Origin of the sequence: Akkermansia sp. 54_46, from assembly GCF_001917295.1 — a bacterium.
GTDB classification, from domain to species: Bacteria; Verrucomicrobiota; Verrucomicrobiia; order Verrucomicrobiales; family Akkermansiaceae; genus Akkermansia; species Akkermansia muciniphila.
The window spans coordinates 230,686-288,356 of the sequence record NZ_MNUD01000033.1; the positions used below are offsets into that span (position 1 = coordinate 230,686).

Annotated in this window: 50 protein-coding genes and 2 tRNA genes (1 of these 52 running past the window's edge); 23 read left to right on the top strand and 29 right to left on the bottom strand. The window is 55.4% G+C overall.

Annotation, left to right across the window (positions count from 1 at the left end; genetic code table 11):
• The first annotated feature begins 22 nt into the window (after positions 1 to 22).
• Positions 23 to 874, top strand: coding sequence for a metallophosphoesterase (locus BHW66_RS08270; RefSeq protein WP_286688996.1), 852 nt, complete (start codon positions 23 to 25; stop codon positions 872 to 874).
• A 112-nt stretch (positions 875 to 986) separates the two neighbouring features.
• Here BHW66_RS08270 and BHW66_RS08275 read toward each other — a convergent pair whose 3' ends face one another.
• From BHW66_RS08275 to rfaD, 4 genes are read right to left on the bottom strand one after another with little or no spacing between them, the layout of a single operon-like run.
• On the bottom strand, positions 987 to 1,973 hold the full coding sequence (locus BHW66_RS08275) for a glycosyltransferase family 8 protein (RefSeq protein WP_286688997.1): 987 nt from the start codon (positions 1,971 to 1,973) through the stop codon (positions 987 to 989).
• 10 nt (positions 1,974 to 1,983) lie between these two features.
• Complete coding sequence (locus BHW66_RS08280; protein WP_286688998.1) at positions 1,984 to 3,009, bottom strand: glycosyltransferase family 2 protein; 1,026 nt, start codon at positions 3,007 to 3,009, stop codon at positions 1,984 to 1,986.
• On the bottom strand, positions 3,006 to 3,980 hold the full coding sequence (locus tag BHW66_RS08285; RefSeq protein WP_286688999.1) for a glycosyltransferase family 9 protein: 975 nt from the start codon (positions 3,978 to 3,980) through the stop codon (positions 3,006 to 3,008). Before BHW66_RS08285 ends, BHW66_RS08280 begins: the two co-directional genes overlap by 4 nt.
• Positions 3,981 to 4,001: 21 nt before the next feature.
• On the bottom strand, positions 4,002 to 4,988 hold the full coding sequence (rfaD, locus tag BHW66_RS08290; protein ID WP_237970263.1) for an ADP-glyceromanno-heptose 6-epimerase: 987 nt from the start codon (positions 4,986 to 4,988) through the stop codon (positions 4,002 to 4,004).
• 298 nt (positions 4,989 to 5,286) lie between these two features.
• Between rfaD and BHW66_RS08295 the strand changes: the two genes are divergently transcribed.
• The 6 genes from BHW66_RS08295 (at position 5,287) to BHW66_RS08320 (ending at position 13,465) form a co-directional block, all read left to right on the top strand.
• A complete protein-coding gene (locus tag BHW66_RS08295; RefSeq protein ID WP_286689000.1) occupies positions 5,287 to 6,441 on the top strand; it encodes a glycosyltransferase in 1,155 nt (384 codons plus the stop codon).
• Between the two features lie 60 nt (positions 6,442 to 6,501).
• Positions 6,502 to 7,263, top strand: a complete 762-nt coding sequence (locus tag BHW66_RS08300; protein WP_286689001.1) for a hypothetical protein — start codon at positions 6,502 to 6,504, stop codon at positions 7,261 to 7,263.
• A 535-nt stretch (positions 7,264 to 7,798) separates the two neighbouring features.
• Positions 7,799 to 9,001 carry a glycosyltransferase gene (locus tag BHW66_RS08305; RefSeq protein WP_180975838.1) on the top strand — a complete coding sequence of 401 codons (1,203 nt, stop codon included), beginning with the start codon at positions 7,799 to 7,801 and terminating at the stop codon, positions 8,999 to 9,001.
• Between the two features lie 120 nt (positions 9,002 to 9,121).
• Positions 9,122 to 10,120 (top strand): glycosyltransferase family 10, encoded by a 999-nt coding sequence (locus tag BHW66_RS08310; RefSeq protein WP_286689002.1) that lies wholly within the window; start codon positions 9,122 to 9,124, stop codon positions 10,118 to 10,120.
• An 81-nt stretch (positions 10,121 to 10,201) separates the two neighbouring features.
• Positions 10,202 to 12,274, top strand: coding sequence for an acyltransferase family protein (locus BHW66_RS08315; protein WP_286689003.1), 2,073 nt, complete (start codon positions 10,202 to 10,204; stop codon positions 12,272 to 12,274).
• Positions 12,275 to 12,433: 159 nt separating this feature from the next.
• On the top strand, positions 12,434 to 13,465 hold the full coding sequence (locus BHW66_RS08320) for a glycosyltransferase family 10 (protein WP_094140624.1): 1,032 nt from the start codon (positions 12,434 to 12,436) through the stop codon (positions 13,463 to 13,465).
• A gap of 166 nt (positions 13,466 to 13,631) precedes the next feature.
• Here BHW66_RS08320 and BHW66_RS08325 read toward each other — a convergent pair whose 3' ends face one another.
• The 6 genes from BHW66_RS08325 to BHW66_RS08350 form a co-directional block, all read right to left on the bottom strand.
• On the bottom strand, positions 13,632 to 13,865 hold the full coding sequence (locus BHW66_RS08325; RefSeq protein WP_102758707.1) for a hypothetical protein: 234 nt from the start codon (positions 13,863 to 13,865) through the stop codon (positions 13,632 to 13,634).
• A gap of 122 nt (positions 13,866 to 13,987) precedes the next feature.
• Complete coding sequence (locus BHW66_RS08330; RefSeq protein ID WP_102758763.1) at positions 13,988 to 15,853, bottom strand: SLC13 family permease; 1,866 nt, start codon at positions 15,851 to 15,853, stop codon at positions 13,988 to 13,990.
• A gap of 239 nt (positions 15,854 to 16,092) precedes the next feature.
• A tRNA-Tyr gene (locus BHW66_RS08335) sits at positions 16,093 to 16,178 on the bottom strand.
• A 158-nt stretch (positions 16,179 to 16,336) separates the two neighbouring features.
• On the bottom strand, positions 16,337 to 16,822 hold the full coding sequence (locus tag BHW66_RS08340; protein ID WP_046436458.1) for a bifunctional nuclease domain-containing protein: 486 nt from the start codon (positions 16,820 to 16,822) through the stop codon (positions 16,337 to 16,339).
• A gap of 19 nt (positions 16,823 to 16,841) precedes the next feature.
• Positions 16,842 to 17,369, bottom strand: coding sequence for a gamma carbonic anhydrase family protein (locus tag BHW66_RS08345; protein WP_232051467.1), 528 nt, complete (start codon positions 17,367 to 17,369; stop codon positions 16,842 to 16,844).
• 129 nt (positions 17,370 to 17,498) lie between these two features.
• Complete coding sequence (locus tag BHW66_RS08350; protein WP_253821719.1) at positions 17,499 to 19,658, bottom strand: hypothetical protein; 2,160 nt, start codon at positions 19,656 to 19,658, stop codon at positions 17,499 to 17,501.
• Between the two features lie 359 nt (positions 19,659 to 20,017).
• On the opposite strand from BHW66_RS08350, the gene BHW66_RS08355 reads away from it, so the two are divergent.
• Positions 20,018 to 20,671 carry a SagB/ThcOx family dehydrogenase gene (locus BHW66_RS08355; RefSeq protein WP_102737705.1) on the top strand — a complete coding sequence of 218 codons (654 nt, stop codon included), beginning with the start codon at positions 20,018 to 20,020 and terminating at the stop codon, positions 20,669 to 20,671.
• A gap of 371 nt (positions 20,672 to 21,042) precedes the next feature.
• Here the strand turns inward: BHW66_RS08355 and BHW66_RS08360 are convergent, their stop codons facing one another.
• Positions 21,043 to 22,974 carry a beta-galactosidase gene (locus BHW66_RS08360; protein WP_215833652.1) on the bottom strand — a complete coding sequence of 644 codons (1,932 nt, stop codon included), beginning with the start codon at positions 22,972 to 22,974 and terminating at the stop codon, positions 21,043 to 21,045.
• A 204-nt stretch (positions 22,975 to 23,178) separates the two neighbouring features.
• Here BHW66_RS08360 and gpmA point away from each other — a divergent pair, with 204 nt between their 5' ends.
• The 4 genes from gpmA to BHW66_RS08380 all read left to right on the top strand — a co-directional run bounded on the left by gpmA (position 23,179) and on the right by BHW66_RS08380 (position 27,735).
• Entirely contained in the window at positions 23,179 to 23,943 is a 765-nt protein-coding gene (gene gpmA / locus BHW66_RS08365; protein ID WP_046436647.1) for a 2,3-diphosphoglycerate-dependent phosphoglycerate mutase, read from the top strand.
• 17 nt (positions 23,944 to 23,960) lie between these two features.
• Positions 23,961 to 24,983: a 2-hydroxyacid dehydrogenase gene (locus BHW66_RS08370; RefSeq protein WP_046436454.1), complete on the top strand. Its 1,023-nt coding sequence runs from the start codon at positions 23,961 to 23,963 to the stop codon at positions 24,981 to 24,983.
• A gap of 131 nt (positions 24,984 to 25,114) precedes the next feature.
• Positions 25,115 to 26,263: an acyltransferase gene (locus tag BHW66_RS08375; protein WP_046436645.1), complete on the top strand. Its 1,149-nt coding sequence runs from the start codon at positions 25,115 to 25,117 to the stop codon at positions 26,261 to 26,263.
• A gap of 62 nt (positions 26,264 to 26,325) precedes the next feature.
• Entirely contained in the window at positions 26,326 to 27,735 is a 1,410-nt protein-coding gene (locus BHW66_RS08380; protein WP_046436644.1) for a DHA2 family efflux MFS transporter permease subunit, read from the top strand.
• A gap of 22 nt (positions 27,736 to 27,757) precedes the next feature.
• On the opposite strand, the gene BHW66_RS08385 is transcribed toward BHW66_RS08380, so the two are convergent.
• Entirely contained in the window at positions 27,758 to 28,225 is a 468-nt protein-coding gene (locus tag BHW66_RS08385; protein ID WP_012419825.1) for an acyl-CoA thioesterase, read from the bottom strand.
• Positions 28,226 to 28,453: 228 nt separating this feature from the next.
• On the opposite strand from BHW66_RS08385, the gene BHW66_RS08390 reads away from it, so the two are divergent.
• The 3 genes from BHW66_RS08390 to BHW66_RS08400 all read left to right on the top strand — a co-directional run bounded on the left by BHW66_RS08390 (position 28,454) and on the right by BHW66_RS08400 (position 31,372).
• The gene (locus tag BHW66_RS08390; RefSeq protein WP_022198106.1) at positions 28,454 to 28,714 is read left to right on the top strand and encodes a hypothetical protein; all 261 of its coding nucleotides are present in this window, start codon (positions 28,454 to 28,456) and stop codon (positions 28,712 to 28,714) included.
• A 563-nt stretch (positions 28,715 to 29,277) separates the two neighbouring features.
• Positions 29,278 to 30,177 carry an SDR family oxidoreductase gene (locus BHW66_RS08395; RefSeq protein ID WP_102758762.1) on the top strand — a complete coding sequence of 300 codons (900 nt, stop codon included), beginning with the start codon at positions 29,278 to 29,280 and terminating at the stop codon, positions 30,175 to 30,177.
• A 229-nt stretch (positions 30,178 to 30,406) separates the two neighbouring features.
• A complete protein-coding gene (locus tag BHW66_RS08400; RefSeq protein ID WP_215833653.1) occupies positions 30,407 to 31,372 on the top strand; it encodes an alginate lyase family protein in 966 nt (321 codons plus the stop codon).
• A 94-nt stretch (positions 31,373 to 31,466) separates the two neighbouring features.
• Here the strand turns inward: BHW66_RS08400 and BHW66_RS08405 are convergent, their stop codons facing one another.
• Positions 31,467 to 31,940 carry a thermonuclease family protein gene (locus BHW66_RS08405; protein WP_180974330.1) on the bottom strand — a complete coding sequence of 158 codons (474 nt, stop codon included), beginning with the start codon at positions 31,938 to 31,940 and terminating at the stop codon, positions 31,467 to 31,469.
• On the opposite strand from BHW66_RS08405, the gene BHW66_RS08410 reads away from it, so the two are divergent.
• Positions 31,939 to 32,586, top strand: coding sequence for a hypothetical protein (locus tag BHW66_RS08410; RefSeq protein ID WP_164907837.1), 648 nt, complete (start codon positions 31,939 to 31,941; stop codon positions 32,584 to 32,586). The genes BHW66_RS08405 and BHW66_RS08410 overlap by 2 nt on opposite strands.
• Here BHW66_RS08410 and BHW66_RS08415 read toward each other — a convergent pair.
• Genes BHW66_RS08415 through BHW66_RS08425 form a run of 3 tightly spaced genes read right to left on the bottom strand, consistent with a single transcriptional unit; the run spans position 32,561 to position 34,496 of the window.
• Positions 32,561 to 33,076, bottom strand: a complete 516-nt coding sequence (locus tag BHW66_RS08415) for a ParB/RepB/Spo0J family partition protein (RefSeq protein WP_012419831.1) — start codon at positions 33,074 to 33,076, stop codon at positions 32,561 to 32,563. The genes BHW66_RS08410 and BHW66_RS08415 overlap by 26 nt on opposite strands.
• Positions 33,073 to 34,368, bottom strand: a complete 1,296-nt coding sequence (locus BHW66_RS08420; protein ID WP_022198110.1) for a DUF3440 domain-containing protein — start codon at positions 34,366 to 34,368, stop codon at positions 33,073 to 33,075. The genes BHW66_RS08415 and BHW66_RS08420 overlap by 4 nt, the downstream gene beginning before the upstream one ends.
• Positions 34,365 to 34,496 carry a hypothetical protein gene (locus BHW66_RS08425; RefSeq protein WP_257228184.1) on the bottom strand — a complete coding sequence of 44 codons (132 nt, stop codon included), beginning with the start codon at positions 34,494 to 34,496 and terminating at the stop codon, positions 34,365 to 34,367. Before BHW66_RS08425 ends, BHW66_RS08420 begins: the two co-directional genes overlap by 4 nt.
• Positions 34,497 to 34,582: 86 nt before the next feature.
• On the opposite strand from BHW66_RS08425, the gene BHW66_RS08430 reads away from it, so the two are divergent.
• Entirely contained in the window at positions 34,583 to 34,882 is a 300-nt protein-coding gene (locus BHW66_RS08430; protein ID WP_128153454.1) for a hypothetical protein, read from the top strand.
• Between the two features lie 381 nt (positions 34,883 to 35,263).
• Here the strand turns inward: BHW66_RS08430 and BHW66_RS08435 are convergent.
• Positions 35,264 to 35,338, bottom strand: a tRNA-Asn gene (locus BHW66_RS08435).
• 166 nt (positions 35,339 to 35,504) lie between these two features.
• Between BHW66_RS08435 and leuB the strand changes: the two genes are divergently transcribed.
• The 4 genes from leuB (at position 35,505) to BHW66_RS08455 (ending at position 40,357) form a co-directional block, all read left to right on the top strand.
• Entirely contained in the window at positions 35,505 to 36,614 is a 1,110-nt protein-coding gene (gene leuB / locus BHW66_RS08440) for a 3-isopropylmalate dehydrogenase (RefSeq protein ID WP_012419834.1), read from the top strand.
• 132 nt (positions 36,615 to 36,746) lie between these two features.
• Positions 36,747 to 37,787, top strand: a complete 1,041-nt coding sequence (locus tag BHW66_RS08445; protein WP_102733798.1) for an FAD-dependent oxidoreductase — start codon at positions 36,747 to 36,749, stop codon at positions 37,785 to 37,787.
• 84 nt (positions 37,788 to 37,871) lie between these two features.
• Entirely contained in the window at positions 37,872 to 38,747 is an 876-nt protein-coding gene (locus BHW66_RS08450; RefSeq protein WP_012419836.1) for a rhomboid family intramembrane serine protease, read from the top strand.
• 74 nt (positions 38,748 to 38,821) lie between these two features.
• Entirely contained in the window at positions 38,822 to 40,357 is a 1,536-nt protein-coding gene (locus tag BHW66_RS08455) for a YifB family Mg chelatase-like AAA ATPase (RefSeq protein WP_046436441.1), read from the top strand.
• Positions 40,358 to 40,468: 111 nt separating this feature from the next.
• Here the strand turns inward: BHW66_RS08455 and BHW66_RS08460 are convergent, their stop codons facing one another.
• The 10 genes from BHW66_RS08460 to lysS all read right to left on the bottom strand — a co-directional run bounded on the left by BHW66_RS08460 (position 40,469) and on the right by lysS (position 50,980).
• Positions 40,469 to 40,930, bottom strand: coding sequence for a PEP-CTERM sorting domain-containing protein (locus tag BHW66_RS08460; protein WP_237970439.1), 462 nt, complete (start codon positions 40,928 to 40,930; stop codon positions 40,469 to 40,471).
• A 479-nt stretch (positions 40,931 to 41,409) separates the two neighbouring features.
• Complete coding sequence (locus BHW66_RS08465; RefSeq protein WP_046436637.1) at positions 41,410 to 42,699, bottom strand: aminotransferase class I/II-fold pyridoxal phosphate-dependent enzyme; 1,290 nt, start codon at positions 42,697 to 42,699, stop codon at positions 41,410 to 41,412.
• A gap of 262 nt (positions 42,700 to 42,961) precedes the next feature.
• Positions 42,962 to 44,209, bottom strand: a complete 1,248-nt coding sequence (locus BHW66_RS08470; protein WP_046436438.1) for a radical SAM protein — start codon at positions 44,207 to 44,209, stop codon at positions 42,962 to 42,964.
• Entirely contained in the window at positions 44,202 to 45,263 is a 1,062-nt protein-coding gene (locus BHW66_RS08475) for a radical SAM protein (RefSeq protein ID WP_046436436.1), read from the bottom strand. The genes BHW66_RS08470 and BHW66_RS08475 overlap by 8 nt, the downstream gene beginning before the upstream one ends.
• Positions 45,264 to 45,334: 71 nt before the next feature.
• Complete coding sequence (locus tag BHW66_RS08480; protein ID WP_046436434.1) at positions 45,335 to 46,153, bottom strand: hypothetical protein; 819 nt, start codon at positions 46,151 to 46,153, stop codon at positions 45,335 to 45,337.
• Between the two features lie 141 nt (positions 46,154 to 46,294).
• Complete coding sequence (locus tag BHW66_RS08485; RefSeq protein WP_046436432.1) at positions 46,295 to 46,729, bottom strand: exosortase system-associated protein, TIGR04073 family; 435 nt, start codon at positions 46,727 to 46,729, stop codon at positions 46,295 to 46,297.
• Positions 46,730 to 46,786: 57 nt separating this feature from the next.
• Positions 46,787 to 47,797 carry an NAD(P)H-dependent glycerol-3-phosphate dehydrogenase gene (locus BHW66_RS08490; protein ID WP_046436431.1) on the bottom strand — a complete coding sequence of 337 codons (1,011 nt, stop codon included), beginning with the start codon at positions 47,795 to 47,797 and terminating at the stop codon, positions 46,787 to 46,789.
• Position 47,798: 1 nt separating this feature from the next.
• Positions 47,799 to 48,443: a glycerol-3-phosphate 1-O-acyltransferase PlsY gene (gene plsY, locus BHW66_RS08495; protein ID WP_012419845.1), complete on the bottom strand. Its 645-nt coding sequence runs from the start codon at positions 48,441 to 48,443 to the stop codon at positions 47,799 to 47,801.
• Between the two features lie 252 nt (positions 48,444 to 48,695).
• Positions 48,696 to 49,481 carry a protein phosphatase 2C domain-containing protein gene (locus BHW66_RS08500; RefSeq protein WP_022198151.1) on the bottom strand — a complete coding sequence of 262 codons (786 nt, stop codon included), beginning with the start codon at positions 49,479 to 49,481 and terminating at the stop codon, positions 48,696 to 48,698.
• A gap of 17 nt (positions 49,482 to 49,498) precedes the next feature.
• On the bottom strand, positions 49,499 to 50,980 hold the full coding sequence (lysS, locus tag BHW66_RS08505) for a lysine--tRNA ligase (RefSeq protein ID WP_022198152.1): 1,482 nt from the start codon (positions 50,978 to 50,980) through the stop codon (positions 49,499 to 49,501).
• Between the two features lie 345 nt (positions 50,981 to 51,325).
• Between lysS and nifJ the strand changes: the two genes are divergently transcribed.
• Positions 51,326 to 54,904, top strand: coding sequence for a pyruvate:ferredoxin (flavodoxin) oxidoreductase (gene nifJ / locus BHW66_RS08510; RefSeq protein ID WP_094140598.1), 3,579 nt, complete (start codon positions 51,326 to 51,328; stop codon positions 54,902 to 54,904).
• A gap of 465 nt (positions 54,905 to 55,369) precedes the next feature.
• Here nifJ and BHW66_RS08515 read toward each other — a convergent pair whose 3' ends face one another.
• Positions 55,370 to 55,807: a cupin domain-containing protein gene (locus tag BHW66_RS08515; RefSeq protein WP_046436420.1), complete on the bottom strand. Its 438-nt coding sequence runs from the start codon at positions 55,805 to 55,807 to the stop codon at positions 55,370 to 55,372.
• Positions 55,808 to 55,930: 123 nt separating this feature from the next.
• Between BHW66_RS08515 and BHW66_RS08520 the strand changes: the two genes are divergently transcribed.
• A complete protein-coding gene (locus tag BHW66_RS08520) occupies positions 55,931 to 56,251 on the top strand; it encodes a helix-turn-helix domain-containing protein (RefSeq protein ID WP_012419850.1) in 321 nt (106 codons plus the stop codon).
• Positions 56,252 to 56,332: 81 nt separating this feature from the next.
• Here BHW66_RS08520 and BHW66_RS08525 read toward each other — a convergent pair whose 3' ends face one another.
• A protein-coding gene (locus BHW66_RS08525; RefSeq protein WP_180974155.1) for a glycoside hydrolase domain-containing protein crosses the window boundary here: on the bottom strand, positions 56,333 to 57,671 show its 3' portion. 794 nt of this gene lie beyond the right edge of the window; 1,339 of the gene's 2,133 nt are visible here — the last part of the coding sequence; its start codon lies off the right edge, out of view — the gene reads right to left on this strand; the stop codon is at positions 56,333 to 56,335.

Consider the following 57,671-nt stretch of genomic DNA (forward strand, 5'->3'; position numbering starts at 1 on the left):
TCTGCCAAGCTGTATCCTTTTCATGCCCTTTTCCGTCAAAATACTCCGGTTTTTCGGCATTCTCCTGCTGAGCCTCTGCGCGCTCGGCGTGGCCGGCATGACCTGGGCGTACCTGATAGAACCCAATCTTCTGTTTGTCAGGAAAGTGGACTACCGTGTCCCCCAGTGGAAAGGGAAGGGAACACCCGTTAAAGTCGTTATTGCCGGCGATTTGCACCTGATGCCCACCGCGTTTGATGAAGTGAGGGCCCTTCGCTATGTTCAGAGGATCATGCGGCTCCGGCCGGACCTGATTCTGCTGGTTGGGGACTATGCCCGGGGAAGCAGCGAAAACGCCAGCATGGATCCCGCCACGGCCGCCCGGCTGCTGAAAGGCCTGACGGCTCCCTGCGAGGTCTTTGCTATTCAGGGAAATCATGATTTCACCTTCGGCTGGAACAACTGGAGCAGGGAACTGAAACAGGCGGGAATCACCGTGCTGGAAGACCAGAGCGCGCTTGTCACGTTCAAGGACGGAAGGCAGCTTCAGCTTTCCGGAATATTGGATACGACGCGCAATGTCAGAAAACGGCTGCCCAAACGCCAGTCGCCGGACATCCCTCATTTCCTGCTTTCCCACCGTCCGGAAACGGACCGCATACTTTCCCATGGAGACGTGGACATCGTCATCAGCGGGCACACCCACGGAGGCCAGGTTTGCCTTCCTTTCGGCCTCCTGCGGTTTGAAGCCAGCCCGGACCATGCCCTACCCTACACCTATCCCTGGCATATCTCCGGCGGCAATACCTACCTGATCACCAAGGGGCTGGGGACAAGCACACTCCCCCTCCGCTTCAACTGCCCGCCGGAAATCTATCTGCTGGAACTGCATTGACCCATTCCTCCCGTTAAAATACAGTCCCTTCCTTCCCGGTGCCCTCCCCCTCCGCTCCACGCTGGCGGCAATCCATAAGGAAAACGGAAAAGAACGGCCGGGTTCCATAGTTTCAAAGGAGCCGGTTATCAAACCCTTCCTTCAGCCTTAAAATCTTTCTGGCCGTCATCCGGTAAACAGGCCGGTAAAGGTGCTTTTTCAAGACGGCCGGGAGCGTTCTTCCGGGCAGCGGACCGCGCAGCAGCCCGGCTTCACGCATAACCCGTTCGTAACGTTCCCCTTCATAACGCCAATTATACCGCCAGGGCTTGTGCACCCCCTGGTAATGAAGAATGCCCGGTTCCAAAGCCGCTTCCACCGCCTGGCGCGGCGTAACGCCGCGCCAAAACTGTTCCCGGGGATCGTTTTTCAAAATGCGGCGCGTCAAGCCGTCATGCCAGTTCCAGCGCGGGTGCAGCGGCACGGTCAGCTCGCACAGGGCTCCGTTCAAGGCATCCTGGTCCGGACACGTCAGCCTGTCCCGGTGAGTGACGGCATAATCCAGCACAGCCCTGACCAGATTCCTCTCCCGGAAGACATCTACATTCATCAGCAGCACGCCGGAATTGAAATATCCCGTGCAGGTCAGCGGCATCTCAAGACGTTCGTTAAAATGGGAACCGGGTCTGGAAAAATTCTCAAACACCACCCCTACTGCTTTTCCGTCCATATTCGTCCGGAACAGCTCCGTCAAATCCCGGCAAACCAGAACGTCAATGTCCAGATACAGAATATTGCCCCGCTCTTCCTTCAATAATTCCGGGATGAACACGCGTCCCCAGGCTGGCACCGGCCATTGTTCCGTATGGGGAAAGTCGTGCTCTTCCAAAATGCCGGAAACGTCTATGAACTCCAGACGGCAATCGAACGGAGCGGCCAGACGCTCCACGCTTGCCCGGTTCTCTCCGTCAATACCGTCGGAAAGCACGTAAATTTTGTAAAAAGTCTCCGGACCGGCAGTATTCAGGAGAGAAAAAACAGTAACGCTCAAAGGCAGGATTCCCCGATTGTCACTGGCCAGGACGACGGCAAATTCATTCTTTTTCATCGGATCGTTCATTTGGGTGGTGTCAGCGGCGCAGCAACCGGGCTCCCGCCTTGCGTATTCTCTTCCAGTAATAGGAAAAGTCCAAGCCGGATTTTCCGCCCATCCAGGTTTTCAGCAACTTTCCTTCCCGGCGGGACAGACTGGAATCATCCTCTCCGGGACGGTACAGATTTTCCTGACAAAGCATATCGGCCACCTTCCGGGTAACCTCCTTTTGAACGGCATGAGGGGCGTATTTGCGGATGTTCCTCACGCCCATTACCAGCATTTTCAAAAATGCCGTCCTGTATTCCTCCAGAATTCCGGCTTCTTTCCATTCCTTCAGCACCAGCTCCGCCACCGTCAGGTAATCCAGCGACTGGAGGGAACTGCCGGACGCAAAATCACTGGTAATGGACCCGGCCCGCTTGCGGTAAACGTAAGCCGCCCTGCTGACGACGCAAACTCTCCTGCACCACGGAAAAACGGCGTAATGGAAATACAGGTCTTCACAGGCAACGCCCTCGGGGAACCGGATGCCATGCTTTTCCACAATGGAACGCCTGATCATCATACCTCCCGCTCCATGATGTATTTTCCCAATGGTCTCCGGAGTGCAGGGAAGCCACCCTTTTTCCGGAGGGGCCATGTCCTCCGGCATGAACCGGTCTTCCCGGCCGGGGTCGGCCTCGTAATAATACCGGAACCCGCATACCAGCTTGTCGGCATCCAGCGCCTTCGCACGGGAATACATCTCCTCCAGCAAATCCGTCTCCAGCCAATCGTCGGAATCCACCAAAAACAAATATTCTCCCACAGCATGGTTCATCGCCAGATTCCGGGAACGGGATAAACCGCCGTTTTCCGGGGCCTGCACCACTTTCACCCGCGGGTCCCGCTCCGCGAATTCCCGCAGAATGGACAGGGAGCCATCTGTGGAAGCGTCATCCACGCAAACTACTTCCAGTTCACGAAGCGTCTGAGAGCAAATGCTTTCCAGGCACTGAACCAGGTACGGCTCCACATTGTAAACCGGAACCAGCACGGAAATGTTCACGGGAACCGTCATGACGCCAACGGAGAGCCTGCCGCCCTTATTTGTTCAAGCCCCTCCTGCGGCGGCAGAAAGGGTTCCAGAGAGGACCATACCTGGTCTACTGTAATTTCCTCAATGGCGCCGGGGGAAATCAGGTTGGAAATGCACCGGGCCGTAATGGCGGAGTTGCGCGTCCGGTGACAGAAAATGGCGATCACGGGAACCCCGGCATAGGCGCACATGTGCGTAGGCCCCGTATCATTGCCCACACAAGCCAGGGAACGCAAAGCCATCTGGGGAATATCCATCAGGGAAGACTTGCCCAGAAAACTGACAGCCAGGGGAGAGCTGGCGGCAATGGCCTCCACTTCCGCAGCCTCCGCCCGGGTGCCGATCACGACGGAGAACACGCCCCGTGCCGCCAGGCGTTTCGCCAGGGCGCAGAAATTCTCTACAGGCCAGCGCTTGTAGGGATGGTTGGGAGAACAGCCCGGAATCATCATCACATAGCGTTCCGGAAGCTCGTCAAAGTGCAGCCCCTCCCCGTGCATGAAAGAAAGATCCGTCAGGACGCGTTCCAAACGGAACGGCGCCCGTTCCACCTTCCCCCACCGGAAGGATTTCTTCTTCAGCAATCTGCGCCGATCCCCGGAATTGCAGGCCACCCAGTCCATGTCATGGTCCAGCAGGAAGCGCACGGCGGGATAATAGCGTTTTCTTGTGCGGGAAGATTCCTGAAGATCGTACACCACGTCAAAATTCCCCTTCACTATGGAACGGACGGCCCTCCAGGTGGCGCCCAGCTTCCGGTAGGGCAGGCGGTTGTCCACGATAAAATCGTCAAACACCCCGAGCTGCTCCGCCATGGGAACAAACATTCCCATGGTCATCAAGGTGATATGCGCCTCCGGATGAAGTTCGCGGAGCCGCTTCATCGTCCCCATGGCGAGCACCACATCGCCGAGGGCGCCATGCTTGATAATCAGAATGCGCTGTGCGGGCATGGGAGAAAAAAGGAATGGGGGTTAAACGTAACTATCTTCCCTGTCCAGATACTCCTGCACGTACCGGCGCACGCCATCCTCCAGGGAAGTCATGGGCGCTGCATAGCCGGCAGCGCGCAGCCTGGAAAGATCCGCCTGCGTATAATACTGATATTTTCCTCTGAGCTCTTCAGGCATCTCCCGGTAGGCAATCTTTTCCTGGAGGCCCAGCGCATGGAATGCCGCCTTCGCCAGATCGTGGAAAGAGCGTGCCTTCCCGGAACCTACGTTGAACAGACCGCTCACCTCCGGATGCTCCAGCAGCCAAAGCACCACATCCACGCAGTCGCCCACCCACACGAAATCCCGGAGCTGCCATCCGTCACGGTAATCGGGATGATAAGACTTAAACAGCTTCACCGTCTCATTGGCCTTCACCTGGGGGAATATATGGGCCACCACGCTCTTCTGCCCGCCCTTATGGTATTCATTAGGGCCGTACACGTTGAAAAATTTAAGCCCGGCGTATTGGGGGGGGGCCAGACGCCCTTCTTTCACTTCCCGGGCCACTTTGCGGTCAAACAAAGCCTTGCTCCAGCCGTATGCGTTCAGGGGCCGCAGCGCGTTGACGTGCTCCAGGGAGGCGTCATCGTCAAACCCCATGGAACCGTCCCCGTACGTGGCTGCGGAGGAGGCGTAAATAAACCGTTTGCCGTACAGGGAACAAAACTCCCACAAATGCCAGCTCAGCGTGAAATTCGTCCGGATAATCAAATCGGCGTCCGTCTCCGTGGTGGCGGAAATGGCCCCCATGTGAATGACCGCCTCCACCTCATCCGCATGCGCCTTCATATAATCAAGCATGCCTTCCGGAGAAACCACGGCGCACAGCTCTCTCTTGGCAATGTTCCTCCACTTGTCGGAAGAGCCCAGCTCGTCCACCACCACAAGATCCTTTTTACCGGCTTTTTCCAGAGCGGCGACAATGTTTGAGCCGATAAACCCGGCCCCACCCGTGACAATAATCATAAGAGAAGAATCAATGAAAAAGTTGTACGGCCTTTTGTACCACATCCACCCGTCCCTAGGCAACTGCCATTTGAGGCGTTCCCCGGCTCCCAATTTTCAACGAATTTACAATCCGGACACTCCAAACCCTGACCGTTCCATGCGGAAAACCATTGGAACGCAATCCCCGCGCAGCCTGCGGAGGATGCGCCCCTCAAATCCTCTTTTCATACTGGCAACGTTAAAAACTTTCGGTAAGACCTGTCTTGCAAAAATTATCATTGACCACGGATTGTAAATCCGTTACACACAACCCCCTATGATCCCTGATGTTTCCATCATTGTTCCCTGCTACAATGTAGCCGCCTACGTGGACAGCTGCCTGGATAGCCTGGTACGCCAGACTCTCCGGAACATTGAAATTATCTGCATCAACGACGGCTCCACGGATGAGACCTGGATACATCTGCTGCGCTGGAAAGAAAAGGACAGCAGAATCATCCTTCTGAACCAGCGGAACGCGGGCGTCTCCGCAGCCAGGAATGCAGGGCTGGATGCCGCCTGCGGCCTTTATGTCGGCTTTGCGGATCCGGACGACTACATGGATCCGGAAATGTATTCCCGCCTTTTTTCGGCGGCTCTGGAATATGACGCAGACATTGTGGAATGCGGAAACCATGTTTTTGAAGACTCGTCAGACCGGCTTATCGAAGCCAAAAGAAGATCACCCTCCCGGCATTTTGAAGAGAACGCCTCTCCGGCCAGCTTCTTCCGGGATTCCATCTGGGGGAAAATGGATATCTGCGTGTGGAGCAAACTGTTCCGGAAAAGCATGCTGGACGCCCACCGCCTCCGCTTCAACGTACATCTGAAATCCGGTGCAGAGGATGAAACCTTCCGGCTGATGGCCGTTCCCCATGCCTCCCGTCTCCTGTTCATTCCCGACTGCCTGTATTACTACCGCCTTATGCGCAACGGCTCCCTCTCCCGCCGCTGCAACGTTCCCACCTACTCCAAATGCGTGCAGGAATTCCAGCGGCTGCTGTACATTGTGGACTACTGGCAGAAACAAGGATGGCAGAATGAAGGCCTGTTCGCTTACGGCGTTCGGAAAATCAGGCCTTTTTTTGTTTCCAAGCATCCCCTTTTCCATCAGATGACTGCTGTCCAGCAACGTTCCGCGCTGGACTGGTGGAGCCTGTTCTATCAGAAGGCGGAAGGAAAACGTTTCCTCTCCGCTCTATCGGGACGGGACAGGCAACTGGCGGACCTGTTGAACTCGGCGAAACCGGTCCCCAACGGCTGGGGGCGCATTCTGCTGGCAGCCTGCTCCCTGCTTCCCGGACAAAAAGGACGTTATTACTCCTGCAAAAAAATGCTTGCGGAACATTTTTCCCAAGTCTGCCCCAATGGGTTTCAAAAAGAAAACGCTTCTCTGGAAGAGCCGTTTGACACATCGCCGCCTTCCCTGTAAATTGCCTTATCCTCCCATTCCGGATCAATGAACCGTTTTCTCTCATTTGCAGACTCCCGCATGTCGGCCGCCCTGGAGCGGCTGGGCAGGCAGGCGGAAGCGCTGGATTTTTTTGATGAGATCACGCTCTTCACGGAACACGACCTTTCCGCAGAATTCACCAGCCGCATGGGCCGGTACCTGACGCCGTCCTGCCGGGGATTCGGATACTGGTCCTGGAAACCCTGGGTCATCCACCATGTCCTCCAAGAAATGGAGGAAGGCGACCGCCTCCTTTATCTGGATGCAGGCTGCCATATCAACGCCAACGGAACGGAGCGCTTCCGGGAATACGTAAACATGCTGGACCGCGACAGCCGCGGCATGCTGGTTTTCACCAACGGACAGCCGGAATACAAATGGACCAAAGGAGATATCTTCCGCCACTTCGGCGTTTCCCAAGAAGACGGGCATATCACGCATACCCAGCAAATTGCGGGCGGCCATGTTTTCCTGAAAAAGAACCCGCTCACGGAAAGCCTGATCCGGGATTGGCTCCATGTCTTTTACGACCATCTGCATCTTGCGGACAACACTCCTTCCGCCTCCCCCAACCTGCCGGGTTTTGTGGAAAACCGGTATGACCTGAGCATCTTCTCCATCCTATGCAAACTGAGGGGCATTACTACCCTCGATGGATCGGAAACCTATGCGGAAAACTGGGAACAGCTCTCCTTGTTTCCATTCCAGGACAGACGGGACATGGGAATCCCACGGGCCGGGAAAAAGGGATGGCTGGAAAAATGCAGGCAGCTCCTTCTTTCTTCCAAAGAAACGGATTAGGAATCCGGTAAAGCTTCCCCATTCGGAACAACCGGGCTGCACGACGTTTCCAAACGGGGCAATCTGACGCACCATGAACTGTTTTCCCGTCCTTTTCCACAGCTTCAGCCCGAAAATTCCTTTACCCTTCGGCTGCCGTTTCCGGAATGTAATGACGGTTATTTGGACAAGCTCTTTTCATTTGATCAGGAATGTTTTGCCTTCATGAAAGCAAACATCCCTCCATTCCAAAACTCCGCACCCGCACTATCCTCCGCCGACATTCTCCCACCTCTATTCACAGTTATGCTGTCACCGGAATCCGGCTTTCCCCCATTCATACCGGAATGAAAATAAAAAGGCCGTCATGCTGGGAACAGCCTGCCGCAGTTCATGGAATACTGGCAACCTGGATTTCCCCAAAACGTTTTTCTTTCAGATTTGTAGGCTTGACGGCGGATTCCTAATCCTCATACTTTCCTATGTGGCTTCTCCTCAATGCCGAACAATATTTCAAGTCTCCCATAGCGTCTCGGCCAGCTCCGCCCCTTACCGGTTGAGCGACGCTCTGAACCGGCATATTCCCGGCCTGAAATCCACCCTGCTGCTCCGGAGGCGCAAAGAAATTGACGGCCTGGAAATCCACAGGACACCCGCCAGAAGGGCTACGGACGCCTTGCGCCGCCATCTGGCCCATGGATTTGACATTCTGCTGCCGGAAAGAAGAAAAGACCTGCCTTTCTCCCTGAATGTGCTGGGCATGGGATTTGACACGGCCCAAATGGAAAAAGCCGATGTAGTGCATCTGCACTGGATAGGCGGCAGAACCGTGGATTTCTCGCAGCTGTGCCATATCCGCCGTCCATTGGTCTATACCCTGCACGACATGTTTGCCTGCACCGCGGGATGCCACTGCACCATGGACTGCGGCCTGTTCCAGGACGAATGCCGCGGTAACTGCCCCCAGCTTGGCGCTCCCCGCCTCTTCCGCAACATTCCAGCGTGGCTGTTTTCCCGCAAACGCCGCGCCTTCGGCCGCATCCCGTCCCTTACCCTCGTAACTCCCTCCCTCTGGTTAAAAAAGGAAGTGGAAAGAAGCTGCATGTTCCCTGGAAGAAAAATCGTACAGATTTACAATCCTGTGGACACGGACCTTTTCCGTCCGGCGGAAGACCGGAATGCCATCCGGGCCGGCCTGGGCATCCCGCCCGGAGCGTTCGTCATCGCCTGCGGCGCAACCGGCCTGTTCAATCCGGTCAAAGGCGGCCATTTCATCCCCCTGGTGCTGGAGGAACTATACCGGCGCGGGCACCGGAACCTTCATCTCCTGCTCTTCGGCAACCAGGAAAAAAGCGTGGACTACCCCTTCCCCAGCACAAACGCCGGATTCATTACGGACATGAACAAGCTGGCCGGGCTTTACAGCGCGGCAGACATTTTCCTGAACCCCACGCTTCAGGATGTCCTTTCCAACGTAGCGCTGGAATCCATGGCCTGCAAAACCCCTTCCGTTACCTTCCGGACGGGAGGAGTTCCGGAAGCGGTTCTGGACGGAAGGACGGGGCTGGTCGCTCAGCAGGGGGACCTGAACCAAATGGTCGCCCACTGCGAACGGCTCATCCAGGACGGAAAACTCCTGCAAACCCTGGCGGAGGAAGGCCGTCGGCACGCGGAACAAACATTCTCCTACCCCGTCATTGCCGCACGGCACGCCGCCCTGTATGAGGAAACGTTCCGGGAATACCGTTACGAAGAGTGAAAACGGCCGGCGTTCAACCGCCGGACTGCCTGTTCCAGCACATCCGGGCGCATCTTCCTTTGTCATTGACAAGAAAAAGACGCCTCATACACTCTGCACCGTTTCAACCCTTCTCTCCCCATGAAAACGCTTAAAATCTCCTTTTTACAGTCCACTCCGGATTTCGGCAGGGAAGGAATGCTTCAGCTTCTGAAAAGCCGGTATCATGTGGTGGAAGACGATTCCGATTTTGATTACCTGGTCGCCACCCCCTGGTTTTACGTCAACCGGGAGGCTTTTTACGATTTTCTGGAACGGGCCCCGGCCCATATCACCGTCATGTACGGCTGTCATGAAGCCATTGCACCGGATTTCATGCTGTTTGACTATTACATCGGGCTCGATACGGTGCCCGGAAGCGACCGTACTGTCAAACTTCCCTACCTTCGCCACCATTTGGAAGAAGTGCACGGCGGTAAGGAAGGCCTGGATGCCCATGCTCTCCTGGCCTCCAAAACGGGTTTCTGCAACTTTATTTACGCCAACCGCAAATCCCATCCCAACAGGGATTCCATGTTCCACAAACTCTCCGCTTTCCGGTTCGTCAATTCTCTGGGGCCCCATCTTAACAACACCCCGGGCGACGGCCATCGGGCGGAAGACTGGTACGCATCCTCCATCAGAATGAAAAAGCCGTATAAATTCTCCATTGCCTTTGAAAATGCATGGTACCCCGGCTACACCAGTGAAAAAATCGTCACCAGCATGCTTGCGGGCACCATTCCCATTTACTGGGGAAATCCGGACATCAGCCGGGAATTCAATTCCGCCTCATTCATCAACTGCCACGACTTCCCAACCCTGGACGACGCCGCGGCCTATGTGAAAAAAGTGGACGAAGACGACAACCTGTGGTGTGAAATCATGTCGCGCCCCTGGAAAACCCCGGAACAGGAAGCCCGCTTTCTGGAAGAGACGGAAAGGGAAACGGCCAAGCTTTACAAAATATTCGACCAATCTCCGGAAGAAGCGCGCCGCAAAGGTGACGGAACATGGGTATCCTACTACCATCGCTTTTTAAAACGCGGCCACAGGATGCAGCTGGCATGGCGGCGGCTGAAAAACCGTCTGCGCCGTTAACCAACGTTTCCGGGCAATTCAACCCCATGCCGGATTTCCTCTGTCCGCCTTCCCCCGTCCCCATCCACTTCCTTCCGCTTCATGAGCAAATGCTTTTCTGAAACCTTTTGTTCACCTTCTCCCCACCAAGCCGGAGGCGCCATCCACGGAACCTATTTCCCGCACATTGACGGCCTGCGTACTTTTGCCGTGCTGGCCGTCGTCCTGTACCATTTGCAGGAAGGGATCTGCCCTGGAGGCTATGCAGGCGTGGACATCTTCTTTGTCATCTCCGGATATCTGATTGGCGGAGGCCTCATCCGCAGCCTGAAGGAGGGAACGTTCTCCGTGACCTCCTTTTACCTCCGGAGAATCAGGCGCATCATGCCCGCCTACTTCTGCCTGATTGCGGCCGTGCTGGCTTTCGGCTGCGTCGTTCTGGACTGCGATGACCTGCGGACTCTGGGCCGGACGGTGAGATCCAGCGCCCTTTTCATCACCAACACTTACTTCAGCAGAACCACAGGGGATTACTTCAGCCCGGCGGCGGAAGAAAACCCTTTGCTGAACCTGTGGTCCCTGAGCGTGGAAGAACAATTTTACCTGATGATTCCGCTTACCCTGTGGCTGCTCTGGAAATTCAGGGAAAAAGCCGTCAAACCCGTTCTATGGGGGGCGCTGGGCCTCTCCTTCTTCGCCGCCGTCTGCCACATGGGGCATCTGGAACATAACAAGGCCTTCTACCTGCTTTACTGCCGCGCCTGGGAACTCCTGGCCGGCTGTCTTCTGGCCCTCGCCCCCGCCGCAGGACAAAACCGGGGCGCCGGATGGCTGCGGGCGGCGGGATGGGCCGGCATCCTGCTCCCATTTGCCTGCTATACGCCTTCCACTCCTTTTCCCGGATACACGGCCATCCCTTCCGTCGCGGGGGCGGCTTTGCTTATCCGTTACGGGAACCATGGCAGATCCGGGCGTATCCTCAGGCACCCGCTCAGCACAGGCATCGGCAAAATCTCCTACTCCCTGTACCTGTGGCATTGGCCGGTTATCATGTACTGGACGTACATCTGTTTCGACGAATGCGCTCCCTGGGATTATGCGGGAATGTTCCTTCTCTCCCTTCTTCTGGGTTTCCTCTCCTGGAAATTCGTGGAAACTCCCTTCAGGACGACCGTCTCATGGCAAAATCCCCAAAAAGCGTTTCTGGCCACGGCAGCAGGGTGCCTCATGCTGGGACTTGCCGGCGAATGGCTCAAATGGACGGACGGCGCGCGGGATTACTGGCATGTAGCGGCCAACAACATGGAATTCCCTGAATACTGGAAAGGGCCGGCCTTCCCTCCCTCCTTCGGCATCACGCCTCCCGGCCGGGCGGTGGTGGAAAAGGGCAACGCCATTCAGCACCATCATCCGGAGCTGGGGGATGTGACGGATTACCCTTTTGTCCTGCTGGGAAAAAACGGGCAGGCCCCTTCCTTCCTGCTTATGGGAGACAGCCATGCCATGGCCAGTTCCCCCGGATTTGACGAGGCCGCCCGGCTTCTTCAGCGTTCGGGCCTGTTCTACCGCGCGCGCCTGTGTCCGCTGAGCGGCATTTCCAGCTCCGGAGACTCCTCTTCCCTAACGCTCCTGCGCCTGATGTACCCCCATTGGGAACACAATATGGAACTAATCCTGGACTGGCTGGAAAATACCCCCCAAGTACAGACCGTATTCATCCACAACCGCTGGATTGAACTGGTCAACAACCACCGGGATACGCGCCTGAAACAACTGGTTGCAGACGGCCTGCGCCACACCTGCGCGCGCCTTCGGAAAGCCGGCAAGCAAATCGTGCTGCTGGGCCCCGTTCCCGAATGGACTTTCGGCCCGCGCAAGCTCATGCGCCGCAATGCCCTGCTGAACGCCAACCGGACAGACCGCCTACTGGGCGGAGATTTCAACACGCGGCAGCGTCCGGTATTCGCCCTGTTGGAGCACATGGAATCCACAGGCCTGTGCCGCTTCATTCCCCTCCACGGCACCTTCCATAAAAATGGGCGGTGGCAGGCGGAAGACGGCGGCCAATTAATGTACTGCGACGATAACCATCTTTCCCCCTATGGGGCAAAAAAAATGGTCGGCGGCATCATCGACCAGCTTTTCCCGGGAATGGAAAGAACAGCAGCCAACTGACGGAAGTACCGCACGGAAAAACATCCAATCCTTTGACATTGACAAGGCATGCAGGCCCCCTACACTGGCGCCAGGCAGCAAAGCCTTCGCGATGGTCCCGGATAAAAGCCCGGAATATGGAGGCCATACCGCGCCCCCCTCTTCAACGCCTGTACTCCCATGACGGATTCCCCCCGCCCCACACGCATCAAGGTCATCAGAAAATCCATGAAGGCCTCTCCGGATCAAACGGAATCCCTGTTGTGGGGCGACTGCCTGTTCTGCACGGACGCCGCCATGACGGATTACGACTGGGTTCTGGTATACGACGAATTTCCCAGAACTCCCGTGGGCACCATCAGGAATGAAACGGAACCCCTTCTCTGCCCTCCGGACCAGACTATCCTGATTACGGTGGAGCCCCCTTCCATCAAAATCTACAGCAGGGCATACACCAGCCAATTCGGCACCGTTCTCACCACCCACTCCGCCCGGGACCTTCCGCACCCCGGGCACACCCTGGGCCGCGGATGTCTTGAATGGCTGTACATCAAGCCCATGCAGGAAATTCTGGACCAGAAGGAATTCCCGAAGACAAAAATGCTCTCCACCATCTGCTCCGCCAAGCAGCATACGCATACCATGCATAAAAAGCGCTATGATCTTACGCGTTACCTGGCGGACCGTCTGCCGGAACTGGACTGGTTCGGACACGGCATCCGGGAAATAGAAAATAAAACCGTCGCCATGGATGACTACAAATATCATCTATGCGTGGAAAACCATCTGGAACCCCATCATTGGACGGAAAAACTGTCTGATGCCTTTGTCGCCATGACCCTTCCCTTTTACGCCGGGGATCCGTTGGCAACGGAATGCTTCCCGCAGGAAAGCTTCATCCCCATCCCGCTGGACAACCCGCAAAAAGCCCTTGAAATCATCCGCAAGGCCATGGAGGACGGAGAATATGAAAAACGGCTCCCCGCCATCCGTGAGGCAAGGCGCCTGGTGCTGGAAAAATACAACATGTTCGCTCAAACAGCGGCAGTCATTCACAACCACAGGGAAACGGGAACCATACGGCCCGGAGCCATGCTGAAAGGACGTCACGTCCTGCGGAAAAATCCGCTCAATGCCCTTCGGGAATTGGCAGACACCCTGGCCTATAAAATCAGATCGTTCGGCAGACGCGGAACCGGCCCCGGCGTGTAACCTGGATTCCGGGCGCGCGCCAACAGGAGGGAACAAATTCCCCCTGCCGGTAAAAAGAATGGGCGGCCAATATTCCGCCAACTGCCTTGCGGCAGACGGAACGGCCCAGCCCGGTCTGAAACCGATTCAAACCGGACGGGAAACAGGCCATTAAAACGGAAAAAACTTAATCCGCTTTGCGGGAAGCGTGCCTCTTGGCCCGTTCCTCCTCCCGCTGCTTCTTCAGGTCTTCCTTCATCTTGGCCTTCTCTTCGGAATCCAGCTTTCCATCCTTGTTAATATCATATTTTTCAAGGAGAGCGGCTTTCTTCTCCGCAGAAGTCATTCTCTTGGGAGCGTCTCCCTCCGCCATGGAAGGCATGGCGAACGCAACGGCCAGAACAATAAGCAAATACTTCATGATTAAATGGGGTTTTGAATAATCCTTTTCTACTCCCGCACGTGCCGGTTGTCTCTCTTTTTTTAGCAATACATGCAAATTACCCGGCCATGCCCCTTTTCCGCCGCATGAACTCCCACCGGTCAAGCCTTCCCGAACGGGAAAAACAGCGGAATCACCACGACCATGACCAGCCCCATAATCACCTGCAGGGGAACGCCCACTTTCACGTAATCCATGAACGTATATTTCCCCGCCGGCATGACCAGGGCATTGGGCGGCGTGGAAAAGGGAGAGGCAAAACACATGCTGGTGCCTACGGAAACCGCCAGCAGCAGCGGATAAGGGCTGATGCCCATACTCGCCGCGGATTGCAGGGCGATAGGCGCCAGAAGCACCGCCGTAGCCGTATTGCTGATAAACATGGTCAGCAGGGACGCCGTGAAATAGACGCCCGCCATCAGGGCAAACGGCCCGAATCCCCCCAGTCCGGCCACCAGCCCGTGGGAAATGGCCTCTGAGGCTCCCGTCTTCTCCAGCGCTACGGACATCGGCAGCATGGCGGCAATCAACACGATGCTCTCCCAGTTGATCGTCCGGTACGCCTCCTCCACATTGCGCAGACAGCCGCACAACACCATCAGGACGGCGGCAATCAATACCGCCGCCACAGCAGGCACCCAGTTGAACACCATGGCCGCAATCATCAGCAGCATAATGCCTGCGGCCAGGGGGGCCTTATGCGTCAGGGTCACCTTGGAGGCCTCCGCCAGAGGCTGGCCCACTACAACCCATTCAAAGGTTTTCTCACTCAGGCGCGCAATATCCGTCCAGGTTCCCTGAACCAGCAGCGTATCTCCGTACTGGAGCTTCACATCCTTCAAATTATGGAAAATGTAATGGTTGTCTCGCTGGATGGCCAGAATATTGACCCCGTACTTGGCGCGCAGCCCCGAAGATTTCACGGGCATGTTGATAAGGTCCGAGTTCCGCATGAGCAGCATTTCCGCAATGCCTATCTCGTCAAACTTCAATTTGCTTTTCAACAGGGAATCCGTATCTTCCGACGTCTTCCGGTTAATCATCTCCGCCCCATATTCCCGGGCAAAACGGGCCACGTCCTCAAACTCTCCCATTACATAAATGACGTCGCCCCGGGCCACCCTCGTATCTGAACCCGCCATAGTCTGGCTGACCGTCTGCAGGAAGGAATGCCGGCCGGAATGCCTGCGGCGCACCTCCACAATATTCACGCGGTAAAGGTCCGGTATCTGAAGATCATGCAGAGGATGTTCCGTCAGAGGGGAATCCTCCAACACCCGGAGGCGGTAAAGATTATTAATAATCTGGTACTCATCTATCAACTGGCTGAGGGATTTCCCCTTGGCCTCGTGTTCCGCCCTGTCGTCATGACGTCCCAGAAATTTCCTGCTGAGGGGGATCAGCACCAGGATGCCCGTCACGATGCAGACAAGGCCGATGGGGGTGAACGCAAAAAAGCCCAGCCCCTCCATTCCGGCCTCCTGAAGCTGGTTGTTGACGACAAGGTTGGGGGGCGTGCCGATCAGCGTCAGCATGCCGCCCATACTGCTGGCAAATGCCATGGGCATGAGCAGGCGGCTCGTCTGAATGCCTCCGTCCGCAGCCAGGCTCACCAGAATAGGCAGCATCAGCGCCACCGTCCCCGTATTGCTGACAAAGGCGCCTATGCCGGCTGTAACAAGCATGGTCAGAACCAGCAGGCGCAACTCGCTCCTGCCGGCCAGTTTCATGATTCTGCCGCCCATCATCTTGGCCAGGCCCGTCCGGAAAATGGCGCCTCCCACCACGAAAAGCCCCACCATCATCACCACAATGGAATTGGAAAAGCCGGAAAGCGCCTGTTCCGGGCTCAAAATCCCGAACATAATCAGGCAGAGCAGGGAACACAGCGCGACAAGATCAGAACGAATCCTCCCCTGGACAAATAAAACGGCGGATATTCCCAGAATGAGAAGCGTGGTCAACATAGCAAAAACGGCAGGAGTGGAAAAATGGCAAGGGAGGATATCTAACATGACCGGCATGTCTTGTCGATAGGCTGAACAAGTCATTCACAAAACCGTCTCTCCGCCGGCATCCGGCAGAAAAAAACACTTTGTGCATCCTGCTCGGAGAACCCCGCTTCCTCTTTCCTTTCCCGGTATCATGGGGATGATGAAACAATAAAAAACGCGCTCTCTGAAAGAACGCGCCATAAAATGAAAAGTGGTGGGTAGAGAAGGATTCGAACCTTCGAAAGCAAATGCTAACAGATTTACAGTCTGCCCCCTTTGACCGCTCGGGAATCTACCCACTTGAAGTGATGTGCGGCGAATGTATAAGGATTCCCGTGCCTTAGCAAGTTTTTTTTCTAAAAAGTAGGTCCTCCCAGAAGCAGAACCCCTATATGCAACAGCCATGCCGCCGGAAGGAAAGCGGATGCAGGAACAAAAAGTCGGAAAAGGCAATTTTTACGAATCTCCCACATATACCGGAGCGCGGCTGTCCGGGGAATCCGCATCCAGTTGCTCCAGTTGGGGCAGAATGTTCTCCATGCTCTCCCATACGGAGGGAACAACCTTGATTGCGGTTCCAAACCGGACTGCCATCATCAGGGCGTCTGAAGGGCGGGCGTCCAGCTCCACCAGCTTGTCCATCACCTCATTGGCAGCCTCTATGGTCACGCGGGCATAAAAGACTTCATCCTTGCGGCCGTTGATAAGCACCAGCCTCACCCGGCATTCCATGGCGGATAAAAAGTGAGCCAGCAGGGAAGACGTGTCCGGCCGTACCGGGCGTTCCCCGTTCAGGCAGCGTTCCAGGGCCATGCCGTCTGTCAGCTCCATGAAAATGACGCCCACCTTGCCGGTCAGCGGATCACGCAGGCACACACCCGCCCCGGCCCGGGTGTAAAGCAGGGCGTAAGGTTCCAGAGTAATCAAATGTTCATCCGGCATGGCGGGCGGAAATCACATGTTAAAAACCGGGATTAATAACCCGTTCCGTATAGCGGGCAGCCACCTTGACGTATTTTTCCGCCCATTTGTGGTTATTATCCGCGGATTCCGGCCCCAGGTCCTTCACCACCTTGGCAGGAGAACCCAGCACCAGGGAATTGGGAGGAATGACGGTACCTTTGGTAATGAGCGCGCCCGCTCCCACCACAGACCCCTGGCCGATGACCGCTCCATCCAGAATAATGGACCCCATTCCTATCAGGCAATTATCCTCCACCGTGCAGGCGTGCAGAATCACGCCGTGCCCCACGGTTACGTACTTGCCTACATAGCAGCCGAAATCGTCTGCCAGGTGGATGCAGCTGTTGTCCTGGATATTGGAGTAATCACCAATGACGATCTTATTGATATCTGCGCGCAGCGTGGTATGGTACCAGACGCTGGCATGTTCCCCAATGGTAACATCTCCAATCAGATCAGCGCTTTCCGCCACAAAAGCGGTATCCGCCACTTTGGGCCAGAAGTTCGCGTAAGGTTCTCTTGCCATATAAGTCATGTATTAATTGAAGATAAGACAGCATTCCAGTCTAAAAACGTTCATTCCGCGGGTATGCCGCAGCCGGAAACGAATACGGCCGAACCCACCCGAAAATGAAAGGCCGCAGGCACCTCCGCACTAATTTTCTTCCCGGATGCCCTTCTTGCTGTTCTTCTCCCGCTTCTCCGCATCCTTGCGCAGGGAGTCGGCTTTTTTCCCATTACCCCCCTTTTCATAATACCCGGCTATCCTCCGCTGGATGGCGGCTTCTTTTTTTACCTTGAAATAATCGCCCGATTTAGTCCGGATATACCGGTTGTAGGAAGACTCCGCCTCCTTGGCCAGCTGAAGCACGGCATCCTGATCCTGGGAAACGTACTCGTAATATTGCCCCATCAGCGCTTCAAATACTTCCGCGCGGCGAGCATAATCCTTCATGGACTTCCGGTACAGGGCAGCCACCCCGGCCTTGTCCCCGTTTTCCATCAGGAGATCCGCCTGCCGTTTGATGGCGGCGGAAGTCAGGTCGCTGCGCCCCTCGTCCGTCTCCTTTTCCAGCTTCTTCAAATCGCGGGCAACATGGCGCTTATTGGTGGAAGCGTCCCTCATGGGGAAAATATACTCATCTTCCACGCGGGCGGCCATGGCCAGGTAATCCGGACGGGAACGGAACTTGCGCTTGATCATGGTCACCAGCTCCTCCCATTCCTCCAGCTTCGTGCCGCTCTCCGGGCGGCTCATCAGGGCAATCAGGCGTTCCCAGCCCAGAGGGCTGCCGGGAGCGGCCTGCGTAGCGGCTTCTAGCATTACCCGGGCGCAATCCGGCTTCTGCATCTCCTCAAACAGGTCCGCCAGGGAAAGATAATCCAGGGAAGTATCCAGCCGGACGCCATTCACCTTCTTGTCCATACCCTGGAGAAGGGTGGATTCATGCTTTGACTTGCAGTTGTGCGGATGAGAAAAATGCCCCGTATTATATCCGTACCCGCCGTAGGACTGCCAGGTTTCATCCGTCGTCAGCAGATTGACCCAGGCATGCGGCCCGCGGTTGCCGTCCCCGGTAACATAGGCGGAGGGAATGCCGTTGCATTTGGCGGTATTCACCGCAAAATAGGCCTGGTCCATGCAAATGCCGCCTTCATCCAGAATCTCCTGGAAGGTATAATTAGTATAAGGGTCCTTGCCCAGTGCGGCGCGGTCCATCCGGTAACGGATCATGGAATAGGCTCCGCCCCATCCTTTCCGGGTAAGGCGTACCTTTTTGCGCGCCCAATCCATCTCCGACCTCGGCAGACGCACATCCACCACAAACAACAGCTCGGAAGGGCTTAATTTGGAAATGTCCGTGAGAAGCTCACGGGCTTCATCCATCTCCATGAAGTACTCGAATACCTGTTCCAGCGTCAAAGGCGTGGTGGAAATATTGGTGGAAGAAGACGCCCTCAGCTTGGACGGGCTGGAAGCGATGCGGGGATTCAGCATGGCGCAGGCCAGCGCCAGGGAGGAATACCTGCTCCGGGGCATGGCGGAGGTTTTCATCCAGAATCCCGCCCACTTCCTCAAAATCCCTCCCCACTCCTCCCCGGGTGTCTGCTCCCGCGCCATCGTGCGCAGGAAAAGTCTCAGGGGATCGGAAGGGTCTGAAAAAAGCCATGGATAGAAATACCTGGGGGAACTCTCCTTGATTTGTTCCTGGATGGTTTCCGCTCCCACTTTGCTGATGAGCTGGTACAGCTCATTGGCGCGCATGAGGTACGGGCTCTGATCGTACATGGACGCGTCAAATTTGCCGAATTTGATGACCTTCACGGCATCCCGTTCCAGATTGGAGCGCAGGAAATCGGCATACAAGTCATAGCGGCCCGTTTCCAGGGCCAGATTGAAAGCATCCGTAAACAACTTTCTGTTGGCGGCGTTATTGGCCTTCAGGCTGACCAGAAGAACAGGCTTCTTGAAAATCTCCAGCCGCGGATCTTCCTCCTGGACCACGGGTTCTTCCTTCGGTTCCTCAGGGGAAGGCTCCGCCACTTCCTGTTCCTTGTTCCGCCGTTTTCCGGCGGCTTCCTCAGCAGCCAGGCGTTCCGCCTCAAGACGGGCTTTTTCCTCCGCCTCCGCGCGCGCCCGTTCCTCCGCCTTCCTGCGCGCCGCTTCCAGTTCCGCGGCTTTCCGCACACGCGCCGCTTTCGCTTCCGCCTCCTTTCTGGCCGCCAGCTCAGCGGCAGCAGCCTTACGTTGAACGGAAACCCGGTGGTAAGCCACCCCTCCGGCGGCAAGAGCCAGCACCAGGACAATAGTCATAATAATTCCGCCGGAAGAGGATTTTTTATGCTTGGGAAAACCGGGACGCAGAGGATTGACAGGATTCATGGGGATGCAGCTTGAACGCGTTGAAGCAAATTGGGGTGGGGGATGAGACGGTTTTATCCCTGTTCCGTGTGACATAAAAGCGCAATACCTTTCCGAGGTCAACTTGAAACAATGGTCTTTTGCTGAAGGTTCGTTTTCCCGGAACCCGTTAAGAATCAAACCAGAGTATTTTTCCTTGTATTTTCATAGCCATTTTATAGTATCAGGCCTCTTCATGTTTCCAAAAACATGAGAAAAACACAAGTATCCTGCTGATTATTCCTGGCTGACATATGTTTTTCCCGTTGCCTATGAACACTTTCTCTCATCTCAGTCCGTTTCTGGCCGTCATTTCGGGAATCCTCTTCTCCGGAACGGCTCTCTGTAACGACATCGTGCTGCCTCCGCCAGATAAAAAGGGAGGAAAGCCCCTCATGCAGGTTCTTCATGAACGGCATTCCACCAGGTCCTTTGCAGACAAACCTATCCCGGTGGAAATCCTGTCCTCCCTGCTCTGGGCGGCGCAAGGCGTCAACCGGGACGATCCCGACTACCGCACGGCGCCGTCTTCCCGGAATTCCAATGAAATAGAAATCTATGTCGTTCTGCCGCAGGGCACCTATCTTTACAGGCCGGAAACCCACCGGCTGGAGAAAGTGGTTCAGGGCGACATGCGGGCCGCTACGGGAACACAGGAATTCGCGGCTACCGCGCCGTTAAACCTGGTCTATGTAGTAGACCAGTCCAAACAGCCGGGAGACTTTGATGCCAGGAGAAAGCTGGTCACGGCCTGCACGGATGCGGGGTTTATTGGAGAAAACGTTTACCTTTTCTGTGCTTCCGAAGGGCTCGGCACCGTGTTCCGCGCCATGATTAACGCCAATTATATCCAGCAGTGCCTGAAGCTCCCCGTCCTCAAAAAAGTCCTGTACGCCCAGAGTGTCGGCTATCCGTCAAAATCCTGAAAAAACCATAAGCCGGAACGCTGTGAGACTCGCCGTTCCATCGGCGGCTCTTCCTCATGCCCTGCGAAAAACCGTCATGGGAACCGCCGTTCCCATGGAAATAAAAACGCCAGGAACCATTGCCGGGCCAGTCAGGAGCGCACTCTTCCGGACAGCCCGGCAACAATAGAAAAAGCGTTTGGCGAACTGTTGGATGAACGTTTCGGGCAAGCCCGGTTCCGCCACTCCGCCCTGCGGCATTGGCTGGAGAAATGTTCAAACCGGAATTCCCGGGAAACTGCGGCGCCAGGAAATCTACTCCCCGCTTGCGGTCTTTCCCATAGTTCAAATTCATGGAAAATCCGGAACCGCAAGCGGAAAACGCACCAGCATTACCACTGGTTGTCCAGGTTTTTGGTATTTATCTTTCCGGGTTCCTTGTTGCGTTCCTTCATGCCGCGGACAGGCTTGGGCTCCTTTTCGTGCAGGTCCAGAATATCAATCACATTCTCCCCTTTTTTCAGGAATGGGGCCGGGACATACAGCCTTAACTGAGGTCCCACATTCCAATAGCGCCCCACGTTGATTCCGTTCACCCATACATACCCCTTGACATAGCGGGACATATCCAGAAACGTGTCCTGAGGCTCTTCAATATTTACAACGGCCCGGAAATGCGCCCCTTCCCGTTTCTGGGAAGGCCCCTTTCCTTTGGGAGCCCGCACAATGGAATCAGCTTTCAGGGGAAGCGCCCTCACCGTCCAGTTCTTTAACTCCCGCGTTCCCAGTTTCACAGGACCGTAAATCCCCTTGCGGTCACTCTCCATGCTGATATGAAAATTAATATGCCCCATGGCCTCTACCAGAACTTCCAGCGTCCCCGGCTTCCTGCGCTCCGGCAGTTTCACGCTCTTCTGCCCCAGCCGCCGATCCAGCGTGCCGACCAGCTCTCCATCCAGATACACCTGGGCATAGTCATTGACATTGGTAAATTCCAGCGTTTCAGGCGGTCCTGACGGAACGGCCGTGCTGTAAACGGCAATACCCTGGTTCTGGTTCCATTGTTCAAAATAGGGAGGCTGCGGGAACTTGGACCGGAAAGGCTTGGGCAGGTTCTCCCAAAGGCCGGCATGCACTGCGGGCGTAAACTCCGGAATTTCCATGGCCGGAATGTCCGCGGGAGGTTCCGGCACAGCGGCTTCGGGAGGCAACTTTTTCAAAATGATGTCCCTCATCTGGGCATAATATTCATTCATCCGCCCCTGCTCATCCACGGGAGAACCGTAATCATAACTCGTCAGGTCCGGCTGGTATTTTCCCGGCCCTCCGTTGTTGGCTCCGGCCGAGAATCCGAAATTGGTGCCTCCGTGGAAAACGAACAAGCTGAAGGAACGCCCCTTGTCCATAAACCAGCGGACGTGGTTGACCACTCCAGGGGTGGGAGCCCAATTCCCCTCCCCCCAGTGCCGCAGCCAGCCCGGATACGTTTCCGAGGAAAAAACGGGAACTCCCGGATTGCATTTATTAGCCACTGCCCAATGGCCGTCGTTCAGCCCCGGATCCAGCCCTACGGCCACGCCTGGAAGCACCACGCCTTTCAGAAAATGTTCTCCCGCGCCGTCGGAGGTGTAAAAGGGGCCAAAACCCTTCCTGCTCCAGAACGCCTTCAGCCATTCCATATACTTGCGGTCTTTACGCTGGTAGCTCCCGTATTCGTTTTCAAGCTGGGTCATCAGAATGGGGCCCCCGTTTTTGGCTAAAAAAGGCTCCGCCACACGAGCCACGGCCTCCAGATAACGCGTCTGCGCCTTCATGAATTTGGCGTCTTCCGTAGTTCTCAACTTGGCCTTGGGATCCTTCAGCAAATAATGAGGCAGCCCACCCAGATCCCATTCCCCGCATGCATAGGGGCCGGGGCGGAATAAAACCCACATGCCTTCCTCCTGGCATAACTTGAGGAACCCTTCCAGATCCCGATTGCCCGTCTTAAAGTCAAAGCTGCCGTCCGGCTGCTCATGGTCATTCCAGAACACGTAAAATGCAATAGTATTCAGCCCCATAGCCTTGGCGGTCCTGATGCGGTGCCTCCAGTATTCCCGGGGAATGCGCTGGGGATGCATCTCCGCGCCGCGGATCTGGAAGGGTTTCCCGTTCAGCATGAACTCCTGGTTCCCTTCCCCGCCGAACCCGAACACAACGGGGGGTCCTCCGGAAAGAGCGGGTTTCTGTACATTCTGGACAGCCTCAGGGCCAGCCCATGCCAATGCTCCCACTCCGACGGCCATCAGTGCGGCAGACCAACTGAAACTATATTGCTTCATCATGTTGAACAGTTAATTCATTTGAAGACGGTTGCCAATAACAATTTTTTTCTCTCTTCTCCGAATCTTCGGAATACCCTTCCCCTCCGCCAGAAATCTGACGGGGCCGGACGGAACGGAGGCCTTCCGTTCCGTGGAATGTGATCATGTCATATATCTTCATCCCTTTGTATGAAAACCGGAGGACGCCTGTCTAAATTGATCAATATGAAAACAATTGTTCTTCTTCGCCATGGAGAAAGCACGTGGAACCGTGAAAACAGATTCACCGGATGGACGGACGTGGATCTGACGGAATTGGGAATACAGGAAGCCAACCACGCGGGCGACCTTCTGAAAGACAGGGGAATGGCCTTTGACCATGCCTACACCTCTTATCTCAAGAGGGCCGTGAAAACGCTCAACTGCGTGCTGGACCGTTTGGACCAGGACTGGCTGCCCGTCTCCAAAAGCTGGAGGTTGAATGAAAAGCACTACGGCATGCTCCAGGGCCTGAATAAAAGTGAAACGGCTCAAAAATACGGAGACGAACAGGTACTGATCTGGAGGCGCAGTTATGACGTGGCGCCTCCTCCCCTGGCGGAGGACGATCCCGCCAACCCCAAATGGGATCCCCGCTACAAGGGAGTGCCGGACAGCGAACTTCCGCGAACGGAATCACTGAAAGAAACTATTGCCCGCATGATGCCCTACTGGGAAGGAACAGTTCTCCCTTCTCTACGGACGCTGGACAATATCCTGATCGTAGCCCACGGCAACACATTGCGGGGCATGATCAAGTATTTGAAAAACATTCCTGACGAACAGCTGCTTTCCCTTAATCTTCCTACCGCCACCCCCTATGTATTTGAATTTGACGACTCCCTGAACCTGGAAAAAGACTACTTTCTTGGGGATCCGGAAGAAATCCGCAAACGCATGGCGGCCGTCGCCGGCCAGGGAAGCGCAAAGAAAAAAACGCCTGCGGAATAACCTCACTATCCTTTCCTATGACCGCCCATTCCTGCCGCATTGCGTTCTTTGACGCCAAGCCCTACGACCGGGATTCCTTCAATTCTGTCAATGAACGCGAATTCCATTACGACATCCGTTACTTCAAAGGGCACCTCACTCCGGACAGCGTGCCCCTGACCCGCGGTACGGACGTAGCGTGCATTTTCGTCAATGACACGGCAAACCGGGAAGTAATACGGAACCTGAAGGAAAATGACGTCAAATTGCTGGCTCTGCGTTGCGCCGGATTCAATAATGTGGATCTGAAAGCTGCGGAAGAAGCGGAACTGCCCGTCGTGCGGGTGCCCCAATATTCTCCCTATGCGGTGGCGGAACATGCCGTAGCCCTGATGCTTTCCCTGAACCGCAAAATACACCGCGCCTACTGGCGCACCAGGGACGGCAATTTTTCTCTTCACGGCCTGATGGGCTTTGACATGAATGGAAAAACGGCCGGCATCATCGGAACGGGAAAAATCGCCAGAATCCTCATCCGCATTCTCAAAGGCTTCGGGATGAACATCCTGGCCTATGACCTGCACCCTGACCAGCGCTTTGCGGAAGAAGCTGGCATTACGTACACCACCCTGGACGATCTGTACGCCCGGTCCGATATCATCTCCCTGCACTGTCCCCTTACTCCGGAAACGGAACACCTGATTAATACGGATTCCATTGGAAAAATGAAGGATGGAGTGATGATCATCAACACGGGACGCGGCAAGCTGATTAACACGGAAATGCTGATTGACGGCCTGAAATCAAAAAAAGTGGGAGCTGCCGGACTGGACGTGTACGAAGAAGAGGGAGAATATTTCTACGAAGACAAATCCGACAGGATTATTGATGACGATACTCTGGCCCGTCTTCTTTCCTTCAACAACGTCATCCTGACTTCCCACCAGGGCTTTTTCACGAAAGAAGCCCTGCACAATATTGCGGAAGTCACCCTGCACAACATCCGGGACTTTCTGGAAAGCAAACCTCTGATCAACCGAGTCTCGCTTCAGTCACGCTGAACGTGCCCGGCGGGCGCTCTACGGAAATCCGGGACTTTCTCATCCGCCTTCTGCCGGACAGAAGGCGGAATTCGGGGAAAGGCGGCAGCTTTTTTATGCAAGCGCCGCCACTTCCCGCCGTATTATATACTATGAGCACTCCAGCCCCTGCCTCCGTCCTGGCTCCCAAACCGCACTACGCCGCTCTGGACGGCCTCCGCGGGGTGGCCGCCGTCATGGTGGTCCTGTTCCACATGTTTGAAGGCAGCGCCAGGGACTTCCAGTTCCATACGGACCAGATCATCAACCACGGCTACCTGTCCGTGGACTTCTTCTTCATGCTGTCCGGCTTCGTCATCGGATACGCCTATGACGACCGCTGGGAAAAAATGAACCTGTGGAACTTCTGCAAGCGGCGGCTGGTGCGCCTTCAACCCATGGTGGTCATGGGGATGCTGCTGGGGGGAATCCTCTTTTACTTCCAGGGGTCTGAAATCTTCCCGAACCTTGCGCAAACCCCCGTATGGAAAATGCTGCTGGTCATGACCGTGGGATTCACGCTGCTGCCCGTTCCCGTTTCCCTGGATGTGCGCGGATGGTCGGAAATGCACCCGCTGAACGGTCCGGCCTGGTCCCTCTTCTTCGAATACGTCGCCAATATCCTTTATGCCATGCTCATCAGAAAATTTACCAGCAGATGGCTGGCGGTCCTGGTCTTTCTGGCGGGCTGCGCCCTCATTCACCAGTGCTACACGCAGGGCAACAACATCGGCGGCTGGACTCTGGATGCGGAACAGTGCCGTGTGGGGCTTACACGGCTCATGTTCCCTTTCTTCGGCGGTCTGCTCCTGTTCCGCCTGTGCAAACCTGGACGGATCAGGCATGGTTTCTGGTGGTGCAGCCTGCTTCTGGCGGGAACCCTGGCGGCGCCCCATGTAGGAGGCGCGGAACATTTCCGCCTGAACGGTCTGTATGACGCCTTCTGCATCATTGTCATCTTTCCCGTGATAGTCTTCCTCGGAGCCAGTGACATCCCTGGAGACATCTCTTCCAGAGCCAGCCGGTTTTTGGGAAACATCTCCTATCCCCTTTATATCACCCACTATCCTATCGTATATCTCTACCTGGCCTGGGTTCACGATGCGGAAGTCCCTCTTTCCCGTGCGCTCCCCGTAGCGGCAGGCGTCTTATTCCTCTGCATTGCCGTAGCCTACGGGTGCCTGAAGCTTTATGACGAGCCCGTGCGCGCATGGCTTTCCAAACGCGTGCTGAAGCGGCATCCTCCGGAACCCGGGGCGTAAAGCGGAACAAACATCTGCCTTGCCCCGGGCGGGGCCAGGCCGGATACTGTCAGCGGTCTTTCATGGAAAAACTGCCGACATCCTCCAAAGCTCTGCGCTACCTGCCCTTTCTTGTGGCATCGGCATTCTTTATGCAGATGCTGGATGCCACCATCCTGAACACGGCCATTCCCACCATTGCCCGCAGCTTCAACAGCCATCCGCTGCAGCTCCACTCCCTGGTAACGGCCTACATGCTCACCGTCTGCGTCCTGATGCCGGCCTCCGGATGGATATCCGACAAACTGGGTTCACGCCGTACTTTCCTGCTGGCCATCTCCGTTTTTTCCGTAGGCTCCCTGCTGTGCGCCCTTTCCGCCTCCGTTACCATGATGACGGTATGCCGCGTCATCCAGGGAATAGGCGGCGCCTTCCTGATGCCCGTCGGGCGCCTTGTCATCCTGCGCTCCTATCCCCGCTCCATGTTCGTCAATGTCCTGAACATTGTAACGATTCCGGCGCTGCTGGGCCCCCTTCTGGGGCCGGTGCTGGGCGGTATCATCGTACAGTACGCTTCCTGGCACTGGATATTCCTGATCAACATCCCGGTAGGCATGGCGGGCCTGTGGGCCACCTGGAAGCTGATGCCGGACCTGAAAGCGGTCCGGGAACAGAAATTCGACTGGCCGGGTTTCTTCCTTTTCTCCTCCTCCGCCGTCCTGGCTACGATGGGCCTCTCTTCCGCAGGAGGCATAACCGATAAGCCGCGCATGGTCATCCTCACGTCTGCCGGAGGCATTCTTCAACTTCTGTACTGGGTGCTGGCGTTCCGTTCAAAAGCCCCCATCTTCAGCCCGGCCCTGTTCCGCATCAGAAACTTTGCCATCGGAATCGCCGGCAACATCGTCTGCCGCCTGGGCGGAAGCTGCCTGCCGTACCTGATGCCGCTTTTCTTCCAGGTGGTGCTTGGTTATTCCGCTCTTCAGTCCGGCATGTCCCTGATTCCGCTGGCCCTGAGCAATCTGCTGGCAAAAACGGTTGCGCCGCGTCTGCTCGGGAAATTTGGTTACCGGAACATCATGGTCGTCAATACCTTCACCATAGGAGCGCTGCTGGCCTCTTTCCACTTTGTAGGCCCCGGAACCCATGAACTTATTCTCCTGGGCATGCTCGCGCTGCTGGGCGGGGCCAACTCCATTCAGTTCACCTGCATGAACACCCTGACGCTGATTGACCTCCCCAATGCAGACGCCAGCAGCGGAAACTCCCTGCTTTCCACGATCATGCAGCTCTCCATTGCTGTCAGTATTGCCGCGGCCTCCCTGCTGCTGGACAGCTTCGGCGGCCATTCGGCTACCTCCGGAAAGGCTGTGGAAACCGCCTTTCATACCACTTTCGCCACCATCGGCGCCATTGCCGCGGCCAGTTCCTTCATCTTCGCCCTGGTGGACAAAGACAAGGGAATCACCCGCAAACGGAAAAAAGCAGCTTGAAGAGGAAAATTCCCGCCCCTGTTCAGGAACAGGAAGAGGAATCTCCCGTCTCAAGAGAACAGCACTGCGCAAACCGGGCGCGGGACTCTTCCAGGGTAATCGGTTTCTTATCCTCCCCCAGGGCTACATAAACCAGCTCCGCCTCTGTAATTTTGGCAATGTTATTGCAAAGCTTCGTCAGACGTTCCGCATATACCTCCACCTTCACGGTGACGGAGGTGCGGCCCACCTTGATAATATCCGTATAAAAGGACACTACATCGCCCACCAGCACAGGAGCTTCAAACGTCAGGCTGCTCACCGCACGCGTCACAATATAGCGGCTCAATGCATAGCGCATGGCGGTATTGGCTCCCGCAAGGTCCACCTGGCTCATCACCCAGCCGCCGAATACTTCCCCGCTCTGATTGGTATCCGCAGGCATTGGTTCCACGCGCAGGGCGGGAACGCGCCCTTCCGGAAGCTGGGCATGACGATATGTATTTTCCATAAATAAGAATTATTATAAATTGATAAGGACATGCTTATCTATCACAGCCCTCTTGTAAAGGGTAAAACGCGGAAGCGGAAAACGGGCGGTGCCGGCACGCTCTGCGGAAAAAAGAAAACAGCCCGGAATAAACTGCTTTCCCATATTGATTAAGTTGGGCAGGCGGATTTCCGTGTCTTATCCCGGAGCTTTTCCACCATGGCCGGTAAAGGCGGTTGTCCATTACTCATGGACCGCAACCATGAATCCAAAACAAAAAAAGTGGACGGGGAGGCACATCCCGCTTCCGACTTTGCCTACGTACCCGATCCGGAAAAGCCTTCCACCTGGAAACTGCCGATTTTCAACATGCGCCACGTAGGAGGGGCCCTGGCCGCCATGACCAGCGACTATCGCGGCAACCCCGTGGAAATACCGGAAGGAGATCGCCGTGCCGTCATGAAAAAAATCCTGGCCAGGAAAGCGAAACTGGAACAGGAAGAAAGCTGATTCCGTTTTCTTTCATTTCTTTTTTTCCGCCTGTAAACAGGAAGGAAAGAAATATCTTTTCCCTTCGTTCCCCGGTCTTAACCGTTTGGGGACGGGCTGACACCATCCAGATACCGGCTTTCTGCGGCGCCTTCGGCTGGCACCCCCGTAGAAATGAAAGACATTCCCACCCTTCCGACGCTCCTGGCGGATACAGCCGGATATTTCACTTACGGACGGCATCAAAAACGGTGGTAAAACAGAAGAAGAAATTAAATTATTCTAAAATCATCAATCATCCCAAGGATGTTTTTCCCCTAAAGTGGATTGGGGAAATTCAGGAAATCTGAAAATCAAATAACTTTCTCCGGCCAATAAAAACAACATTTAGAAAATTCCTATATAAATAAATATCAATGGCATATTGAAATAAAAACATGTCTTTCCCTGAACAGGCTGTCCGAAGCCTGGTCATCACGACAGGAATGAAGAATGCCGGAAAAGGGAATGCTGCCGGCTATTTCCCGCATGGCAGCGCTTTTCCCCTTCCGTCAACTCCGCATCAAAATATGACTGACGAAAAAATGAGCACAAAAGGCACTAACGAAATACAGGACCCGCGCGGTGAATTCCAACAGGAAAGATATGAAAAGCAGCAGCAGAAAGCCCCCGGACTGCAATCCGGAATGAAGCCCGTGCCGGATTCCGGGGAACAAAGCTACCATGGCTGCAACAGGCTCCGTGGACGAAAAGCCCTGGTCACAGGGGGAGACTCGGGAATAGGCCGGGCGGCGGCTATTGCCTACGCACGCGAAGGAGCCGACGTAGCCTTGAACTACCTTCCTGAAGAACAAAGCGATGCCGAAGAAGTGGCGGAACTCATCAGAAAAGAGGGCCGGAAGGCCGTCCTACTGCCGGGGGACCTCAGCGATGAAGTCTTTTGTAAAAAACTCATCAGGGATGCCTTGGAAAAACTTGGCGGACTGGACATCATGGCCCTGGTAGCCGGTAAACAAGTGGCGGTGGAAGATATCCGGGACATTACCACGGAACAATTAACCAAGACATTTGAAGTAAACGTGTTCTCCCTGTTCTGGATTGCCAAGGAAGCCCTTCCGCATCTCAAGCCGGGGACGAGCATCATTACCTGCTCCTCCATTCAGGCCTACCAGCCCGGCAAGAACCTGGTGGACTATGCTTCCACAAAAGCGGCCATCATCGCGTTCAGCCGCTCCCTGGCCAAGCAGGTTGCCCCCAAAGGCATCCGGGTCAACGTGGTGGCTCCCGGCCCCATCTGGACAGCCCTGCAAGTAACTGGAGGCCAGCTGCAGAAGGACCTGCCGGAATTCGGACGGAAAACGCCTCTCAAAAGGGCAGGGCAACCTGTGGAACTCTCCGGACTATACGTCTTTCTCGCCTCCCAGGAATCCAGCTTCATTACTGCGGAGGTCTTTGGCGTTACCGGCGGCATGCATCTGGCCTGATGCGGAAACCCGCAATCCGGGAAAAGGGCCGGACTGACTTTCCGGAATCTCTTTCCGCAGCGCCACACCCCCGGATGACCGGGAAAGCGGCCGGAAACGGCTCTGCAAGGAAATCAGGGCATTGCTCCATTTCCCGGTTGTCCCGGCAAAAGGTTCCTGCTTGAATAGGGTAATGGCATTTTGGAGGTTTTGGTTCATCTTTTTCCCTTTCACGGCGCTTCTCTTTTCCATGGTGCATGGCAGTCCTCTGAACGCACCCGTCATCACCCTTGGAGAGAAAAAAAGCCTGTTCGGAGAAAAAGCGCAGGCCAATGAATATGTCAGCTATGCCCTTTATTACTGGCCGGACCCCGCCAATCCGGACGGTCCTTACAAACCCATTGACGGCAAAAAGAACAAACGGCTCCGCAGCATGGACGACAGCGGCAGGATGGCCGCTTTCATCGGCACGGTCTGCAGCCTGGGACGGCAGTATAAACTCGACAGGGATCCGCAGGCCGCCTCCCGGGCCGGGCAATGGCTGAAAGCCTGGTTCATTGCTCCGGCAACCCGCATGCAGCCCCATCTGAAATATGCCCAAATTCGCCCCGGAAACCGGACGGAAGGAGGCGGAGGAGGCATCATCGACCTTTACCGCATTCCCGAATTCCTGGAAGCTTTGACGGCGTTGAAATGCTCCAATGCCCTAACGGCAGAGGAATGGAAGCAGGTGGATGCGTGGCTGAACCAGTATTACACATGGCTGACTACCAGCAGGCAGGGCAGGCATGCACACACGTGCAGCAACAACCATTATCTGTTTTATGTGGCGCAATGCGCCCATTTGGCATCCTTCCTGGGCCGCAGTCATGAAGCGGCCCAATGGCTGGCGGAAGCCTTCGCCAACATGGACCGCCACATCGCTCCCGACGGATCCCAGCCCGAAGAACTCAAACGGGCGGAACCCTGGCAATACAGCGTTTACACTCTTCAGGCATGGGGATACCTGGTGCATCTTGCAGAACGCATGGGCGACAAGAACTACCGTTACCGGAAAACACCCGCCGGGGCTTCCATTCAAAAAGCTGTGGATTATCTCCTGCCTTACCGCGCCAACCCTGAAACATGGCCCTGGCAAGGCTCCAGGGCAAACACTCCGCTGCCCGCCATCTTTGAACCGGAGCAGGCGGGCAGGCCACAACGGAAATGCTCCTGAACCGCGCCCGCCGTTAAAAGCATCCGTTTTTCCTGCTTATTGAAAATCCCCTGTCCAGCAGCATCACGAACGAGGCATTTTCCCGGAAAACGATTTAATAAGGGATCTCCCCAGTATTTTTCCCCTTAGATTTTTCCTTTCTTTTTGCTGCTTTCCATTCCCACGGAGATATGGGATTCGGGTCAGACCAGATGCCTTTTTGGGCCTTTCTGGCATCCCTTTCAAGAGAAACGAGCTTCCGGCTGGCGGAAAAATTTTTATAAATCCACGCCCATCCTTCCTTCACCATCTCTTCGTTGACGAACATTTTTCCATGCCATATTTCCCCTAAAATACGGCCGTACCTGTCATTCTCGGTATACCGGACTGTAACCGTCTCTCCCCAAATCAGCTTTTCCAGGTATTTCTTGGCGCCTTCATACCCGTCCTGCCCCCTTTCCGGCGTATCAATTCCCTCAAGCCGTATCCGGTGCGTACGCATTTGTTCAGGCGTCTTTTCCAGAAGGATGACCGTGTCGCCGTCAATCACGTTAATCACGACTCCCCTGATACTTTCAGCAAAAGCCATGCAGGGACTTATCAGGAAAATCAAAAGCCATTTCATGAAAAATGATATAATCCAAAAAATATCAGGATGCAACTACTCTTTAGAGAAACCGTTCCCGCACTGTTCACACGGCCGGAAACAGATGAATGCGGTCATCTGTGGACAGCCTGTTCTGGAACAGGCCATCATGTTTTCCGGCATGAAGGAACACAATTCCCGAACCTATTCCAACCTGTCCGGAACAACGGTAAACAGGCTGTATCATTGCCCCGCTCCGGAACATCTTTATTCGCTGCCGTGCCGGGAGCGGAAGAACATCCCGCCGGCGCACCCAACAATCCAATCATGCTGCCATTTAGAAAAGCTGCATGTTAAACAAGAAGAACCGGGCGCCCTGCAACATTCAATGGCATGGCGTGAGGCATTTCACTCATTTTTTCAATTCTTCGGCTATTCTGCCGAGGTTCTTTTCCGTTGCCTTTCTCAGTTTCTCCTGCTGTTTCCAGTACCATGCCGTTCTTTCCGACACCCCGGCCTGATTCGCCAGCCAGCGCACGGCGCCGCTCGTGTCACAGCCTGTTTTCTTCTGAATGACTTCCAGCAGTTGAGCGACATATTTATTCATGGATTCCGGGTTGATATTATTTCGATTCCCATGCCCGGCTGAATTCCTCGTCCCGGAACAGGGAGGCAATCCCGCTGAGCTGCTTGAGGCGCAACAATTCTTCCGCGTCCATCCCCAGATTTTTGAGTATCCACGCATCCGACATGCCCGCCTCCGTCAACTCCTGGATAATATTGGTCATGAGGGCGATATTATGAGATCCCCGGGCACGGTTGTGCCTGATGGTGGAAGCCATGCGGTTTCCAAGAGGCTTGTCGATTACGGCCACCGGCATCATGCCACCCTCCCGTTCGTAAATATCGCGGTAAGTCTTCATGATCTGGCAGCGGTGGAACCCGTCCACGATTTCATAGGTCCCGTCCTCCAGCTTATAACAAACGATAGGCATCGTATAACCGTCCTCCTTGATGCTCTGGTAGAGCAGCTTCATTTCGGGGGGAGCTACGCTGTTCGGGTTATAGGCATTGGAACGTATCTGGTCCAGGGGAACGCGCCGGATTTTGTAAACGGGGGATTGATAGGAGGTTTTCATAAAATATTGCGGTATTTATTGACGGCGGCCCGGCGCCGGGCAATCGCTCCCTTGGTTGGACCGAACCCGGCGTACTTGCAAAAGTAATCATTCTTCATGATGCAGATGCACATGCGCTTGTAGGAAGGCACCTGCCGGAAATTGCTGACCGGCATGTCGTCGGGATAGCCCATAAACTGAATGACGTCGCGGTCGACGTAACGGCCCGACTTTCCCGTCACGGTCGCCAGAGGATAGGCGGCCAGCACTTCATCGGCAGTTCCGGGATCGACGGTGCCCCCTTTCATCCAGTACTTTTTAGACCTCTCCAAAATATTGTTGTAGTGTTCCGCCGTTTTCTCGTTCATTGTGGAAAGCAGGAATTCATAATAGGACTTCCAGGTATGGCCGGGCGGCAGTTTGATGGTTTTCCAGCCCATGGCCGTCGTACCTCCGTACAAACCCGTGAAGTTGACGCCGTTGACGCGCCCGACCATGCGCGCCCAGTTGGCAGGATCAATAACTTTGTAAAGCTTCAGGCTTTCCTGGGCGCAGTCATTAAACGGGCTTGCCACCCGCATTTGCCCGATCGTAAGGCCTGCCTGGTACAGGAGATCGTAAAGGCGGTTATAGTCAAAACCAAAACGGGCGTTAGCCGTCCAGACGTCACTGACGCGCCAGTCATAAAGAGGGTAGGCGCTGACGGTCACGGCATCAGCCCGTGTAATCCACTTCCTTCCCTCATAAGACGTCCTTTTATTGCCGCGGGCAACGGCGGCGTATCTGTTGAGGCTTTCATCCGCCCGCAACCCTACCATGACGGCAGTATTTCCGTGTTTTTTGGCAAAATGGCGTGAAAGCTTATCCTGGAATTCATAGTCCACCATACCGTGCCGGAACGGGACGTCCAGATTCTTTTCGTTGATTACATAGGGATTTTCCGGCATGGGTCGCACCCACAGTTTTTTCTGGGCGGCGCTCCACGGCGTCCAGTAAGGTTCCCCCAGGGAGCATGCGGACTGGGCCCTGATCGGTACACAGTACCACATCTTACGAATGCCGGGGAATTGCTCCAGAAATGTTCTGGTGACATACTCGGTCGTCATTTGATATTGGGCCTCATAATCAAGGTGATACATGGACAGCTTATCCAGAAGGCCCTGTTCGGCGGCGTAACGATAGCAGAGATTAAGCATGACGCCGCTGTCCTTGCCGCCCGAAAAAGACACCAGGACATTGTCAAACTCTTGGAAACAATAGGCTATGCGTTCTAAAGCCGCCTCATAAACATTTTTATCCAGATATGTTTTCACAACTTTTCCAAAGCCTGTCTTTCGCCATCCGCCGCCAGCCCCCTGCCGGACGGGAACACGTCGGCCCGGATATGATTGCCGGAAGCCATGCATTTTCCCTGAAACCACTCTTGCAGCTTGCAGCTCATAGGGATATCCCCTGTTCTTTCAAACAGGGTTGCAACGCCTTCATTTCTGCATAAATAAGCAACATCATGTTTTTTCATGTTTTCAAATGCGCAGCAGCTTATCGTCCGTTATTTTCCGTCAACAATACCAACCTACTGAATTATTGCGGCGGGTCAATGTTTTTACTGCAATTATTTCAGTAATTTTATTGTCATCACCCTCCTTCTCAAAATACCTGCGCTTTTTAGCGAGCAACACCATTCCAGAAATGCCTTATGCATTGCGCCATGACCTCCTTTCCTTCTCCGCAACATCCGCGCTATGTGCAGCATTCAAGACGCTGCGTTGGAATGCACGGTTTCAAAATCGGAGATACAAAAATCATAACTTGCTTAAAATTAGGTGAACGAAAAAATGTACGACTCAGAGCCATTTTCCGGTTCCAACATCTTTCCCCCAATACTCTTTCCGGAACCGCATCTTCCAGGCAGACGATACATCCATCATTTCCTTCCTGAAGGAAAAATAAACGTGTTTCCCTTTTTGCAATCCGGGATGCTGTCCAAACATGAATATGCCGGTACACGCCTTAATCATGCCGTCAGATTAGACTTTAGGCGTTTTATGATTTTCCCCGAAACGCCAATTTCATGCCAGAACGGAATCAAAAAATGACATTTTGTCAGCACTTATGGTTGTTTTTCCGCGGTTTTTCACCTTTCCAGCCTCAAAACAGACAAAAAAGAAGCCCTGTAATCCATTAAAATTACAGGGCTTAGAAAATTAGTGGCTCCCCCGGTTGGGCTCGAACCAACGACCTAGTGATTAACAGTCACCCGCTCTACCGCTGAGCTACAGGGGAGTTTGCATTCCATGGAACGCGGAGGGATTTTTACTGGAGGTACGGGCGTTTGGCAAGTACTTTTTTACTCTTGCAGGCTTTTTGACGCAAAAAGGCTTCCGCGGCGCGGTCATGGCAACGGTGTTTTCTTGACCTTTGAAGGGAGAATGACCAGACTTTCAGCGACATGAGTGAACATCACCATCATATTGCTGTCTTGGCCGGCGACGGCATCGGGCCCGAGGTCATGGCACAGGCTCTGAAGGTTCTGGATGCCGTAAGCGGCAAGTTTGGCTTTACCGTAAGCCGCAAGGAGGCATTTGTAGGGGGTGCGGGCATTGACCACTGCGGCAAGGCTCTTCCCGAAGAAACCATTCGTGCCTGCGAAGAGGCGGACGCCGTTCTGTTCGGCTCCGTGGGCGGTCCCAAATGGGAGCATCTCCCCGCCAATGAACAACCGGAACGCGGAGCCCTGCTGCCTCTGAGAAAACATTTCGGCTTGTATGCCAACCTGCGTCCGGGCGTATGCCTTCCGGCCTTGACCCATGCCTCCCCCATCAAGAATGAACTGATTGAAGGCGGATTCGATATTTTATGCGTCCGGGAATTGACTGGCGGCCTGTATTTCGGCCAGCCCCGTTTCCGCGAACGGGAGGGAGACGACGAAGTCGTCGTGGATACCATGCGCTACCATAAAAGCGAGATGGTGCGTATCGCCAAAGTGGCGTTCGAGGCTGCGCGCGGCCGCCGTAAGCGCGTCACCAGCGTGGACAAGGCCAATGTGCTGACCAATTCCCTGCTGTGGCGCGAGACAATGATTGAAGTTTCCAAGGATTATCCCGACGTGGAATTGCTGCATATGTACGTGGACAATGCAGCCATGCAGCTGGTGCGCAATCCCCGCCAGTTCGACGTGCTGGTGACGGAAAACCTGTTCGGGGACATTCTTTCCGATGAAATGGCCATGATTTGCGGTTCCCTGGGCATGCTGCCCAGCGCCAGTCTGTGCCAGGGCGCACAGGACAACGGCCTGTTCTTCGGCCTTTACGAACCCTCCGGAGGCTCCGCTCCGGATATCGCCGGCAAGGGCATTGCAAACCCGATCGCCCAGATTCTTTCCCTTTCCATGCTGTTGCGCTACTCCCTGGGAGAAAAAACAGCGGCAGACGCCATTGACTCCGCCGTTCGCCGCGTGATTGACCAGGGCTGCCGCACGGGCGACCTGGCTACGGGAGCTCCCGGAGAAATCCGCGTGAATACGGCGGAAATGGGTGACGCCATCATCGCCGCCCTGTAAACAGGGCCGTTCTTCCGGCGCCGCAGGGGAAGGGACACCTGCGGCACGCCTTTCCTCCGGGGGGAGCGGTACCGCCTCCCCTCCGCTTTCCTCTTTCATTTCCGGGATTTTCCGGTTCTTTATCCATCTATCATGAACATCCTTATCATCGGCCAGGGAATTGCCGGAAGTTGTCTGGCGTGGGAATTGAAACGCCGCGGCTCGGAGTTTACGGTTGCAGACCGCCCCGTAGCGGAAACGGCCTCCCGGGTGGCGGCCGGATTGGTAAACCCCCTGACGGGCCGCGCCTTCCGCCCCGGATGGAGGCAGGAAGAATGCCTAGCGGCGGCAGAGGCCTTTTACCCGGAAACGGAACGGGAATTAGGCGGGTCCTGGTGGCAGAAAACTCCGATTTTCCGGGAAGTGGAGACGGAAGACCAGTTTGAAATCTGGCAGGAACGCCAGACGGCTCCGGAATCCTGCGCCTATGCCGGACCTCTTTTTCCATGGCCGGAACACTGGGAAGGCCGCGGGAAAGCCGCCTATACGCGAGGTTCCGCCGTGCTGCACGTGGAAAACATGGTCACTGCCATGCGGCGTTTTTTTATGGAACAGGGCCGTTTTGTGGAAGCGGATGTATCCCCCGCAGATATCCGGCCGGATGCAGACGGTCTTTTCCATTGGAACGGTCGCACGTTTTCCCACATAGTCTGGTGTACCGGCTGGGAAGCCGGGCTTCATCCGGACATGTCTCCGCTGAAGGGGCGCCCCTCCAAAGGAACCATTCTGGATTTGGACTTGAAAGAGCTGGACTGGCATGCCGGCATCCTGCATTTCGGACACTGGCTGGTTCATAACGGTTCTTTCTGGCGCTTCGGGGCCACCTACGCGTGGGCGTGGGATGCTCCCGGCATTCCGGAAGCCCCCGCCGTCCAGGAATTGATGCTGGACCTTGTTAAACGCTATTCCGGGAACATGGACGTCATCCGCGCCCGTGCCGCCGTCCGCCCCATCATCCGCCGCAGCCAGCCGGTCGCCGGTCCCATTCCCGGGCTGGACGGTCAGTTCGTCTTCTCCGGGCTGGGCAGCAAGGGGGTGACCACTTCCCCCTGGTCCGCCGCCCAGCTTGCCGGACATCTCGTGTGCGGAACGGATCTGCCGCCGGATCTGCTGCCTGCCGCGCTCTGGAAATGATACGGAACATCAGCTGTCCTTCCTTGAACGGAACAGCTATTTTCCTTGTCAAAAGGTTCTGAACGCGATTACATGCGGCCTAATATGCGAGCGGAGAACGAGAACTGGGGAGATACGGTACGGAATCATCTGTTTGACCAGCGCAGCGCCGTCATGGTGCACTGGCTGATTCTGCTCAATGTAGTCATCTTTATCCTGGGATTCTTCTTCCAAGTGGACATCCCAAGGAATATTTACCCGCCTGTCCATTTGGACTTGATCCAGCTTTACGGAGCTTACAGCGAATATACGTGCTTTCACGAGGGGGAATTATGGCGGTTGCTTACCTATCAGTTTCTTCACGCCAATCTGGGGCACATCATGTTCAACATGATTGCCCTGTGGTTTTTCGGCCCGGTTGTAGAAGAACGTTTCGGCCATTGGCGCTTCCTGCTGTATTACCTGTTTTGCGGCGTGGCTGCAGCCCTGTTTTCCTCCCTGCTGGGGTACATGGGATTTTTTGATCCGGAATGGCGCTTCATTCCCATGGTGGGGGCCTCAGGTTCCATTTACGGCATCATGGCCGCATGCGCGGTGCTCTTTCCCCATGCCCGGGTACAGCTTCTGTTTCCTCCGGTTAATTTGAGCGTGCGCCAGTTTGCCCTGGCCGTTCTCGGAGTCGCCGCAGCCGTCATTATCTTCCAATGGAACAATGCGGGCGGGGAAGCCGGCCATCTGGGCGGCATGTTCGCCGGATTTATTCTGACATTGCTGATTTTATGGAAGGAAAAGATGTCTTCCCCAAGACGGAAAGCCGCCTCTTCTTCCCACTATTCCCCTGAGCCTTCCAGCCGCCGCCCGGCACAGGCTTACCCCTCTGAAAAGGAGGTGGATGAAATCATGGAAAAAATATCCAGATCCGGCCTGTCCAGCCTGACGGAGGAGGAACGGGAAATTCTCCGGCGCGCTTCCCGGCGCTGAACTATTTGTTAGATATTTTTATATTTTTCGTTATTTTCCTTTCTTTTCTGTCATCCATTTCCTAGCATGGACGAATGATGACGCGACTGTATTCCTCTACCGTCCTGGGCGTAGATGGCGTAGAAGTGGAGGTGGAAGTGGATTTCCGCCCCATGGCGGAAAAACGCACCTTTATTGTCGGCCTTCCGGATGCGGCCGTGAAAGAAAGCGGGCAGCGCGTGGACACGGCCATACAAAACAGCGGCCTTCCCTTTCAGCAAGGTATCTTCGTCGTTAATCTGGCTCCGGCGGATTTAAGGAAGCAGGGCCCCGGATTCGACCTTCCCATCGCCCTGGGAATGGTTGCGGGAGCGGCTGAAAAGGAGATGGACGCTTCTGCCTGGTGCATTGTGGGAGAACTGGCCCTGGACGGAACCGTACGCCCCGTGCAAGGCATTCTGCCGCAAATCATGGAAGCGCGGCGCATGGGCAGGAGACGCATCATGTTGCCGCGCACCAACGCCTGTGAAGGGCTGCCCGTACAGGGCGTGGAAATTTATCCTGTTTCTTCCCTGAGGGAAGCCTGGCATTTGCTTACTTCCAGCACCCTGCCGCCTCCATTTACGGATTCAGGGCAAGAGATTCACGTTCCGCGGGATAAAGACGCCGCTGTGGACTTTGACGAAATCAAGGGGCAGCCTTATGCGCGCCGCGCCATGGAGATTGCGGCGGCAGGCGGCCATAACATCCTGCTTTGCGGCTCTCCGGGTTCCGGCAAATCCATGCTGGCGCAAAGGCTCCCTACCATTCTCCCGCCGCTGAGTCCGGAGGAAGCGTTGGAAACCAGTAAAATCCACTCCGTATGCGGCCTGTTGAAACGGGGGAACGGTTTGGTGGACCAGCGTCCGTTCCGGGCCCCCCACCACACCATTTCTGATGCCGGGCTGATGGGGGGAGGAACAAATATCACGCCGGGAGAAGTATCCCTGGCCCACAACGGTGTCCTCTTTCTGGATGAATTGCCGGAATTCCGCCGTGCCGCTCTGGAAACCCTGCGGCAGCCGCTGGAAACCGGCCAGGTAGTCATTTCCCGCGCTTCCGGTACCATGACATTTCCGTGCCGTTTCATGTTGGCAGCCGCCATGAACCCGTGTCCCTGCGGTTATCTGGGAGACAGAAGAAGAGCCTGCACCTGCCCCCCGGCGCAGATCGCGCGCTACCGCCGTAAGATCTCAGGCCCGCTTCTGGACCGGTTTGACCTGCTGATGGAAGTTCCCGCCGTGGATCCCTCCATTCTGGCTTCCTCACCTGCCGGAGAATGTTCCGCCAGTATCCGGGAACGCGTGGTAACCGCACGGCGGCTCCAATCCAGCAGATACGCAGGAACGCCCTTCCGTAATAATGCGGCCCTTTCCGGAAAAGCGCTCCAGAAATACTGCCGCCTGTTGCCGGAAGGGCGGGCCATCCTGCTCCGTGCCGTGGAAGAACTGGCTCTTTCCGCCAGAGCCTACGACCGCATTTTAAAGGTGGCCCGAACCATAGCGGATTTGGAAGGAACTTCTGACATTCAGGATAAACATCTGTACGAAGCCGTGCAGTACCGGTCTTTCGAGCAATCGCTAAGGGATTAACATCATTAACCCCTTTTCTTGCGCGGCGATTCAAAACGAAAAAATATATTCCCGTGCGGAAAATAAAAAAGAGGCAGCTTTTCAGCTGCCTCCCTAATAACGAAAGTTTTACTACGAGCGTCTGCGGCGCAGCAGCATAGCTCCCAGGCCCAGCAGGCCCAAAGACGCTGCGGCAGGCTCGGGAACCGTTTCATAGGAAACCTGTATACCTGTAATTGTATAAGCGGAAGTAGCGCTTCCAGCACCACCGCGTACTCCGGCAACTACCTTATAACCTTCCTCCCAGGTAAGGGGAGCCGCCGACATATCCAGGGAAATTGTCGTTGTTTCCGATGTAGAGGTAAACGAAAAGTCCTGTATCTTGGAAAGTTCCTCAACCAAAGTGCCGGTTGAATCATATACGGCAAGCACCATGGAATAACTGCTGATTACAGAAGAAGGAGTATTGCAGGAAAATGTAATGGAAGAAACGGAATCACCCTGCTGCGGCCCTCCAAGAACCATGGCAAAGGAATCCCCGCTAACTCCGGAGCGTCCGCATAATGTAATAGTTCCTACATTGTTCTCATTCACCCAAGTGCCTTCATTATTTATACCCCAATTTGAAATGGAGTTGTTATTGCCGCCGGCATATATTCCATTTTGCAGATCCTTTACTTTGTCCAGAAGCTGTTGCCCCGATGTTCTCGCCATAGTGGCGGTCTGTGATACGCTTTGCATTGATTAGAGGATTGTTAATCCGTTGTCAACATAAAAAGTTGAAAGAGCGGTATTCCGGCAGTGGACTTCTTTTTTGATGTAAGGACTTTATAAAGACTAATCCTTGCGCCTCTTCCATTCTAACATCTGCATGTTATTTCATAAATCATTCATTATTATGAATCGAACGTTATCGTAAACCATTCATGAAGAAAATAGGTCCAGCGTTTTCCCCATGATGTTACGGAAAGAAAAAGAGCGGATTAACAATCCGCTGTCCCCTTTATCCAATCCTTAATGATAAAGAAAAAGCCGCCTCAGCAAAGTGAGGCGGCTTTTTCCAAGAAGACTTTTTAACGAATAGCTTCCAAAGCCTGTTTGAGGTCCGCAATAATGTCTTCCGCAGCTTCCGTCCCTACGGAAAACCGGATGAGGTCAGGCCGTACGCCCGCCTCCATGAGCTGCTCATCCGTCAACTGGCGGTGCGTATGGCTGGCGGGATGGAGAACGCAGGTACGGGAATCCGCCACATGGGTCACGATAGCGGCCAGTTTCAGACTGTCCATGAACTTGATGGAACGTTCACGGCCTCCCTTGATGCCGAAGGTTACCACACCACAAGATTGTCCACCTCGGAATTGCTTCTGCGCCAATTCATAATACTCATTGGAAGAAAGCCCCGGATAATTAATCCAGGCAACATCTTCCTGCCCTTGCAGGAATTCCGCCACTTTTTGCGCGTTTTCACAGTGCCGCGGCACGCGCAGATGGAGGGTTTCCAGCCCCAGATTGAGCAAAAAGGCATTCTGCGGAGACTGAATGGAACCCAGGTCGCGCATGAGCTGGACAGTCGCCTTGGTGATGTAGGCGCCCTTGCCGAAGCTTTTGCTGTAGGAGAGCCCGTGATAGGAGGGGTCCGGTTCAGTCAAACCCGGGAACTGATCCTTGTGCGCTTCCCAGTCAAAGTTGCCGCTGTCCACAATCACGCCGCCTACGGCGGCGGCATGACCGTCCATATACTTGGTGGTGGAGTGAGTGACGATATCCGCGCCCCATTCAAACGGACGGCAATTAATGGGAGTGGCAAAGGTATTGTCCACAATGAGGGGAACGCCGTGCGCATGGGCAATGTCCGCCATTTTACGGATATCCAGCACGCAAAGCGTGGGATTGGAAATAGTTTCCGCAAAGAAAGCTTTCGTGTTGGGACGGAACGCTTTGGAGATTTCCTCCGGCGGGGCGTCCTGGTCCACGAAAGTGACTTCAATGCCCATTTTCCGGAATGTGACGGCAAAAAGGTTGTATGTGCCTCCGTAAATGGCCGCAGCACTGACGATATGATCTCCAGCCTCGCAAATATTGAAAACGGCAAAGAAGGAAGCCGCCTGGCCGGAAGACGTCAGGATGGCGGCCACGCCGCCTTCCAGTTCGGCAATTTTTCTGGCAACCGCCTCATTGGTGGGGTTCTGGAGGCGCGTATAAAAGAATCCGGCTTCTTCCAGATCAAACAACTTTGCCATTTGTTCGCTGGTTTCGTACTTGAACGTCGTGCTCTGGTAAATGGGCAATACGCGGGGTTCACCCTTTTTAGGCGCCCAGCCCGCCTGTACGCACAGGGTCTCCGGTCTCAATTCCTGACTCATCATGCGGGGCATGCTATGCCATGCCGCCTGCCTTGTAAAGCAGGGAAAACCAGACATATGGACAAATTCGCCCCATTCCCCGCCGAAACACGCACCTGTGTTTTTCCCTGCACACCCCCCCCTGTTCCCGGTAAATCAGCTGCAAAGACAGGGGCGTTTTACCTGCGTGCGGGAGACTCCCACGATAGAATGAGACGGCAATTCCGCCAATCACCCTTTCCCGGAGGCAACCGTGTTCCGGCGAATGAAGCCGGGGACATCATTACCTGATTTCCGGCAAGGGGGTGGAAATTTCCTCTTCCGTCAGATAGCAGCCGGGATCTGATCCGTACCAGTGCCCATGGGCAAACGCGGCACGGGTACGGAAACCTCCGCCGCACAGGGCGAAATGAGCGCAGCGGCCGCAACGGCCTTCAATTTTTTTCTGCCGTTCCAGAGGGTCGTCAGAGCCGCGCAGCTCAGGCAGCATTTCCACCGCAGCTCCGGCCCTGGCATCCCATAAATCGGAAAACCGGTCACTCTTCACGTTACCCAGAGTAACGGATTGCCAGAACTGGTCCGGATGCACGGCTCCCTGCGTGTCAATGTTGGCGATGCCCCGGCCGGAACTGTTCGCGCCGCCGCCATTCCACTGGAGCAGGCCAAGGGTTTCCTTCGCCAGGGGGGAACCTTCCCGGAGCTGGCGCAGAAGCAGGTAAATGCCGTCCGCAGGCTGGGTCACAGTCAGCACCTCACGGTTTTTTCCCTCCGCTTTCCATTCCTCCACACGGGCAATCAGCGTATCCATGGCATTCCGCGCTTCTTCCTGAGTCAGGGTCTGCACTTCCACACCGCGGCCAGTGGGAACCAGATGGTAAAAACAGACGCGCTGGATGTCGTTGGCGTCAATAAAGTCCAAAATCTGGCCCATGCACTGCACATTGTTGCGGGTCAGCGTCAGGCGCAGGCCCGTCTTCTGCCCCACTTCGCTGCAAAGCCTGAACCCACGCACCGCCTGCTCAAAAGAACCTTCCACACCGCGGAATTTGTCATGAACAGCGCCAATGCCGTCCAGGGAAATGCCTACGTACGCCACGCCCAGTTCCTTGAACCGCGCTGCAGCTTCCGGCGTGATGCGGGTACCGTTTGTGGAAATGGTCACTTTCAGCCCTTTCCCGGTGGCACGTTCCAGCAGTTCCATAAAACGAGGATGCACCAGCGGCTCCCCTCCTGAAAAAAGGAGGGCGTTCACCTTGTAGTCCGCCAAATCATCAATGACTGCGCAACACTGCTCCCAATCCAGCTCTCCCTTAAATTTCCGGGCAGAAGCATCCGCATAACAGTGTACGCATTTGAGATTGCAGGTGCGTGTAATGTTCCAGACCACAATGGGCTTGCGCATACGGGACGAAGCCGGCGCACAGGATTCCGCGGCGCCCCCTGCAAAACGGCCGTGCCCGTGGCCCTGCCCGTATCTCAAATGGTCCGCGGGCTGTTCCGCCCCTGTCCAAAGTCTGGTAATATTAATCATGGTGTTGTGAAAGCCTGGGCTGATAAGGGCAGAGGTTGTCTTCCGCCATCATGTCTCCGTAAACGGCATAAGCACGGGACCGGGAACCTCCGCAGATAGTACGGTACTCACACCGCCCGCATTTGCCCTGCAACGCGTTGTCATCCCGGAGCTTGAGGAAAAGAGGATGCGTGCGGTAGATTTCTCCAGGGTCATCCGTCCGGACGTTTCCTGCCGTCATGGGAAGAAAACCGGAGGGCTGGATTTCCCCGGTATGGGAAATAAACATAATGCCTTTGCCGTCCCGGGTGGGAATGGCGCGGCGGGCGGGCTTGCTTCCCTGAGCGCGGGCTTCCTGAAGCGCCACGCGGCGATAATGGTGCCCTTCCGTAGTTTTAACGCCGAAGGATACCTCATGGCTTATCCTGCTCAGTTTCTTCCAGATGGCTTCCACTTCTTCCGCCGCAGGCATTTCATCCATGGCGGCGCGGCCTGTGGGCACCAGAAGAAATACGCTCCACATGCCCGGCTTCATTCTTTTCATCAGCTCCACAAAGTCGTCAAATTCGCCCAGTGTGCTCTTGGTGATGGTGGTGTTGATTTGCAAATGCATGCCGGCTTCCTTCGCCATTTCCGCAGCCCGGAGAGTCCGTTCATATGTGTGGGGGACGCCGCGGAAGGCGTCATGGGTGCTCTCATGCGCGCCGTCCAGGCTCAATGACATGCTCTGGACTCCAGCTTCTTTCAATGCACGGAAATCCGTGTGCAGCAGCCGGGCGGTAGCAGCCGGGCTCAATGCTACATGCAGCCCTTTGCCGGAAGCCGCACGGACCAATTCCAGAATATCCGGCCTCATGACCGGGTCGCCGCCCGTCAGCACCAGCATGGGAGGCCGCAGTTCCGCCAACTGGTCAATCAGGCGCAATGCCTCCTCATGAGTCAATTCATCCGGGTGCGGACGCGGCTGGGCGACAGCGCGGCAATGCCTGCACGCAAGCGCGCAAGCGCGCGTCACTTCCCAGAAGACCAGGAAGGGGCGTTCATTGAGATCTGTTTCACTAAAAACCGGGCGCATTTTTCAGGACAGCCAATTTAGAACAATTATAATTTTTTGACCAGCCCAAAAGGACGCATCCTTTAAAAAGTTCACTTAGCCGCCTCTTCACGGATTTTCTGAACTTCCTTAGGTAATTCGGAAAGGGAATTCACTGCTTCCTTCAGGTTCTTGGAAGCATCCGGAGAAAGCATGATGGCCGTCACATGCTTGACAATGGGTTGCATCATTTCCACAAGCTGCTGCTGTACTCCCATCAGCTTGGCCTGCTGGTTGCGGGTGAGGGGCGGCAGGGCGGCCTGTTTCCTGGCAACGTCCAGCAAAGCCGCCCGGTAACGGCCTATCTGTTCCACAGCAGCCTTGCCGGTTTCTTCATCCCTTACCTTGGCCAGGGAATCATCAAGCTTTTTGACTTCATCCACAGTTTTGACCAGCAGGGTTTCATGCGTATTGCCCTCTGCATCCTCCGGGAACGGCTCCGCCTGCTCAGCCTTGTCCCGGGAAGCCTGCGCCAGTTCCGTCTGAACAGACCGCAAATCCGCCAGGGCTTTTTGCAAATCGGGCGTAAGCAGTCCTTCCTTTTTTAAACGGGCCAGGGATTTTACCAATTCGTCGGAAATTTTCTGCACTTCCGTCATCTGGGCAGAAACCTGAGCCTGCTCCTGGAGTGTGGCACCGGGAAGTTCCAGCTGCCTTTTTCCAAGATCCAGCAGTTTTTTGCGCACTTTTTTAACTGTTTCCACAGCAGCGGCAGCTCCGGGTTCATCCGTCACCTTATCCAAGGCTGCCGTAATTTCATGCATGCTGGCAACGCTCTGTCTGGTCAGGGAAAGATGGGAGTCCTGGGCAAATGAGGGAGCTGTTATGCAAACGGCAGCGCCCAAGCCAATGAAAGCAGCGGTTTTATTCATGATATGGAAGCCTTTCCGGCATGGAAGAATACGTTTTCCTCCCTTCCCCGTCAATGGCGGCTATTGTCAGGGCCACGGTATGAAAAAAGGACTGTCCGCAAGCAAGCGGACAGCCCTTTTGAAATTTTTAACAGGCCGACCTTAGTCACGCTGCTGGCGTGAATACTTGTAGTAGCTCTGGAAGCCGAGTTCCGCAGGGAATTCGCTCAGACCGCCATTGGGATTGTATTCCTTAAGGCCGCTCATGCCGCAACGTCCCTGATAAGGAGGCTTGTACGTGCATTTGTAAGTGGGAGCCCAGAAGGTGACAAGTTCATAGATTCCGTAGCCCATGCGCTCAAACATGGTCGCGGTGCCATCAACAATGCCTACGGAAAAACCGGCATAATCCCCCTCGCGGCTCGTCCAGTTGATGATTCCCAGCGGGATTTCTTCAACGGAATAAATAAGGTTGGCGATGGCGCGGCCCAGCTTGCGGGTGGGGGTGTATTCGGAAGCGGGGGGAGCCTGAATGTCCGCACTGGCGACGCCAAGGACGCCGGCGGCAAAAAGAGCTGAGATGATGGCACGTTTCATACTGATTGTTTATATAGTATAATTTGTCGAGGAAAAGCAACTCAAAAAAACAGAAAATCAATCTGACTCCGGCCGGGGGTCACGCGTCATGAGTTCCGCAAGTGCTTCCATAGGAGGTTTGGACTCATAAAGAACGGAATAAACGGCGTCAATCAGGGGCGTCCTCACATCCAGCTCCCGTGCAATTTCATAGACGGAAAGCGTGTTGGGCACCCCTTCCGCCACCATTCCCAGAGTATCCAGGATTTCCTGGAGGCTTTTCCCTTCCGCCAGCCTCCGCCCCACCGTCTGGTTGCGGGAGTGGCGGGAATAGCAGGTAACAATCAAATCGCCTACTCCGGAAAGGCCCATGAAGGTTTCCCTGCGGCCTCCGCTGGCCACGCCGATGCGCGTCATTTCCGCCAGGCCGCGGGTCAGCAAAGCGGCCTGGGCGTTATCCCCCAGGTTCAGCCCTTCGCATAAGCCGGCCCCGATGGCAAAGACGTTCTTAATGGTTCCGCCCAGCTGCATGCCGATAATGTCCGTAGCGGAATAAACACGGAAGGTTTTGGATGCAAATATCTGCTGCACCCAATCCGCATACTTCGGATCTTCAAATCCAATCAGGGAGGCGGACGGAAGGCCCAGGCAGATATCTTCCGCATGATTGGGACCGGAAAGCACGCCTATGGGGTTGGAGGGCAGATATTCCTGAAGGATTTCCGTCATTCTTTTATGGGTTCCCTGTTCAATGCCCTTGGTGCAGGAGACAATGACGGCATCCGGCTGCACCGGCAGGCTGCGCAGCCGCTGGGCCACGGAACGCATGGCCACGGAAGGTACCACTACTACAATGAGTTCCGCATCCTTCACCTGGCCCAGATCGCAAGTAGGATGGATATTGGGGGCCAGGGGAAGGGCGGTTTTCGAAAGGACGGGGCTGCGTCTTGTTTCGGCAAGCTGCCTGGCCTGAGCCTCTTCCGGCGTCCACAGGACGACTTCACATTCCCGGGTCGCCAGAACCATGGAGAGGGCCGTGCCCCAGGAACCGGCTCCAATGACTGCTATTTTATGTAACCGATTCATCATCTTACTTGGACTTTTTGGAATAGAAGGAGTGCTCCGTTCCGTTGAGAAGCCTTGCGATATTGGAACGGTGCTTGAGAATCACCAGTGCGCCTACCACCGTGAAAAAGGCGACGTAAAGTATCTGGGGGGAGACATCCCCGTCCTGGCAAAGCGGATAAATCCACCATCCGGCGGCGATCATCACCACAGCGGCCACCAGGCTGGCCAGGGACACGATGCCGGAGATTCCCATAACCACCAGCCAAGAAGCCAGAGCTACGCAAGCCACCACCGGATTGAGGGCAAATAAAACCCCCGCGGTTGTCGCTACGCCTTTTCCTCCCCTGAATCCCAGGAAACAGGTGTAAGTATGACCGAGTATAACAGCGAAACAGGAGAGAACTACCAAGACATTGAAATCCCAGCCGCCCGCATCCCCCGTCAGGAACGGCAGCCAGTTCAAGGCGCCGAACACAGGGATGAACCCCTTTAAGAAGTCCAGAATGAAAACGGAAAGGCCCCACTTCCAGCCCAGTACGCGCCACGCATTGGTAGCGCCTATGTTGCGGGAACCCTGCTGCCTCAGGTCAATCCCTCTGATTCTGCCGGCAAGGTAGCCGAACGGAATCGCTCCGATCAGGTAATAGAAAACTATCCAGGCAATCATGTTGTGCGGAGTGCATTTTAATCCCCCGCCGGTCAAATGACAATGGGGAAATCACCTCCGGCCCGGTTCTTTCCGGAGGGGTTGCTCCCGTAAAAGAACACCATACCTGACAGCCTCCTCCAGATCCTCATTTTCAAGGCTCTCCGTGCCCCGGTCTGCGGAAAAGCCCTGTTTAAGGCGCAATAAGAACAGCGCGAACATTTTCCCGCCCGCCCAGAACCATGCTCCCGCACTTCCTTCGCCGGAATAAGCTTATTTACCGCCCTCGCAGGGTTTCCGCATGACGGCAGCCCAGACGGAGGCATTATCCTGCTGGGGCTCCAGCATATCCTTCACCTGTTCCATAATGATCCCCACCAGCTCCCTGCTGGAACAATCCCTGGCCTTTTGAAGAGCCAGGAAAGAAGGTTCTCTCAACAGCTCGCTCCAAACCTGCAAGCCATCCGAGCATGCCAGCACCGCATCTCCCGGATGCAGGAGCAGGGGCATGGCGCTGATGTCCACCAGTTCCATGGGACCGCCCATAACGGCGGAACGGAGAATGCAACGCTGCCGAAGCGCACCCTGAAGTGACATTTTCCCCTTCCGGTAAAGGCAATCCGCAATCGGTCTCATGGAATGGTCTTCATTCAGACGGTCCATGCGAAAGCTGTCCGCTCCGCTCCATAAATACAGGGGGGAGTCTCCCACGCTGATCCACCACAGGAAATGGTCGCGGATGAAGACGGCCAGCAATGTGGTTCCGGATTCCTCCGGTTCCTTCTGAATGGCGGCCAACGCCCTGTTGGCAGCATGCAAAGCCGCCGTTAAACGTTCCGGGATATCCTCGATGCCGCTTTCCGCAAATACCGCAGCAAATTCCTGCGCCACCACACAGGAGGCGCAATCTCCGCGAAGATGCCCTCCCATGCCGTCGCACACGATGCCCAGCATCCCGCCGGCGGCGGGAAGACTTTTAACCACGTCTTCCTGCTCGCGGCGTTTGCCGATCCATTGGGCGGAAGCGCAGTCCAGAATATCCGGGGTGCGGGGAGCCATGCGGCCGGTGGTTCGGATTAACTGTCCTTACGTTTCAACTGCGGGAAGAGCAGCACGTCACGGATGGAAGAGGCCCCCGTCAGCATCATGACGACGCGGTCGATGCCGATGCCGATGCCGCCTGCGGAGGGCATTCCGTATTCCAGCGTTTCAATGAAATCATAGTCCACACGCTGGGTCTCCCCGGCAGCCTGGTGCTCCAGGCGTTCCTTTTGCACGTCAGGATCGTTCAATTCCGAATAGCCGGGGGAAATTTCCTGCCCGTTGATCACCAGTTCATATACATCCACTACGTCCGGATTTTCCCGGTTCAGCTTGGCCAGGGGAACCAAGTCCTTGGCCACGTGGGTAACAAAGCAGGGGTTCATGGTCTTTTCCTCCACCAGTTTTTCATACACCTGCTGGGAAACATCCACATCTTTCATATCCGGGCTGATTTCCACTCCCAGCTCTTCACAGCGGGCGCGGCGCGCTTCGGGGGAAATGTCAAACCAGTCTTCCCCTGCCACGCCCCGGATCAGGTCCTGGTAGTCGGCGCGTTTCCAGGGACGGCTGAGGTCGATTGTGTAAAGAACATTGCCTTCAGCGTCCTTGTGGTCAATCTGAAGGCCGCCGCAGAATTTTTCCGCCAGATGGCAGATGAGCTCCTCCACCATATTCGCCATGGTTTCAAAATCACCGCAGGCGCAATAGGCTTCCAGCATGGTGAATTCCGGGTTGTGGCGGCGGTCAATTCCTTCATTGCGGAAGCTGCGGTTGAGTTCGAAAATTTTCGTGAAGCCGCCCACCATCAGGCGTTTGAGGAAAAGCTCCGGGGCAATGCGCAGCGTCAGCGGCATATCCAGCGCGTTATGGTACGTTTCAAACGGCTTGGCGGCGGCCCCACCGGCCACATCCTGAAGCATGGGGGTTTCCACTTCCAGATAACCGCGTTCCTGGAGAAAGCGGCGGATTTCCGCAATCATGAGGGAGCGCGTCACGAACAGGGAGGCGCTTTCCTCATTGGAAATGAGGTCCAGGTGGCGCTTGCGGTAGGTCACCTCCTTGTCCGCCAGCCCGTGCCACTTGTCCGGCAGGGGGCGGAGGCTTTTGGAAAGAATGGTCAGTCCGGATACCTTTACGGTAGGTTCTCCGGTACGGGTCAGGAACGTGGTTCCCCTGATGCCGACCCAGTCCCCGCGGTCCAGGAGCTTCCAAAGCTTCCAGGTGGTTTCATCCACCTCATTTTTATGCAGGAACCCCTGGATTTTTCCCCGTACGTCCCCAATGACGAAAAACTGGGATTTGCCCATGTCGCGAATAGCCAGAAGGCGGCCGGCGACGGCTACCTGTTTGTCTTCCTGGAAATCGGCTTTCAATCCGGCGGGAGTGGTGGTCACGTCAAATCTTGCGCCGTAGGGGTCAATTCCCAGCTCACGGATTTTGGCGAGCTTGTCGCGGCGCACGGCAATAAGTTCGGATTCCGTCGTAGTCGGATGTGCCTGCTGTTGTTCGGACATAGTGCGGGGATTCTAAAGGCTTGCTTCCGTTTTGGCTAGCGCATTGTCAGGCAGAGGGGACATTTTTGGCGGCCGGTTTTGACCCGAAGGTTCCTCCCCCCCCTTTTTCGGAAGCCGGACGCCGGAACATGCCCCAGTATTCCGGCCATTTTGCAAAAAGCCTGGACAGAACCACATAAAGCACGATATTCAAAGGAATTGAAACAAAACTGGTCTTATTATTAAAAAATGGCCGGCAAATCCCCACATACGCATAATTGCTTTTACCTTTGGCACCAGACATGTTATAAATGTTCCCGTTAAGACGCACCTTATTTATCAATTATATACTATCCGTGCAGACTTATGAGTGATCAGACAACCGTAACTTACAGCACGATTGACGCTAACGAAGCCGTAGCCTCCGTAGCCTATCGTTTTTCTGAAGTCATTGCCATTTACCCCATTACACCATCTTCTCCGATGGGTGAATCAGCTGAAAGCTGGGCCGCTGTCAACAGGAAGAACCTGTGGGGCACCGTTCCCTCCGTAGTGGAAATGCAGAGTGAAGGCGGCGCGGCAGGCACCGTTCACGGCGCCCTCCAGACCGGAGCGCTTGCAACTACGTTCACCGCATCCCAGGGGCTCCTGCTGATGATCCCGAACATGTTCAAAATCGCAGGGGAACTGACTCCCGCCGTGTTCCACGTAGCCGCCCGGTCCCTGGCTTACCAGGCCCTTTCCATTTTTGGCGACCACAGCGACGTGATGAGCGCCCGCTCCTGCGGATGGGCCATGCTGTGCGGCTCCTCCACTCAGGAAGCTGCGGACTTCGCCGCTATTTCCCACGCCGCTACACTGGAATCCCGCATTCCTTTCATCAATTTCTTTGACGGGTTCCGCACGTCCCACGAAATCGGCAAGATTGCAGACATCACGGACGATACCCTGAACGGCATGATTAAGCAGGAATGGCTGGATTCCTTCCGGGAACGAGCCCTGACTCCTGATGCTCCCGTTCTGCGCGGCACTGCCCAGAACCCGGACGTTTACTTCCAGGGACGTGAAACGGTCAACCGTTTCTATGAAGCCACTCCGGCTATTGTCCAGAACGCCATGGACAAATTCGCGGAACTTACCGGCCGTTCCTACCATCTGGTGGATTACACCGGCGCTCCGGACGCCGAACGCGTCATTATCCTGATGGGATCCGGCGCTGAAGCTGTGGAAGAAACGGTAGAAGCCATGATGACCCGGGAAAACGCCAAGGTAGGCGTGCTGAAGGTGCGCCTGTTCCGCCCATTCCCCGCCGCCGAACTCGTCAAGGCCCTACCCGCTACGGTCAGGAAAATCGCCGTGCTGGACCGCACCAAGGAACCCGGCTCCCAAGGAGAACCGCTCCACCAGGACATCATCCAGGCCCTCTTCGACGCCCAGGCCAACGGCACGCTGCCCTTCACCAACGGCATGCCCAAGGTGGTAGGCGGACGCTACGGCCTCTCCTCCAAGGAATTCACCCCCGCCATGGTCAAGGGCGTCTATGACAACCTGGCTCTGGACACTCCCAAGAATCATTTCACCATCGGCATTAACGACGACGTACTGGGCACCAGCCTCCCGTATGATGAAGATTATTCCACGGAAGCGGACGACGTGACGCGGGCCATGTTCTTCGGCCTCGGCTCCGACGGCACCGTGGGCGCCAATAAGGATGCCATCAAGATCATCGGCCAGCATACGAACCTGTATGTGCAGGGCTACTTCGTGTATGACTCCAAGAAATCGGGGTCCTCCACCATTTCCCACCTGCGCTTCGGTCCCCGTCCGATCAAATCCACATACCTGATCACCAAGGCAAACTTCCTGGCCCTGCACCAGCCTTCCCTGCTGGATTTGTTCGACTTCCTGAAGAATGCCGCCAACGGCGCCACTTTCCTGATGAACAGCCCGCACCCGGCGGACAAGCTCTGGGACACGCTGCCCGCCCGCATGCAGCAGCAGATTCTGGACAAGAACATCAAGCTCTACACGATTGACGCTTTTGCCGTGGCCCGCAAAACGGGCATGGGCGGCCGCATCAATATGATTATGCAGACCTGCTTCTTCAAGCTGGCCAGCGTGATTCCCGCGGATGAAGCCATCGGCTACATCAAGAAGGCCATTGCCAAAACCTACGCCAAGAAGGGCCAGGAAGTGGTGGACAAAAACATCGCCGCCGTGGACGCCACGCTGGAAAACCTGCACCAGGTGGACACAACCGGAAAAACTGTAAACGGACACGCCATTCCGCCCGCCATGTCCCCGGACGCTCCGGACTACGTACAAAACGTCCTTGGCAAGATGATGTGCGGTGAAGGCGACAGCATCCCGGTCAGCCAAATGCCCGTGGACGGCACATTCCCGAACGGAACGTCCCAGTACGAAAAACGCAATCTGGCCCTGGATCTGCCGGAATGGGATCCGACCCTCTGCATCCAGTGCGGCAAGTGTACCGCCGTCTGCCCGCACGCGGTTATCCGTAGCAAATTCTTCTCTCCTGATGCTCTTGCAAACGCTCCGGAAGGGTTTGAATGCCTGGATGCCAAGCATCCGGACTGGAAGGGAGAGAAATTCGTCATCCAGATTTCCCCGAACGACTGTACGGGCTGTACGCTCTGCGCGGACGTCTGCCCGGCCAAGAGCAAGACGGACCCGACGCACAAGGCCCTGACCATGGTCCCGGCCGGGAAGATTCACGACAAGGAAGAAGCCAATTGGAATTTCTTCCTGAGCCTTCCGGACGTGGACCGCACCAAGGTAAGAACGGACAACATCCGCTCCATGCAGGTGCTGCGCCCGCTGTTCGAATTCTCCGGCGCCTGTGCCGGCTGCGGTGAAACCCCGTATGTAAAAATGCTCTCCCAGCTCTTCGGCAACCGCCTGGTGGTCGCCAATGCTACGGGCTGCTCCTCCATTTACGGCGGCAACCTGCCCACCACCCCGTGGTCCCATGACTCTGAAGGGCGCGGCCCCGCCTGGGCCAACTCCCTGTTTGAAGACAACGCCGAATTCGGTCTTGGCTTCCGCGTCTCCCTGGACAAGCAGATGGAACACGCCATTGAGCTTCTTCATGAAGCTGCCGGTGCCGTGGGCCAGGAACTGGTGGATCGGATACTGGCTAATCCGCAGAAGGATGAAGCAGACATCGCCCAGCAGCGTGAAAACATTGAAGAACTCAAGAAGAAAATCGCCGGCAAGCCGGAATACGCGCGCCTCCTGGCCCTTGCGGATAAACTTGTCCGCAAGAGCGTGTGGATTCTGGGCGGCGACGGCTGGGCCTACGACATCGGCTACGGCGGCCTGGACCACATTCTGGCCAGCGGCCGGAACGTGAAGGTGCTGGTCATGGATACGGAAGTATACTCCAACACCGGCGGCCAGTGCTCCAAATCCACCCCGCGCGCCGCAGTAGCCAAATTCGCCACGACCGGCAAGCCCGGAGTGAAAAAGGATCTGGGCCTCATGGCCATGACTTACGGCAACGTGTACGTGGCCTCCGTCGCTCTCGGCGCCAAGGACGAACACACGCTGAAAGCCTTTGTGGAAGCGGAAGCCTATGACGGCCCGGCTCTCATCATCGCCTACTCCCACTGCATCTCCCACGGCATCAATATGGCCAAGGGCCTGCAGCAGCAGAAGGCATGGGTGGATTCCGGCCGAGTCCTGCTTTACCGCTATAATCCGGACCTGGCCCGCCAGGGCAAGAATCCGCTGATTGTGGAAGGCAAAGGCCCGAAAGGCGATCTGCGCGATGTGCTGCTCAGCGAAAACCGCTTCAAGCTTCTGGCGAAGACCAATAAGGAAGGATTCGAAAAACTCCTTGAAGAAGCCCAGAAGGATGTCTGGCACCGCTGGAACCTGTACCAAAGCATTGCCGGCATGGGTTCCGACAAACCTGCGGAATAAGGTACAGGCCGCTTAATTTCAACGCCCCTGTCCGGCTTATCCGGCAGGGGCGTTTTTTACTGCCGGATTTCATGAAAAACAAACCATGAATATTTCGGGGAGGGGACTGCCTTTCCGCCCCGCCATACAGCCACGCAAGCAGGCTTCCTGCGCCAGTACTTTCCCTTTCTGAAAACCGGAGAATTCATCCTTCCCCCGCAGCACAAAAAAGGGGCACACCTTGCTGCAAGGCCGGGTTTTAATATATCTCACCTTATACGGGTTAATTTCCGCATGGAGGTTTTGAAGGCCTTCAAGGAACCGCAGCCTTTGCTGCCAGCCATGTCCAAGGTAAAGACGGGCATCTCATGCGGCCAAGGGAATACTGTTTTCTCACACCTTCCTCCCCATAGGAGCGCGGCCCGCTTTCCTGCGGACCGCGCCGGTGGAAAAACCGGAAAAAGGCTTTAAAACAGGGATGCTGCTTCAAGATTCCCGAAAATGGTGCACACCGGAGGAGAAATATACCATTCCGGATGCCGTATCCGGGAAGTGCACCACATCAGGCGTCAGGCGAGTGCCCACATCCAGATAGACCAGCTTTTCCGTAGCGGATCCGTTGCGGATAACATGCGCTCCCTCCGGGCTGGCGGGGAATACAATCGCATCCCCCTCTTTTAAATTCTTTTCACCCTCAGGCGTACGCACAACGGCATGGCCCCTAATGATGTAAAATACCTCTTCATTCACTTCATGATAATGGTAGCCATAGGCGTACCTCCCCGGCTCCACTTCCACGAAACTGGCCGCACATTTTCCGGCATCCGCTTCCCGAATGACGGGCTTTACCGCAAAGGAATTGCCCTCCCGGCTGATAACCTGAGGCTCCGTCTCCCTGTAATTGGCAATGATGATCTTGTTCATGGCATTATCTGTTCTGCTTGCCGTAACGGCAAGTACCTATTAAAATAGGCGGCAACATTCTTTCTGTAAAGTAGGCAGAAAATAGTAACCTGAATTCCTGAAAGAAACCATTGCGTAAACTAAATGACTTACTACAATTCATCATGCCCTGTTGAAACTACTCTCCAACTGATTTCCTCCCGCTGGAAAGTGCTCATCCTCCGCGATCTGCTCGAAGGCACCCGGCGGTTTGGAGAACTCCGCAAATCCATTGGGCCTGTGACGCAGAAAGTTCTGACTGCGAACCTGCGTTCTATGGAAAAGGACGGCCTGCTTACGCGAAAGGTGTATGCGGAAGTACCTCCGCGCGTGGAATATACTCTTACGGAACTGGGGCGCAGTCTGCGCCCCGTCCTGGCCTCCATGGCGGAATGGGGATCGAAATACCAAAGAGAAAACCGCTGATCCTCCCCCCTTTCCGGAGCTTAACCGAACCTCCGGAAAGACATGGAAATACAGCGGTTTCCCTTTTTCTCGCAAGAAAGGTCAGCGGGAAATTTCCGTCGTTTTACGGATAATTTCACGGGCTTTCCGCACGTCTTCCTCATGGGAATCCCCGCGGCTTTTTTCCACGGTAAAGAGCTTGGAAAGCTCTTCATCCATGCGGGCTACGGCAGCTTTCGCCTTAGGATTTTTTGCGGCGCGGGCGCGCAGGATATTGACCTTTTCAAATTCCTCCAGTCCGTCCCGGAGTTTTTCAAACCGCAGGGAACTGAGATTGCCGGGATAAACAAGGTAGCAGTCTCCCGCGGGCCAGTTCCCGAAATCCGTCTTTTCAAACGGATTGCGGTTCCAGGAATTATAAGCCCATCTCAAAAAGCCGTCCAAATGATTGGCGGCGGCAAAGAGGGGAAGCCATTCCGCCTCCGCCAGCGGAGAAATAGTGAAGGTGTTGGGCTTTTTGGGATGGACACAGACATAGAACGTCGTCTTTTTTCCCTCCTTTTTGCGCTGCGCCAGCAGATCGCCCGTGACCGTGCCTGCATGGTCAATTACAGGAGAGACGTCATAAACGTCCCGGGTCATGGCCGTAGGCCGATTGACGGCGGAAACGATTTTGAATTCCGGGGCATACTTGTCCAGTACATTCTTGGCCGCCCTGACCATAGCGTCCGGCCGTTCATCCAGCCCGATGCAGGTTTTGCCCAGCCAGCCCTTGCTCTTGACGTGCTTGCGAAAATCCGTCAGGAAAGGCCCCCAGATAGCTTCATAGGAGGGATCGTTCGGCTTAAGATCCAGAAATTTGTACTTTCCGGTCGCCTCATCCAGATAACGGATTTTCATGTTCCAGGGAATCATGGTATAGCAGGATATCTGCCCCTTGACGCCCACCTCGTTCATCATGAAGGAAACCCACTTGTCAAAATTGGCGTAATTCCAGCGCATGGTTCCATTTTTGCCCTTGACCCATTCAATCATGGGCGGGAACCAGTCATAAGTCTGGGCATTCCAGGCTTCATCAATCAGGGAGCATGTAATGGCCTTTTGCCCGGCATCCGCCAGCCTTTTCATCACCGGCTTCATCAGTGCGAAATGCTCCGGAGACCACGGTTCCACATCATGCCAGCGGGCCACGGCCTGCGGATGCTGCCACAAGTCCAGATGAACTTGCCAATGCGCGGGAGCAGGGAGGGATTCCGGCGCCACCTCCAGAATTACCGGCACACTGACGGGAGAGCCGCTTTCTGCGGAAACTACCACTTTTCCTTTGTACACGCCGGGTTTGGCAGACGGGGGGATATTGACCTCCACCCATACCGGACGCACGCCTCCGGCTTGCAAATCGCAGCTGTTTTCGCTGCCGATGATATCTGAAATCAGCCTG

Bases quoted from the DNA above. Each gene is read 5' to 3' on its own strand.
- BHW66_RS08270 (WP_286688996.1), top strand. From the start codon at position 23: ATGCCCTTTTCCGTCAAAATACTCCGGTTTTTCGGCATTCTCCTGCTG.
- BHW66_RS08275 (WP_286688997.1), bottom strand. From the start codon at position 1,973: ATGAACGATCCGATGAAAAAGAATGAATTTGCCGTCGTCCTGGCCAGT.
- BHW66_RS08280 (WP_286688998.1), bottom strand. From the start codon at position 3,009: ATGACGGTTCCCGTGAACATTTCCGTGCTGGTTCCGGTTTACAATGTG.
- BHW66_RS08285 (WP_286688999.1), bottom strand. From the start codon at position 3,980: ATGCCCGCACAGCGCATTCTGATTATCAAGCATGGCGCCCTCGGCGAT.
- rfaD (WP_237970263.1), bottom strand. From the start codon at position 4,988: ATGATTATTGTCACGGGTGGGGCCGGGTTTATCGGCTCAAACATTGTC.
- BHW66_RS08295 (WP_286689000.1), top strand. From the start codon at position 5,287: ATGATCCCTGATGTTTCCATCATTGTTCCCTGCTACAATGTAGCCGCC.
- BHW66_RS08300 (WP_286689001.1), top strand. From the start codon at position 6,502: ATGTCGGCCGCCCTGGAGCGGCTGGGCAGGCAGGCGGAAGCGCTGGAT.
- BHW66_RS08310 (WP_286689002.1), top strand. From the start codon at position 9,122: ATGAAAACGCTTAAAATCTCCTTTTTACAGTCCACTCCGGATTTCGGC.
- BHW66_RS08315 (WP_286689003.1), top strand. From the start codon at position 10,202: ATGAGCAAATGCTTTTCTGAAACCTTTTGTTCACCTTCTCCCCACCAA.
- BHW66_RS08320 (WP_094140624.1), top strand. From the start codon at position 12,434: ATGACGGATTCCCCCCGCCCCACACGCATCAAGGTCATCAGAAAATCC.
- BHW66_RS08325 (WP_102758707.1), bottom strand. From the start codon at position 13,865: ATGAAGTATTTGCTTATTGTTCTGGCCGTTGCGTTCGCCATGCCTTCC.
- BHW66_RS08330 (WP_102758763.1), bottom strand. From the start codon at position 15,853: ATGTTGACCACGCTTCTCATTCTGGGAATATCCGCCGTTTTATTTGTC.
- BHW66_RS08340 (WP_046436458.1), bottom strand. From the start codon at position 16,822: ATGCCGGATGAACATTTGATTACTCTGGAACCTTACGCCCTGCTTTAC.
- BHW66_RS08345 (WP_232051467.1), bottom strand. From the start codon at position 17,369: ATGGCAAGAGAACCTTACGCGAACTTCTGGCCCAAAGTGGCGGATACC.
- BHW66_RS08350 (WP_253821719.1), bottom strand. From the start codon at position 19,658: ATGACTATTGTCCTGGTGCTGGCTCTTGCCGCCGGAGGGGTGGCTTAC.
- BHW66_RS08355 (WP_102737705.1), top strand. From the start codon at position 20,018: ATGAACACTTTCTCTCATCTCAGTCCGTTTCTGGCCGTCATTTCGGGA.
- BHW66_RS08360 (WP_215833652.1), bottom strand. From the start codon at position 22,974: ATGATGAAGCAATATAGTTTCAGTTGGTCTGCCGCACTGATGGCCGTC.
- gpmA (WP_046436647.1), top strand. From the start codon at position 23,179: ATGAAAACAATTGTTCTTCTTCGCCATGGAGAAAGCACGTGGAACCGT.
- BHW66_RS08370 (WP_046436454.1), top strand. From the start codon at position 23,961: ATGACCGCCCATTCCTGCCGCATTGCGTTCTTTGACGCCAAGCCCTAC.
- BHW66_RS08375 (WP_046436645.1), top strand. From the start codon at position 25,115: ATGAGCACTCCAGCCCCTGCCTCCGTCCTGGCTCCCAAACCGCACTAC.
- BHW66_RS08380 (WP_046436644.1), top strand. From the start codon at position 26,326: ATGGAAAAACTGCCGACATCCTCCAAAGCTCTGCGCTACCTGCCCTTT.
- BHW66_RS08385 (WP_012419825.1), bottom strand. From the start codon at position 28,225: ATGGAAAATACATATCGTCATGCCCAGCTTCCGGAAGGGCGCGTTCCC.
- BHW66_RS08390 (WP_022198106.1), top strand. From the start codon at position 28,454: ATGGACCGCAACCATGAATCCAAAACAAAAAAAGTGGACGGGGAGGCA.
- BHW66_RS08395 (WP_102758762.1), top strand. From the start codon at position 29,278: ATGAGCACAAAAGGCACTAACGAAATACAGGACCCGCGCGGTGAATTC.
- BHW66_RS08400 (WP_215833653.1), top strand. From the start codon at position 30,407: ATGGTGCATGGCAGTCCTCTGAACGCACCCGTCATCACCCTTGGAGAG.
- BHW66_RS08410 (WP_164907837.1), top strand. From the start codon at position 31,939: ATGCAGGGACTTATCAGGAAAATCAAAAGCCATTTCATGAAAAATGAT.
- BHW66_RS08405 (WP_180974330.1), bottom strand. From the start codon at position 31,940: ATGGCTTTTGCTGAAAGTATCAGGGGAGTCGTGATTAACGTGATTGAC.
- BHW66_RS08415 (WP_012419831.1), bottom strand. From the start codon at position 33,076: ATGAAAACCTCCTATCAATCCCCCGTTTACAAAATCCGGCGCGTTCCC.
- BHW66_RS08425 (WP_257228184.1), bottom strand. From the start codon at position 34,496: ATGAGCTGCAAGCTGCAAGAGTGGTTTCAGGGAAAATGCATGGCTTCC.
- BHW66_RS08430 (WP_128153454.1), top strand. From the start codon at position 34,583: ATGCGCAGCAGCTTATCGTCCGTTATTTTCCGTCAACAATACCAACCT.
- leuB (WP_012419834.1), top strand. From the start codon at position 35,505: ATGAGTGAACATCACCATCATATTGCTGTCTTGGCCGGCGACGGCATC.
- BHW66_RS08445 (WP_102733798.1), top strand. From the start codon at position 36,747: ATGAACATCCTTATCATCGGCCAGGGAATTGCCGGAAGTTGTCTGGCG.
- BHW66_RS08450 (WP_012419836.1), top strand. From the start codon at position 37,872: ATGCGAGCGGAGAACGAGAACTGGGGAGATACGGTACGGAATCATCTG.
- BHW66_RS08455 (WP_046436441.1), top strand. From the start codon at position 38,822: ATGATGACGCGACTGTATTCCTCTACCGTCCTGGGCGTAGATGGCGTA.
- BHW66_RS08465 (WP_046436637.1), bottom strand. From the start codon at position 42,699: ATGAGTCAGGAATTGAGACCGGAGACCCTGTGCGTACAGGCGGGCTGG.
- BHW66_RS08470 (WP_046436438.1), bottom strand. From the start codon at position 44,209: ATGATTAATATTACCAGACTTTGGACAGGGGCGGAACAGCCCGCGGAC.
- BHW66_RS08475 (WP_046436436.1), bottom strand. From the start codon at position 45,263: ATGCGCCCGGTTTTTAGTGAAACAGATCTCAATGAACGCCCCTTCCTG.
- BHW66_RS08480 (WP_046436434.1), bottom strand. From the start codon at position 46,153: ATGAATAAAACCGCTGCTTTCATTGGCTTGGGCGCTGCCGTTTGCATA.
- BHW66_RS08485 (WP_046436432.1), bottom strand. From the start codon at position 46,729: ATGAAACGTGCCATCATCTCAGCTCTTTTTGCCGCCGGCGTCCTTGGC.
- BHW66_RS08490 (WP_046436431.1), bottom strand. From the start codon at position 47,797: ATGATGAATCGGTTACATAAAATAGCAGTCATTGGAGCCGGTTCCTGG.
- plsY (WP_012419845.1), bottom strand. From the start codon at position 48,443: ATGATTGCCTGGATAGTTTTCTATTACCTGATCGGAGCGATTCCGTTC.
- BHW66_RS08500 (WP_022198151.1), bottom strand. From the start codon at position 49,481: ATGGCTCCCCGCACCCCGGATATTCTGGACTGCGCTTCCGCCCAATGG.
- lysS (WP_022198152.1), bottom strand. From the start codon at position 50,980: ATGTCCGAACAACAGCAGGCACATCCGACTACGACGGAATCCGAACTT.
- nifJ (WP_094140598.1), top strand. From the start codon at position 51,326: ATGAGTGATCAGACAACCGTAACTTACAGCACGATTGACGCTAACGAA.
- BHW66_RS08515 (WP_046436420.1), bottom strand. From the start codon at position 55,807: ATGAACAAGATCATCATTGCCAATTACAGGGAGACGGAGCCTCAGGTT.
- BHW66_RS08520 (WP_012419850.1), top strand. From the start codon at position 55,931: ATGACTTACTACAATTCATCATGCCCTGTTGAAACTACTCTCCAACTG.